Source organism: Rahnella sp. RcJ3 (genome assembly GCF_009498575.1).
In the GTDB taxonomy this organism is placed as follows: domain Bacteria; phylum Pseudomonadota; class Gammaproteobacteria; order Enterobacterales; family Enterobacteriaceae; genus Rahnella; species Rahnella aceris.
This window is the reverse complement of the sequence record NZ_QSNX01000005.1, coordinates 1-57671: the sequence shown is the minus strand read 5'-3', so window position 1 is coordinate 57671 and position 57671 is coordinate 1. Positions and strand designations below refer to the sequence as shown.

The window sequence follows — 57671 nt, the reverse complement described above, 5'->3', positions numbered from 1 at the left end:
GCTGAATCCGGCGTTCTTCCGGGCGCATCTTGAAGGGCGATACTTGTAGGCGGAAGGCGTGAGTTGGCGATTTTTTTAAAGCGAAAACAATAATTTGAAGTTTGCTTTAAAAGGGAAGTTGCCATTAATACCCCCTCCCCGCCTCCCCCTTCGCAGGGGGAGGCGCAAACACGTGGTCCGCTCCCTCCCCTGCGAAGGGGAGGGCTGGGGTGGGGTTTTAAAGCAAAATCAATAAGTTGAAGTTTGCATTAAAAGGGAAGCAACCATTAATACCTCCTCGCCGTTCGCAAGAGGAAGCGCAAACACGCGATCCACTGCCCCGTAGCAACTCCATCGCTATACCCTCCAATTTCACCGTAATTCCCTGATTTTATTACGCCCCCTCCTTTGTACATTCCGTTACACGCCGAAACCAATCACTCACGGACAACCAGATCCAACACGCCTAGTATTCTTCATACCGGCCCCGCAGTGGGGTGGACACTTAAACAAAAATTCTGAGGAATTAAAGATGAAAAAAGTATTAGCTCTGGTTGTAGCCGCTGCAATGGGTCTGTCTTCTGTCGCTTTCGCTGCTGAAACTACTGCAACTCCGGCGCCAGCTGCTGCTGCAACTACCGCTGCTCCAGCACCTGCTGCCAAGCATGTGACTAAGCACAAAACTCACAAGAAAGTAGCTCAGAAAGCGCAGGCTGCTAAAAAACACGTGAAACACGCTAAGAAAGCGGCTCCAGTAGCTCAGAAAGCGCAGGCTGCTAAAAAACACGTGAAACATGCTAAGAAAGCTGCACCAGTAGCTCAGAAAGCCCAGGCTGCTAAAAAACACGTGAAACACGCTAAAAAAGCGGCTCCAGCTGCAAAAGCAACTCCAGCAGCATAAGTAGTCAGTAAAAGTCTTTGTGAGCGTATCTACTCACCATTATCAAGACTGATGATTTAACACCCGGTTCGCCGGGTGTTTTTTTCTCCGGTTTTCTATCTTGAGGTACTGATGGAAGATGCTGCGCCGCTACCTGTTCGAAATCACCCTGTGTTCCCTGATCCTTTGCGGTCTGATCACCCTGTTCTTCTACTTCTGAGATACCCCGCGATGACGCCCGTCATCGGCTCAAAAGGCTGAGTTACCAGACAAATATATCCACCACGAAACATAACCGTCTATAATCGTTCCATAATTACGGCTTCCCGGGTTCTCCCTGTTTTCAAGGTCAGAATGTTATGCGCATCGCGTTACCGCTGTTTTTGTGCTTTTTCTGTTTTACCGCCAGTGCCCTTGTACATGCAGACTCTCCTGATGATGCAGATTCCGACACACCTTCCATCAGCATGAAAGAAAAAACGGCCCTTTTCTTTGGTCACGATCAGCGCACACCGGTGGCTGCGGCGGCGCACTGGCCATGGCAGGCCATCGGGCAGATTGAAACCGAGAGCGGCAATTTATGCACCGCGACGCTCATTTCTAAACATCTTGTCCTCACGGCGGGCCATTGTGTGCTGGCGCCTCCGGGCAAAATAGACAAAGTCGTGGCGCTGAGATTCATTTCTCATGATCAGAAATGGCGATATCAGATCACCGCATTACAAACGCTGGTGGATCCGAAATTGGGCAAGAAACTGAAAGCGGATGGCGACGGCTGGATTGTTCCGCCTAAAGCGGCACCGTTTGATTTCGCACTGGTTCGCCTGACAGATGAAAAGCTGGCATTGCCGATCAAACCCCTGCCATTGTGGGAAGGCTCCCGTGACAACCTGACCGCTCTGCTGAAACAGGAAGGCAGGAAAGTGACCCAGGCCGGATACCCGGAAGATCATCTGGATGATTTGTATGTACATCAGGATTGTCTGATCACCGGATGGGCGCAACCGGGTGTGTTATCGCATCGCTGCGATACTTTGCCGGGCGACAGCGGCTCACCGTTGCTGCTGAAAAATGCCGATGGCTGGTCGCTGGTCGCAATTCAAAGTTCCGCGCCAGCGGCACAAGACCGTTATCTGGCCGATAACCGTGCGCTGGCCGTTCCGGCCATCCGCGATGCCCTGAATACGCTGTCCTCAGGTGTGATCAGTGCGAGCACGCCGGTAACGACGCCCGCTCAGTAACCGTAAGCATCACCATTTCAGAGCATAAAAAAACCGCCTTCGTGTATCAGGCGGTTTTTTAGTTTTGAGAACCGGTTAAACCAGTTGCTCCATGGTCTGCAAAATCCGTTTATCCGAAATCGGATACGGCGTGCCCAGTTGCTGAGCGAAATAGCTGACGCGCAGTTCTTCAATCATCCAGCGTATTTCTTTCACCTCATCACTTTGCTGACGCACCGGCGGCAGTTTGTTCAACCACTGCTGCCATTGCTGCCGGATGTTTTCCACTTTCAGCATCTGCGCACGGTCGCGATGCGGATCCATCGCCAGTTTGTCCATCCGGCGTTCAATGGCCTGCAAATAGCGCAGCGTATCCGGCAGACGTTTCCAGCCATTTTGCGTCACGAAACCCCGATAAATCAGGCCGGACATCTGGGTTTTGATATCTGAAAGCGCCAGCGCCATGTTGATATCAATCCGTCCTTTCAGCCGTTTATTGATGCTGAAAACGGTCGTCAGAATTTGCTCCACCTGAATCGCAATCTGCACCACCGTATCATTCAGGTTGGCGCGCACATGCTCATGCAGTTTCGCGAAATCCTCTTCACGCCACACCAGCCCGCCGGACTCCGCAATCAGTTTGTCGATGCCGCAGGAAATGCAGTCGTCAATCAGATCCAGCACTTTGCCATAGGGGTTAAAATACAGCCCCAGTTTGGCTTTGTTCGGCAACTTCTCATGCAGGTATTTGACCGGTGAAGGAATGTTCAGCAGCAGCAGACGTCGCATTCCGCTGAGCATTGCCTGTTGCTGTTCCAGTTCACTGTCAAACAGGCGGATCGCTACGCTGTCTTTCTCATCCACAATCGCCGGATAAGCTTTTACTTCATAGCCGCCGCGCTTTTGTTCGTAGCGTTCCGGTAAGGTACCAAAGCTCCAGACATGCAGATCGCGTTGTTCGATACCGTCATCAGCCACCGCAGAAAGCGTTTGCTGAACCTGCTCTTTCAGGCCAGATTTCAGCGCGGCCAGGTCTTTGCCCTCGCGCAGCGTTTTGTTTTTATCATCGACAATGCGGAACGTCATTTTGAGATGATCGGGCACCTGATCCCACTGCCAGTCTTCGCGTGACACCGTCACGCCACTCATCTTACGCAGTTCCTTTTCCATCGCATCCAGCAACGGCATCTCGAACGGTTTGATGCGCCCGAGCAAGGCATCCGCGTAATTTGGCGCAGGCACAAAATTGCGGCGAACGGGTTTTGGCAGCGATTTAATCAGCGCCATGATCAGATCACGACGAATGCCCGGGATCTGCCAGTCAAAACCTTCTTCACTCACCTGATTGAGCAGCGGTAAAGGAATATGTACCGTTACGCCGTCAGCATCGGTACCCGGCTCAAACTGATAGGTCACGCGCAGTTTGAGATTGCCCTGATGCCAGAAATTCGGGTAATCGTGAGCGCTGATATTGCCCGCGCCCTCTTTGATCAGCATGCTTTTTTCAAAGTTCAGGCTGTCCTGCGGCTGCGTTTTCCACCAGGTATCAAAATGACGCGCCGACACCACTTCCTGCCCGATGCGTTGTTCATAGAACAGGAACAGGGTTTCGTCATCAACCAGAATATCGCGGCGACGGGATTTGTGTTCCAGCTCTTCCACTTCGGTGCGCAGACGCAGGTTAGCGCGGAAGAACGCATGACGGGTCTGCCAGTCGCCTTCCACCAGCGCATGCCGGATAAACAGTTCCCGTGACACGACCGGATCAATCGTGCCGTAATTCACCCTGCGTGCCGCCACAATCGGCAGGCCGTACAGCGTGACTTTTTCCGTCGCCATCACCGCGCCCTGGGCTTTTTCCCAGTGCGGCTCGCTGTAACTGCTTTTCGCCAGATGCTGAGCCAGCGGCTCGATCCATTCCGGTTCGATACGCGCGGCAATACGCCCCCACAGGCGGCTGGTTTCCACCAGTTCGGCGACCATCACCCATTTCGGCGGTTTTTTGAATAATCCGGAGCCAGGGAACACCGCAAAACGGGCATTGCGTGCACCGGTATATTCCTGCTTATCGGCATCTTTCTGGCCGATATGCGACAGCAAACCGGTCAGCAATGCGCAATGAACTTCGCGGTATTCAGCAGGCAGGCTGTTCACCGGCAGCCCCAGTTCTTTCACTACCTGACGCAACTGGGTGTAAATGTCCTGCCACTCGCGCACGCGCAAATAGTTGAGGAAATCGCTGCGGCACAATTTGCGGAACTGTGCAGAAGACAGCGCTTTCTGCTGCACCTGCAGGTGATCCCACAGGTTTACGAATGCCAGGAAATCAGAGTCTTTGTCGGCAAAGCGACGATGTTTTTCATCGGACGCCTGCTGTTTGTCCATCGGACGCTCACGCGGATCCTGAATCGACAGCGCGGCGGTAATGATCATCACTTCGCGTACACAGCCGTTTTTCTGTGCTTCCAGCACCATGCGCGCCAGACGCGGATCCACCGGCAACTGCGCCAACTGACGACCAAGCGGTGTCAGCGTATAGCGGCCATCGACGGCGTTATTAATGGCGTTCAGCTCTTCCAGCAGACGGACGCCATCCTGAACATTGCGTTTGTCCGGCGCCTCAACAAACGGGAATGCGGCGATATCGCCCAGCCCCAGCGAGGTCATTTGTAAAATGACGGAAGCCAGATTGGTGCGCAGAATTTCAGGGTCGGTAAATTCCGGGCGCGAGAGGAAATCCTGCTCCGAATACAGGCGGATACAGATACCTTCGGAAACACGTCCGCAGCGGCCTTTACGCTGGTTAGCCGACGCCTGCGAAACCGGTTCGATCGGCAGGCGCTGCACTTTGGTGCGGAAACTGTAGCGGCTGATACGCGCGGTGCCGGGATCAATGACATATTTGATACCCGGCACGGTCAGCGAGGTTTCGGCGACGTTGGTCGCCAGCACGATACGGCGACCGGAGTGCGACTGGAATACGCGGTTCTGCTCGCTGTTCGACAGCCGCGCATACAGCGGCAAAATCTCGGTGTGAGGCAAATCCAGACGGTTCAGCGCATCGGCGGTATCACGAATTTCACGCTCACCGCTCATGAAGATCAAAATGTCGCCCATGCTTTCGCGACCGAGTTCATCGACCGCATCGAAAATCGCCTGCAGCTGGTCACGATCCACATCATCTGCGTCATCCACAATCGGGCGATAACGCACGTCAACCGGATACGTCCGGCCGGAAACTTCAATGACCGGTGCATGATTAAAATGACGCGAGAACCGCTGCGGATCGATAGTCGCCGAGGTAATAATGACTTTCAGGTCGGGGCGTTTTGGCAGCAACTGACGCAGGTAACCGAGGATAAAGTCGATATTCAGGCTGCGTTCATGCGCTTCATCGATGATCAGCGTGTCGTACTGCATCAGCATGCGATCCTGCTGGATCTCCGCCAGCAGGATACCGTCGGTCATGAGCTTAACGAGGGTGTTTTCACTGACCTGATCGTTAAAGCGAACTTTATAACCGACCGTGTTACCGAGCGTGGTATCCAGCTCATCGGCAATACGGTTGGCCACAGTACGCGCCGCCAGACGTCGCGGCTGAGTATGACCAATCACGCCTTTAATCCCGCGACCGAGTTCCATACAGATTTTCGGGATTTGCGTGGTTTTACCGGAGCCGGTCTCACCTGCGACAATCACTACCTGGTGATCGCGGATAGCGTTATAGATGTCTTCTTTCTTCTGGCTGACCGGCAAGTTTTCCGGATAGCTGATTTTTGGCCGTGAGGCTTCACGGGCACTGACTTTTTTCAGGCTCTCGTTGATGGCGGTCTGGATTTCAGCACTTAACGCGTCGAGTGCTTCAGGTTTATCAATCTTTCTGGCACCCTGCAAACGGCGTTGCAGGCGTTGCCGGTCACGTAGCATCAGCCCGTCTAACTGCGCTGATAATGCCGCGAGCGGTGATTTCACGTTCACAATTCCTTGTTGCATGTCAGCCGGAGAGCAAAACGTCTGCGCCAGCTGAATCTGAATGGGTGATGAGGAAGGTTTAAGCCTTGCCTGCTTGTGTCTATGTTAACACAAGGTATTGAACATGCTGAAAACGGGTGATTACGCCACAGGATTTAAGTTGTTCAAAAAAATCGATGATAGGTCTCTAAATATTGCGCTATCACTGAATAAGCTTTGTGAATAAAGTAAGTTCCATTCGGGGGACGTTCTGGTTATAAAAAACCATTCCCTATGTATCACACAGTTAAGGAACTCACTAATGAGCAAAGTACTCGTTCTGAAATCAAGCATTCTGGCTAACTTCTCTCAGTCAAATCAACTGGCCGATTACCTGATTGCACAGTATCAGTCTGCAAACAGCGGTTCTGCCGTGACAGTTCGTGACCTGGCGGCTAACCCAGTCCCTGTATTAGATGGCGAACTGGTTGGCGCACTGCGTCCTTCCGATGCTCCGCTGACGCCACGTCAGGAAGAAGCACTGGCGCTGTCTAACACCCTGATTGACGAACTGCAGGCGCATGACGTGATTGTTATCGCTGCACCCATGTACAACTTCAACATCCCGACTCAGCTGAAAACGTATTTCGACCTGGTTGCCCGTGCTGGCGTGACGTTCAAATACACCGAGAAAGGCCCTGAAGGCCTGGTGAAAGGTAAACGCGTTATCGTTCTGACCAGCCGTGGTGGTATTCATAAAGACACCCCAAGCGACCTGGTTGCCCCATACCTGTCTCTGTTCCTGGGCTTCCTGGGGATGAGCGACGTAGAATTCGTTTACGCGGAAGGTATTGCGTACGGTCCTGAAGTGGCGACCAAAGCTCAGACTGATGCGAAAGCAGCAATCGATGCCGCCATCAAAGAACTGGCTGCTGCATAATTATCGTTATCACAATCTGAGCACCCATTCACTTAAGAATCTGTCCGTTCCGCTCAGATGATGTTGTGATAAAGCTATTGCGCGCTGAAAGGCGCGCTTTTTTTTGCCTGCGATCCTCTGCTTACTTCTGCAACCATTTACCGTTGATGCCCCGCACATATTCGCCCTTTCCGGCGCGGGCGACCAGTTTTTGCCCGGCCAGTCTGGCGACATCGTCGGTACTGACGTTATTGTCCCGCGCCACCTGTGCGTATTGCTGCTGGCGGGCATCATTGATTTTTGACACCAGCGCGACGCTCTCCGCATCCTGTTTCAGCGGTGCCAGATAGCCGGACAGCGTTTCACCCACGCGCCCCTGCTGTTTGGCTTCATTGAGCGTTAACGCGAACGCCTGACTGCAAAACAGTAAACCACCCGTCAGTAACATCAGGCTGATTCTCCTGATGCTGTTTTTATTGAAAAATATCGCGGACATAGTGGCCCCTAGAATAAATCGCTTTGATTCTTCAACAGATTTTCCACGTCTTTATCCACTTTGATATGGATCTCGTGTTCGATTTTCACGTTCATGTTGATGGTGATCGGCTCTTTCGGCGCGGCCAGTTCGATACGCGGCACGCAACCGCTGAGCATCATTACGCAAAGCGCCACGCCCGGGCCGACAACTCGCAATTTCATTGTTCCTTCCTCACTGTTGGATCCTTTTTCTGTCCCGCCGCAGACGGATTTTTTGACAGCGCATCAGCAGGCAAAGACATCTGCTGTTGCAGCCATTCCTGAAGATTGTCGCCAAAACGCAAACTGCGCCAAAGCTGATAGATATTTTCCTCATGGGAATAATTGAGGACGATTTCACGTTTTTCTTTATCGCCACCGTGCGTCGTGTCGGTGTAATTCACACCGTCAACTTTAGCCTTCATGGTCAGCACACCAAGATTATCCAGACTGACCTGCGCATCGGAACGGCTGATTTCCAGATAGCGCAGCAGGCCAATGACCATATTGTTGGCGAAATTGCCGCTGGCCATTGCATCGGCAAATTGCGGGTCGAGGCGCAGCGTCAGGCTGCCATCGTTTCTGATCCAACCGTTATGAATGATCCACTGCGGATTTTCCACATACAGCGGCAGCTCACCATAAATCACACCGGACATCGCCAGTTGCTTGGGTTTCAGCGCCGTAAACAGTTCGCTGAGATTGATTTTTTCCAGCTTCAGCACGGCCGCATCATGCTGCGGCATACGCAGCGCCGACAAGCTGAGATGACCACGCAATATATCGACGCCCAGATTGCTCAGGGTCAGTGGCGTTTGTTCACTCCACGGATAATGTCCCTGTAAATCGGCCGTCACGTTCTGCATTTTGACCAGATTGTTCACTTCGCCGATACGCAGCGTCACCGGCTTTTTCACGCCGAGCTGCCAGACCTGATCCTGAAGGCGATACGGCAGGCTGAAATCCAACCCGCTCAGGTCGCCGTCTTGCATCCAGAAGCCCCCGTTTTTCACCACCCAGTGCCCCCCCGCGACAAATCCCTGCCCGCGCGCGGCCGAAAATGCCGACTGCGCGTAGAAGGTGCCTTCACGTAATTTGATGTTCAGATCCGGCGTGAGAAGCGGCTGGAACGCGGTCAGTTGCTGTTTCGGCCACCAGCCTTCCCCGCGCAGACGTTCGCCATCCCAGCGCCCGTTGAGCCGGATCGGGCCGATCGGTTTGGCATCCAGCATCCCGCGCATAATGAAACTGTCCGGGCTGCCACCGCTGAGCTGTAACGTCAGCGTGGCGGGCGGCAGATAGCCGCCGTTCGCCAGCGAAATCTTCTTCGCCACCAGTCTGATGTCCCCTTTAAACGCCGTTGGCTCATCAGGATACTGCGGTTTGAAGCGGGCGGATGGCGGACGTTTCCAGATCAAAGGGTGTTCGAGCGTAAGGCGCGGCGCATCGACATCTGCCAGCCCGTAATGCAGGCGGTCAAAGCCCGTCGAGAGCGAATTAATGCTGATCAGATTGTCGTGCCACTGGCCTTTGCCAGACATGTCCCAGCGGCCGTTCAGTGGCGGCAAATGCCCGTTGCCCCAGTAATTGAAATTCCACAGTCCAATGTCCGGCCAGAACGCCAGCGATTTCCCGCTGAGATGCAAATCAAACGCGCCCCAGAAACTGTGACGTGCTTTGAGGATCGCTTGCAACGGCCCGCTCACGCCCTCTGCGGAGACTTTGACCCCCGCCAGTGGCCAGCGCGCATCGCTGATGGTCAGTTCCGGCGTCGGCTTACCCCACGCCCGTAACAGCGAACCGCTGCGCAATGAAAGCGTCGGGTTAAGCACCGAGCCGCTGAGCTGACCGGGCAATGACGCACTCAGAGACGTGGTCTGTAAATTTGCCTGACCGGTCAGGCGGAAACCTAAATCGCTGTCGAGTAAACCAATGCGTCCCGGCCCGAGCGTCAGCACCACGTTGGCCTTGCCGTTGTGGCCCTGCGTCAGCACATTCAGCCTTGCGGTAATGTGGGTCTGATCAAACGCCGGTGACCAGTCGCTGAACGTCAGATTTACGCCCCCTGCCAGGGGTTGTGCGGCATAAGGCCAGCGCCATTGTCCCTGCGTGATCTGTAATTCGTTATTGTTGAGTTTCCATGGCAGCATCGCCAGAGGCTGATCACTGCCCTTTTCGGTCAGCGTCAGAATACCGTCGGTTGCCTGCCAGCTCAGCGTAATATCCAGCGGCTGAGGCACCTGCGCCGTTTGCATTTCGGCGTGCAGTTCGCCGGATTCAGGCAGATGATCGAGATTCGCTGGCAGCAGCAGTTTACCGCTGAGCGTCACCGGCTGCCTACTGCCCGGCGGCGTCAGACTGAATGAACGGATGGCAAGCTGACGGTTACCGTCAAGCACAGCGTCAAGTTTCAGGGCATCGCCATTCACAGAAAGATGTTGTACGCCGTCCAGATTACTGAGCTGCACACTGGCGGCGTAATGCTGCCACGGCGTTACAGAAAGCTGGCCGATACTGACGTCACCGGCAGGCAGGAGTTGCTGTATCTCTGCGAGGGAAAGCGTTGACTGACTTTCGCTTTTGGGCAGTTTTGCCAGACAGGCGGTATCGATCGTCAGCGCATCAAGCTTCAGCGCCCATTGGCCGGTGTTATGACTGAGGCGGGCATTTCGTGCCGTCGCGAGCGTGCAGTCCCCGGCCTGATAGCGCACGCCCGGCAGTTGCAGGACGCCGTGCGACCAGTGCGGAGAACCACTCAGCACCAGTTGGGTTCCGCCCGGCAACCAGTGGCTGGCAACAACGGGCAACCAGCGCGGCACGGTTTTCCATAACACCCACAACAGCAGTACAATAATCACCACTATACTCAGGAGTATCTGCGCGCTTTTCTTCAGTCCGTTCCTCATGACTTGCCTTGTCTTATGCTTCACTAAATGATCTAAACGCCCGCAAGATATCATAATTAGCGTAACAACTGATGACAGGAATGCCAGAGCACCTGAATCAAATAGCACAGGATAAATTGTCTGCCTTCCTGCGCTCTGCTAGTTTGATGGCATATTGCGAATTGTTTCTGAAACTGTTTATTCCTTATAAAACATGCGGAAGCCGTTTCGTCAGAGATTCAAACTCACTGCGGAGAAACACCATGAAAGTGGCTGTCTACAGTACTAAAAATTACGACCGGAAATATCTGGAACTGGTCAACGCGCATTATGGCTATGAACTGGAATTTTTCGACTTTCTGCTGACCCCGCAAACAGCGAAAACGGCGGTAGGTGCCGATGCAGTCTGCCTTTTCGTGAATGACGATGGCGGCCGCGAAGTGCTGCAGGAACTGGCCTCTCTGGGCATTAAAACGCTGGCACTGCGTTGTGCAGGCTTTAACAATGTCGATTTAGATGCCGCAAAAGAACTGGGAATTTCGGTGGTGCGCGTACCGGCTTATTCGCCGGAAGCGGTGGCTGAGCATGCAGTGGGAATGATGATGTGTCTTAACCGCCACATCCATCGCGCTTATCAACGCACGCGTGAAGCCAACTTCTCGCTGGAAGGTCTGATCGGTTTTAACATGTATCAGCGCACCGCCGGTATTATCGGTACGGGTAAAATTGGCGTGGCGACGATGCGGATCCTGAAAGGTTTCGGCATGCGCATTCTGGCGTTTGATCCGTATCCCAGCCCGCTGGCCCTCGAACTCGGCGCGGAGTATGTCGACCTGGATACGCTGTATGCCGAATCCGATGTCATTTCGCTGCACTGCCCGCTGACACCGGAAAATCATCATCTGCTTAATGCAGAAGCCTTCTCCAAAATGAAAGACGGTGTGATGATCGTCAACACCAGTCGTGGCGGATTACTGGATGCCACTGCCGCTATCGATGCCCTGAAAAAGCAAAAAATCGGCGCACTGGGCATGGACGTTTACGAGAATGAACGCGATTTATTCTTCGAAGACAATTCTAACGAAGTGATCCTTGATGACGTCTTCCGTCGTCTGTCGTCCTGCCACAATGTGCTGTTCACCGGCCATCAGGCCTTCCTGACCAGCGACGCACTGACCAGCATTTCAGAAACGACGCTGTTGAATATTGATCAGCTGTCGAAAGGTGTGGTCTGCCCGAACCTGCTTTAATCACGTAATCAGCATCATCATTATAAGGCTCACTCCGGTGAGCCTTTTTACTTTCTGCATCTGCGCTGCAACACACTCAGCGGCTCAACACGCGGCTGATTTCCGGGCCGTAGCCGGTGAGGGTCAGGACATCATCAGCCAGCGTGACCGAGGAAAATGGCAGGCTGCTTTCGCCGTCGACCATACCTTTCAGCGTAATAAAATCAGTATTGTCTACACGGTCATAACCGCCACGGTGATCGTGACCGGCGAAATAGGCGCGAACGTTGTAACGGCACAACAATTCCACCAGCGTTTCACAATTCCACAGGTTGTGGCTGTTAACCGGTGTCAGCGGATAATGGCCGAAAACCAGTACCACCTCGCGCTGCTCACGCGCCTCAAGCAGGTTTTTCTCAATCCATTCAAGCTGTTTCGGCCCGACCGCACCGTTCCAGGGCTGCGCCTGCGACTGCTGACATTCTGTCAGTTCTTCCAGCATATATTCTGCTAACTGGCGGTCATCGGCATTGGCGTGGTTGCAATACAAACTGACGTCGTTACCGTCGATGACCAGAAAACGATAGCCCGGCAAACTGAACGAATAATAACTTTTCGGTAAACCGATGGCCGGTTTCTGCGCCCCGAGATGCTCGGAAATCACCTGCGCGTCGTGGTTGCCGATCACCGCCGCATGCGGGTGGCGCAGCGCCTCATAACGGGCAAGAACGGCCTGAAAACTGCTCCAGTCGCGGTCCACCAGATCACCCAGCGTGACCACAAAATCGAGTTTGAGATCATTAAGCTCATTGATGGCGGTGGCCAGTTTATTCAGGCTGTTGCGGTAATAACGGATTTTTTGGGGTTCGGCATCCGCATACTGCGGGTCGGCAATCAGCCCGAAACGCAGCCGTGTGCCAGTGACCAGCGCATCGTGAACGTCCGGCAACTGATAAAATGCACTCACGTTGCCCAGCGCCAGCGCCTGCCGTTCGGATAACAAAGGGGATAAAGTGGTGACGGCCATAACATTCTCCTGTCGGGATCTTAACGGATCCCTGCCCGCATAAAGGATTGAACAAACTGACGCTGAAATATCAGAAATAACACCAGCAGTGGCAACACGGTCATCAGGGTGGCGGCACTGATCAGCGCCCATTGCACGCCCTGCTCCGGCGCGGAAAACAACTGTAGTCCGACCGTCACCGGCCGCACTTTGACGGAATCGGTGATCACTAACGGCCAGAGAAAATCGTTCCAGTGGAAGCTGATGGAAACCAGTGCAAAAGCGACATAAATCGGTTTCGCCAGCGGGATATAGATTTTGCGCAGGATATAAAACCGGCTGGCGCCTTCCACAATGGCGGCTTCTTCCAGCACCAGCGGAATACTTTTAAACGTCTGGCGCAGCAGGAAAATGGCAAACGCCGAGGCAAAATACGGCAGCGCGATGCCCGCCAGCGTGTCACGCAACCCGAGCGCGCCAATGGTTTTGTAGTTGTTCAGGATCAGCACATCGGGGCTTATCATCAGTTGCAGCAAAATCAGTGCGAAGATAAAGCCTGCCCCTTTCAGTTTAAACCGCACCAGCGCGTAAGCCGCCAGGGTCGCCAGAATCAGCTGGCACACCACAATCATCATCACCAGCAAAGTAGTGTTCATGAAGTAGCGCGCGAAAGGTGCCGCCTGCCAGGCGTTGATGAAATTCTGAAAAGTCAGCGGCGCAAACAGCGAAAAACTGCCCTGCACTGACGCCGGATGAATCGCCACCCAGACCGCGACCAGCACCGGTAAAAACCACAGTAACGCCGCCAGCCAGATGGCGAGATTCAGGATCAGGCGGCTGAAAGAAAACGGTTTCACTGATAATGCGCCCTTTTATCCAGCAGGTTGAATTTAATCAGCGCGATGACGGCGAGGATCACCAGTAACACGACGGTCATTGCCGACGCAGCCGGTAAATCCCAGTAACTGAACGCCGTGCGGTAGATGTAAAACAGCAGCAAACTGGTGCTGTTGTTCGGCCCGCCGTTGGTCATCGCAATCACCTGATCGACAATCCTGAATGCATTCATCGAGGCGTTGATCAGCACGAATAATGTGGTTGGCATCAGCAGCGGCCACTGTACCCGGCGGAAGAAATAGCGCCGTGATGCCCCTTCGATTTCTGCCGCTTCGGCCAGCCGCGGGTCGATTTGCTGTAATGCGGCAAGGTAGAAAATCATGAAGAACCCGGCCTCGCGCCAGACTGAAACTGCCATCAGGCTGTAGAGTGCCGTGCCCGGTTCACCCAGCCAGTTGACCGCAGGTAGCGAAAAGAGCGCCAGCATTTTGTTGAGCAAACCGAGTTGCGGCGTATAGAAAAATAGCCACAGATTGGCAATCGCCACCATCGGCAGCAGCGAAGGAATAAAGAAAGCGGCGCGGGTCAGCGCATTGCCGCGCAGACGACGGTTGACCGCCAGCGCCATCAGCAGCGCAAGGGCAACCGACAGCGGGATGGTGATAAGGGCGTAGAGCAGATTGTTGCGTAACGACAACATAAACACGTCGTCGTCCAGCAGCGCACGGTAGTTATCCAGCCCGACAAACTGCGGCGGATGCCCGCTGCGGGCAGCGCTGAACAGACTTTCCCACACCGTTGCCAGCGCCGGATAGTGGGTAAACAGCAGCAGAAAACCCAGCGCGGGCAGCAGCAACAGATAGCCGTAAAGTTGTAATGACAACCCGCGTGTGCGGGTGGCCGGAAGAACCGCGTGAAATGTGCTCATGCTGTTCCTTTCGCGCTTACTGATACGGTTTCAGCAGGCGGTCAGCCTGTTTCTGCGCCGAACTCAGCGCGTCTGCCGGCGTTTTTGCCTGTGTGACCGCAGCTTCAATCGCGTGGTTCATCAGTTCCTGAATTTGCACGCTGTTATAGGTCGAGAGTTCCGGCTGCGAATATTTCAGTTGTTCGCGGGCCACCAGCGCCTGCGGCACCTGTTTCACATAATCCTGCATGACCGGGGTTTCCCACGCAGCAGGCGATGTCGCGACATAACCGGTGGCGATACTCCAGCGCGCCGCCTGTTCAGGGGCAGAAACCCAGCGGATAAATTCCAGTGCCGCTTTCTGTTGTTCCGGCGTGGTGTTTTTGAAGACGTAAAGATTACCGCCGCCGGTCGGGCTGCCACGCTGCGTTTTCTCCGGCAGCATCGCCACACCAAACGGGAATTTCGCGTTCTCACGCACGGTCGTCAGGTTGCCGGTCGTCGTGACCATCATCGCCGTTTTGCCGTCGATAAAGTCCTGCGGAGTGGTGCCCCAGGCGATGGTGCCCTTCGGTGACACCGCTTCTTTCTGCGACAGATCGGTCAGCCATTGCAGGGCTTCCACATTGGCGGGTGTGTCAAATGTCACTGCCGTGCCTTTGCCATTATCCAGATGGCTGCCGTTGGTGGCCGCAATCCCCTGGAAATTCCAGTAACCGTTCGGCGTGGACGGGATTTCAATGCCCCACTGCTTCACTTCTGAACCGTCACGCACCACCAGTTTTTTGCCGAAATCGACCACCTGCTGCCAGCTGGCAGGCGGCGTGTCGCCATTCAGACCCGCCTTCTCAAACGCCTGTTTGTTCCAGTACAACACCACCGTCGAACGCTGAAACGGAATGCTCCAGACTTTGCCCTGAATGTGGCGGATAAAGGCCGGATAGAAGCCGTCGATCCATTTTTTACCGTCTGCGTCATTCGCCAGATCGCTGACCGGCAAAATCGCGCCCGCGTCGATCAGGGAATACGCTTCAATATCGCCGATCACCGCAATTTGCGGGGCATTGCCGCCACGAAACGCCGTCAGCGCTTTGGTCACTGTGGTGGCGTAATCACCGGTATAAACGGGCTGAATGCTGATATCAGGATGTGTTTTCTGGAAATCTTCCACCAGCGTATCCACCGTATGACTGATTTTCCCGCCGACAGCAATCGGGTAATACATTTGTAATTTCACCGGATCTGCCGCAAAAGCAGAGGTGCAGGAGATGAGCAGAACGGCGGTAGCGAGACGTGAAAAACGGTGAACAGATGACATAGTTTTCCCTTCGGCAATAGGCGTTGTATGAGTCAATAAAAGTGAATAACGGCAAAAAATGACAACTACACGGCAACTCTGTGATCTGACGGTAAACAGGATTGCTCAGCGTGGAAGCAGCGTTTTCCGTCTGCTGTAATGAAAAAATATTGTGCGCCCGTGGTCCATTGCAGACCGACCCTCTGACCATCAGCAAAGCGTTTCATGCCCGCGACTTTCACGGTCATTAGCTCGGGATATCCGGCAAGTGCGCAGGCCACCAGGGTGTCCGCCCCCATGTATTCATGGCTGACCACCCGGGCGGTCAGGCTGGCGTGTTCAGGCGAAATCAGCTGAATATCTTCGGCGCGCAGGCCGAGACTCAGGGCGTTTTCGTTGAGGTTTTCCACCACCGGCAGCGGCGTACCGGCGAGATAGTGATGCTGCCCGCGGCGTTCGAGCGGCAGAATATTCATTGGCGGCGCACCGATAAATTGCGCGGCAAAAATGCTGGTCGGGTTGTTATAAAGGTTATCCGGGGTGTCGTGTTGCTCGATGCGGCCATCGTTGAGCAAAATGATTTTGTCCGCCATGCTCATCGCTTCGGTCTGATCGTGCGTGACATACAATAAGGTCAGGCCGAGCTTCTTCTGAATTGCACGGATTTCGCGGCGCATACTCTGGCGCAGTTTGGCGTCGAGATTGGAAAGCGGTTCGTCCATCAGGCACAGCCTGTTGTTGGCAATCACCGCCCGGCCCAGCGCCACGCGCTGTTGCTGACCGCCGGAAAGCTGCGAAGGTAAGCGGTCGAGCAGCGGCTCCAGTTCCATCAGCCTGCTGACGTCCGCCAGCCGCGATGCAAAATGACGCTTGTCTTCGCCACGCGCACGCAGGCCGAAAAGCAGATTTTCGCGCACATTCATGTGCGGGAATAACGCGTAAGACTGAAACACCATCGACAGTTTACGCTGCGAGGGTGCCAGCGACGTGACATCGGATTGCTGAAAATACAACGTACCGCTTTCCGCCGTTTCCAGCCCGGCGATGGTGCGTAATAACGTCGATTTTCCGCAGCCGGAAGGACCGAGCAAGGCAATAAAATCACCCTCTTCCACATCAAAACTGATGTCATTGAGGGCCACTTTCGTCCCCCAGGATTTCCGGATGTGATGCAGTGATAGGTAGCTCATGCCGCTGTAAGTCTCTCTGACCGGTGATGGGCATAACCTATCGGGCTAAAATGACGCTTTTATGATCGGGAGATGACGGGATAAAGACGGACAAGGTTTTAAGTCCCATTCATTCACGCTATAATACGCCAACAAATATCGCATAAGTCAGTTGAATATATCGACATGGCGAATGCCAAAGGAATATTTCTCAGGAGAGAAGATGAAGAAGTCACTGTTTGTTCTGGCCGCCGCGATGACCCTGGGGGCGTGCAGCATGAATCAGAATACCGCCGTTAAACAGACCGATTTGCAGCATCACCGTTTTGAGTTGCTGAGCGTCGATGGTCAGACGGTTCCTGCCGCGCAAGGGCGCATTCCGGACATTGAGTTCGGCTCAAACATGCACGTTTCGGGAAAAATGTGTAATAACTTCATGGGTCAGGGCCAGTTGCAAAACAACGTGCTGACCGTGAAAGGACTGGCATCCACCATGATGATGTGCCCGGATGAAAACCTGAATAAGTGGGATCACGTGATCAGCGATGTGCTTAATAACGGCGCGGCGCTGACCTTGCAGGAAAACAAACTGACCCTGACGCAAGGTAAACACCAGTTGATTTATCGTCTGAAAGACCGGATGTAAATTTATTGCCACATTAACTGCAAAAACGCCAGACGACTGTCTGGCGCTTATCAGGCTTTACACACACCCTGCATCAAAGCACTTTCCGAGCACTGACGACCATTAGCCATCGAACACATACCGACGCGGCTGCCATCAAGTTGCGGTGCCATCCGTAATTGCCCGCCCGCCATAGAACAGGCTGCATACGCCGGGCTATCCATATTAACGGTACGTTGCCCGATATTAACGCTGTTGCCTTTTTGTGGAACGTCAGCCGAATCGTCGTGGCTGCTGCATGCGGCTAACACCAGCACACCGGCGGCCAGTAACACGCGAAACGCAGTGATCATCTGTCCTGCTCCTGAATATGACGGGGATTTTTTTGCGAATCGCCATCATATCCGACGCTTTTCGCCTGCGTCGAGCCTTTCGGCAAAATAACATCAACTTTTTCCTAAAATAATCTCAAATTTAAACACTCAGACACATTTTATTTCGGCCGGTTATTTCTTTAACGCATAAAACCAACAGTAATTAACCGCTTTTCCCGCTGCATTCGCGGGAAAATATAATGATAAGGCGCTTATATGCTGACTGAATTTGTCGAAAGATATTCATTAATCATCACGCGCGCGCCCTTCACGCCCCTATTTAGCCGCTGTCCCGAACCGGCTTCTGCACGACAGCTAATAATAATCCCAGCGCCTCGGGTTATTCAGTAACCGCTTAAAATATCAGCCGAAATAGCCCTGCACACAATCAGGATAAATCGATTAATCCGCCCTCTGCTAAGCTTTTAACATTCCCGCCAGCAACCGACTTTTCCGCTGGCTGCCATTGTGAGCAAAGCAAAAAAGGTATTCCATGATCACCACTGATGGTAATAATGCAGTCGCTTCCGTGGCTTATCGTACCAACGAAGTGATTGCTATCTACCCGATCACCCCCAGTTCAACCATGGCCGAAATTGCCGGTGCCTGGTCAGGCGAAGGGAAGAAAAATTTGTGGGGCGATGTCCCGACGGTAATGGAAATGCAGTCGGAAGCCGGTGCGATTTCCACCGTGCATGGCGCGTTGCAGACCGGCGCACTGTCGACCTCGTTCACCTCGTCTCAGGGTCTGTTGCTGATGATCCCGACGCTGTACAAGCTGGCCGGTGAACTGACGCCGTTCGTGCTGCATGTCGCTGCGCGCACCGTAGCCACCCACGCGCTGTCCATTTTTGGCGATCATTCGGATGTGATGGCCGTACGCCAGACCGGTTGCGCCCTGCTCTCTGCCGCCAGCGTGCAGGAAGCGCAGGATTTCGCGCTGATTTCTCAGGTTGCCAGTCTCAACAGCCGCGTGCCGTTCATTCATTTCTTCGACGGTTTCCGGACCTCGCACGAAATCAACAAAATTGCCCCGCTCAGTGATGACACGCTCCAGCAGATGTTGCCGCAGGCGCAGATTGACGCGCATCGCGCCCGTGCTCTGTCGCCGGACCATCCGGTGATCCGCGGCACCTCCGCCAACCCGGACACTTATTTCCAGTCCCGCGAAGCCACCAATCCGTATTACAACGCCACCTGCCAGCACGTCATTGATGCGATGAATGCTTTTGCCGTCCTGACCGGCCGTGAATATAAGCCGTTCGAATATGTTGGCGATCCGCAAGCCGAACGGGTGATTGTGCTGATGGGTTCCGGCATCGGCACCGCCGAAGAAGTGATTGAAACCCTGAATGCGCGCGGTGAGAAAGTCGGCGTGCTGAAGGTGCGGCTGTACCGTCCGTTCAGCGCCGGACATTTGCTGTCCGTGCTGCCACAAAGTGTGAAAAGCATCGCGGTGATGGATCGCACCAAAGAGCCGGGCGCGCTGGCTGAACCGTTATACCTCGACGTGATGACCGCGCTGGCCGAAGCCTATTCCCGTGGCGAACGCGATTCACTGCCAAAAGTGAGCGGCGGCCGTTACGGATTATCCTCGAAAGAATTCGGGCCGGATTGCGTGCTGTCGGTGTTCCGCGAACTGTCGCTCAGCCAGCCGCGTCCGCGCTTTACCGTCGGCATTTATGACGACGTCACCGGCCTTTCCCTGCCGGTGGTGGAAGAAGCGTTGCCGCAGCACGCGTCGCTCGAAGCCCTGTTTTACGGGCTGGGCAGTGACGGTTCGGTGTCGGCCACCAAAAACAATATCAAAATTATCGGCAACAGCACGCCGATGTATGCGCAGGGTTATTTTGTCTACGACTCCAAAAAGGCCGGTGGCCTGACGGTGTCGCATCTGCGTGTCAGTGAAAAGCCGATCAAATCTGCTTATCTGGTGAGTCAGGCGCATTTCGTTGCCTGTCATCAGTGGCAGTTTATCGACCTGTATCAGATGGCAGAACGTCTGCGTGCTGGCGGGATTTTCCTGCTCAATACGCCGTTCAGCGCTGATGAAGTCTGGGTGCGTTTACCGCTGGAAGTGCAGGCGACACTTATCCAGCACGAAGCCCGTTTCTATGTGATTAACGCTGCCAAAATTGCCCGCGAATGCAAACTCGGCGCGCGCATTAATACCGTCATGCAGATGGCGTTCTTCCACCTGACGCAGATCCTGCCGGGCGAACAGGCGCTCGCCGAATTGCAGGGCGCGATTGCCCGCAGTTACCGCAGCAAAGGCGAAGAGATCGTCACCCGCAACTGGATGGCGCTGGCCGCTACGCTGGAAGAACTGGTCTCCGTGCCGCTGCAGGCTATTCCGGAAAATCCGCGCAAACGCCCGCCGATTGTTTCCGATGCGGCACCGGATTTCGTCAAAACTGTCACCGCCACCATGCTGGCCGGTCTTGGCGATGCCCTGCCAGTTTCCGCGTTCCCGCCGGACGGCACCTGGCCGACCGGCACCACGCAATGGGAAAAACGCAACATTGCCGAAGAAGTGCCGATCTGGAAACCGGATTTGTGTACCCAGTGCAATCATTGCGTCGCCGCCTGTCCGCACTCGGCGATCCGCGCCAAAGTGGTTCAGCCGGAATTTATGGCAGATGCGCCGCCTGCCCTGCAATCGCTGGATGTGAAATCCCGCGACATGCGCGGTCAGAAGTACGTGTTGCAGGTCGCACCGGAAGACTGCACCGGCTGTAATCTGTGCGTTGAAGTGTGTCCGGCGAAAGACCGTCAGGATCCGTCCATCAAGGCCATTAATATGGCGGATCGCATCGAACATCTGGAAGAAGAACGCGCCAATTACGATTTCTTCCTCAAACTGCCGGAGATTGATAAAACCACGCTGGAACGCATTGATATCCGCACGTCTCAGCTGATCACCCCGCTGTTTGAGTATTCCGGTGCCTGCTCCGGGTGTGGCGAAACGCCTTACATCAAACTGCTGACCCAGCTTTATGGCGACCGTTTGCTGATCGCCAATGCCACCGGCTGTTCGTCTATTTATGGCGGTAATCTGCCTTCAACGCCGTACACCACTAACGCCGAAGGTCGCGGTCCGGCATGGGCAAATTCACTGTTTGAAGACAACGCCGAGTTCGGGCTGGGCTTTCGTCTGACGGTGGATCAGCACCGCCGCCGCGTGCTGCGTCTGGTTGCATCGCTGGCGGAACATATTCCGGCGGACGTCCTCGGTGGCCTGCGCAATGACACGTCCACGCCTGAAGTGAAACGCGGGCATGTCACGGCGCTGCGTAAAATTCTGGCAGACATCGACACGCCGGATGCGCGTCAGTTAGCCACCGATGCCGATTATCTGGTGGATAAATCCATCTGGCTGATTGGCGGTGACGGCTGGGCGTATGACATTGGTTTCGGCGGACTGGATCACGTCTTAAGCCTGACCGAAAACGTCAACGTGCTGGTGCTCGATACCCAGTGTTATTCCAACACCGGCGGACAGCAGTCGAAAGCGACTCCGCTCGGTGCAGTCACGAAATTCGCAGAACAGGGAAAACGCAAATCACGCAAAGACCTGGGAGTGAGCATGATGATGTACGGTCATGTGTATGTGGCGCAGATTTCACTCGGCGCGCAGCTTAACCAGACCGTCAAAGCCATTCAGGAAGCCGAAGCTTATCCGGGGCCGTCGCTGATTATCGCGTACAGCCCGTGTGAGGAACACGGCTATGATCTGGCGCTCAGTCACGACCAGATGAAACAACTGACTACCACCGGTTTCTGGCCACTGTACCGCTTCGATCCGCGTCGTGTCGAAGAAGGCAAACCGGCACTGGCCCTCGATTCAAGACCGCCTTCCAGCGGGCTGACCGATACGCTCAATAATGAACAACGGTTCAGAAGACTGAACTCCCAACAGCCGGAAGTAGCAGAGATGTTGTATGCGGTGGCAGAGAAAGAGTTACAGGCTAAATATGACTTTTTAGCCATGCTGGCGGGGAAGAAGACCGAGCCGGAGTCTTGAGTTTTTAAACTGTGAGTTGAGAAAAAAACGCGGTCGGCTCCCTCCCCTGCGAAGGGGAGGGTTGGGGTGGGGTATCACAGACAAATCAAAAAGTTAACCTGTGCTTTGACGGCCGTTTTGTCTGCTAAACCCCCTCCCGACCTCCCCCTTCGCAGGGGGAGGAGCAAACAAGCGACCTCACTAAACTAACCGGTATTCCACCCGATATTCCCCCGATCCCACCTCAGCGGTGTATCCCTGTGCGCAGCGCACAAAATCAATCCCGTCCGCTTCCTGCACAGATTGACCGTCCGTCAGGACCACGGTGGCGGAGGTATTTGCCGGAACCGTGACGTTAAGGAAGACGGTATGACCGCTGACTTCCCAGCGTACGCCAATCGCACCATAGATTGACTGATAGCGGGTATCGAGCCAGCTCAGACCGCCGCCGGTCTGCGGTTTGATGATGACGTGTTTGAATCCGGGCTGTTCCTCATCAGCTTCAATCCCTGCCGCCACGCGGTAGAGCCATTCCCCCACCGCGCCGTAAGCGTAGTGATTGAAGGAATTCATGTCCGCGCTCCACATGCTGCCGTCCGGTTTGATGCCGTCCCAGTGTTCCCAGACAGTGGTGGCACCGGCTTTCACCTGATACAGCCACGAAGGGAAATCCTCTTTCAGCAGTAAATTCCAGGCTTCTTTAGTACGGCCATTCTGGCTGAGTGCGTGACAGAAATACGGCGTGCCGACGAAGCCGGTCACCAGATGCCCGTCGTGCTCGTTGAGCAATTCAACCAGCGTATCGGTGGTGCGCTGGCGGAATTCGTCAGGGACCAGATTGAAGTACAGTGCCAGAATATGCGCGGTTTGCGTTCTGGCCGCCAGACGACCCGATGGCGTAAAGAACTCCTCCTGAAAACGACGGACAATCGCCTGATGCAAGGCAGTGTAATGTTGATAGTCTTCAGTACGATTCAGCGCTTTGGCGGCTTTGGCGAACAATTGCGTGGAATAAGCGTAATACGCCGTGCAGGTCAGGTCGTTTGGGGTAGCACCGAAATAACTGCCCTCTTTGGCATCCAGCGCCACCCAGTCACCAAACTGTAATTTGTAATGCCAGATGTAATTTTCCGCATGCGCGGTCATGAAATCAATCCAGCCTTTCATGCTGGCATACTGGTTTTCCAGCACGTTGGTATCGCCATACATCAGGTACATTGTCCACGGGTTGATCACCGCGGCATCAGCCCAGGCCGAGGCAGAATGGGTTCCGCCTTCAGACAACAGGCGGTCCTGGCCACAGTAACCGGTCAGAATATCCGGAATAACGTGCGGCACACCGCCCTCAGCCGTCTGGTCATAACGAAGATCGGTCAGCCATTTGGCGAAGAAATTGCGGGTTTGCATCAGATAACTCGCCGTACGGCAAAAAATCTGCGCATCCCCCGTCCAGCCAAGCCGCTCGTCACGTTGCGGGCAGTCCGTCGGCACGTCGACAAAGTTACCTTTCAGCCCCCACAGAATATTGTGGTGTAACTGATTCAGATCCGGGTTTGAACAGGCGAAAGACCCGGTCTGCTCCATATCGGAATGCAAAACAATGGCGGTGAAGTTATTCAGATCCAACTGCGCCGGATATTCCTCAACCTTCACAAAGCGGAAACCTTGCCAGGTGAAGTGCGGATGCCAGGTTTCTGCCCCTTTACCTTTGAGCACATATTCAGTGCGCTGTCGGGCAGAACGCAGATTATCGAGATACACATTGCCCTCTGCGTCCAGCACTTCAAAGTGGCGTAACACGACTTTATCGCCCGCCTTGCCGCTGACCGTAAACTCTACCCAGCCACTGAGATTCTGGCCAAAATCAATGACTGTGTCGCCTTGCGGCGTGGTGAGCAGCGCAACAGGCTTAATTTCTCCCATTTTCCTGACCCTGTTGCTTCCCTGCGCCACCAGTGTGGATTTTTCATGCATCGCCAGACTGACCGGACGCCATCCCTTCTCTGCGAACCCTTTCACGCACCAGCCGGGGATTTCCCTGCGCGCATCGTAAGTTTCGCCGTCATAGATTTCTGAAAACAGAATGGCGGAATCCTGCCCTTTCCAGCTTTCATCGCTGACCACAATTTCATGCGAGCCATCGTTATAATTTATGACCAGTTGGGAAATAAGCGCGCTCCGTTCACCATAATAATTGCGATGACGGCTGAAGCCCATATCGCCTTTGTACCAGCCCGCACCGACAATAGCGCCAATAACGTTTTCGCCTTTTTCCAGATGTCCCGTCACATCATAAGTCTGATAAAGTAAATGATGGTGATAACTCGTCCAGCCTGGCGTCAGGGCATCTTCTCCGACTTTATGACCGTTGAGATGTAATTCATAAAGTCCGAGTGCACTGACATGAATAAATGCAGACTGAATATCTTCCGCACGGTTCAGAACAAAAGGTTTTCGCAATAATGTTGCGCCGGAATTGTCTTTATCTGCCGACGTTTCGGCGGTAATAAAATCAGCCAGCCATTCATGGCTATACAGCACGCCGGAAATCATCTCCGCAGGTGAACTCCAGGCACTGGTTTCGCCATAATTATCACGTATCTGTACACGGATAAAATAATGCTGCGAGGATGTGAGCATTAATTCCGTCAGGGAAACATTATTTGAACATTCGCTTTCCTGCCATTCGCCGCGAAGCAGGATATTATCAAAATTCTGATCCTGGCTGATCTGGATCCGGTAAGCAGTTTGCCGGACATTTCTGTTATGGCTTTCAATTTCCCAGCCTAATACAGGCAGTTCCTGCACACCGTGCAATGCAGATTCCTGATTTACTGTAAGTCTGATCACTGCGAGCATAATGCCTTACTCCTCATGTAATGTTGTCTGAGCGGTAAACTAAACAACTAGATTTGCTTTATAGCGGATGCCGGATATTGTGTTGCCGGTTCTTTAATAACCGTACCGGCTTCGCTGTTAAATTCATTCCTTTGCTTGCCGTGGAAACAGATCCAGCCGATCAATAAACCGGAAGCCACCGTAGAGGATAAGATGAAATACAATACCAGCGGACCGGCATCAAGCAGCAGTGGCGTAATGAATGCCAGCACACCGCATAACAACCGGGAAATAGCGACAATAATACCTTGTGCTGTAGACCGGAGCATGGTCGGGAAGGATTCCTGCGACCAGACTTTCATTATCCCTTCGAAGGCCAGACCGCTGCCTATCGCGGTAAAGAATAAACAACAGAACCAGGATACGGGTGAAAAGTTAAATACTACCGGCAGGAAGAATCCTCCCGCAAAACAAAATGCCCCCATAATAAACGCGGGGATACGTTTCGGTGTATCGACAAAGCGCATAAACATGATCCCGGCAAATACCCCGACCGGCATGGTCAGCAGGTTCCACAGCGAGTGTTGCCCGACGGAAATACCCACTACGTTAACTGCAATATAAGTCCCAAACTGACCGCCGGTATTCGCTGCAAGATTGGTAAAAGTATAGAACAGACACAACGCAATAAACGGCCACAGATATTTCCCGTGGATAAGATCTTTAAACGACGCTTTCTGCGCACGCACCGTGACAATGCCTGCACGCCGTTCGTTTCGGGCAATCAGCCATAAAGGCGACTCCGGGATCGTACAGCGCAACGCCAGCAGAACGACGGCCACCACGCAGACATGCAGATACATAATCTGCGCACCGGGCCTTCCCCAGTCGCCCACCATGGCAGAAATTGCCATCGTGGTGCCAATCCCCAAAAACCACAGCAGATTCGACAATCCGATAATTTTCCCGCGATTTTTATCCGTCGCCGCTTCAGCAATGGTCGCCAGTGATACCGGTAAGTCTGCACCGGTAGCTAACCCGACCAACAATGTGCCAGTCAGCAGCACCGGAAAGGTATTGCCGAATGCCAGCAGCAGCGTACCGATAATGATCATTGCCATGGTGACAATAAACACTTTGCGTCGGCCATAACAATCCCCCAGTCTGCCGCCCAGAAATGCACCCAGTGCAATACTCAGGGTTAATATGCCAGAAAGTATGCCTATCTGAGCTGATGTTGTCCCTATCGTTTTCTGATAAATAACCAGGGCCGTTCCGTTTGAAACAATCGCGGCTGAATCAATATATGACGCCATGCCGGAAACCACCCCGACGTACCAGGGATTAGGTTGTTTAGTGGTTGACATAATAATGTCCTTCAGAGGTAATGGTGAATAAAAAAGTCCGTGAGCTATCCTTAATTCTTAGTGTTGTTATGGTTTTATATTATTAATTCTTATTATTGAATTTTGTTTTTAATAGCGTGTTTTAATCACACTGTTACTGACTCTCATTCGCTCCTGAGAGGGTGTTCTGTGAAACTCTTTTTTATAGGCTTCCGTCAGACGTGATGGGGTGGAAAAACCGCACACGGTGGCTATTTTCCCGACAGTTAAATCTGAGGTACGCAATAATTCCTGTGTTTTTAACAGACGGTAACGCTGCTGAAATTTTTCAGGTGTAAATCCTGTCATCTCTTTTATAAATCTGAACATCGTTCTTTTTGCCACACCACTTTCTTCACATAAATAATCCCAGTTGATGCTGCATGTGTAATTCTCGCGTAAATAATTCAGCAGATGTCGCTTGCCGGAATCTGTCGGGCTGGCCCGGCATTCCTTGCGGGTCGCACACTGGTACAGGATGACCATCATCGAAAATAAATAAGACTCTGCTGTGGCAAAGTAGGCGTTGTCGTAACAGGCATCACTTTGTCGGGTGATTTTATCGGTCAGCTCAATAACTTTCGTCAGTTCCTCGTCCGTTAATCCTGCACGCCGCTTTTTTATCGAGGCAGTATAATCTTTGATCCCCGCAGTCAGTTGTCCAATATTATTGAGAAAATAAAACGGGCGCTCTTTATGGAGCAAAATATTAGTAATTGACAGCTTATTGGTGGATTCATAACAATGGACATCATGAGCGCTGACGATGAAAAAATCGCCTTTATGAATAAATTCCGCCTGGTCGTTGATTATATGAAACCCGCTGCCGTTGCGGACAATAACCAGCTCATCAAACTCATGCCCGTGTACATCTTCCATCGACTGGCGATTCATATCGAATAAACTGAAAGCATGATGTTCCGAGAGAAAGAAATCACTGACCTTGAGTATTTTCATATATTCACCGGGTTAATAACTAAAATAAATATCGTTAATCACTCTGCGCCATAAAATGTTATGTCCTGATAAAATGATTAGACCGTAATAATTATGACAAGTCTATATAACCCACTGGCACTGGGGCGTAACCGCCCGTGACGTTTGTTTCATTTTTGTATCAGTGAGCTCATTTGAGGATCATCAGACATAAAAAATGCGCAGAGAGATCTGCGCATCGGGAGGAACGGCATGAAACGGTTTTGCTGAATGTTATGTCTGATGCAACCGGTGCTTATGCCCTTTCATCAGACTCAGCGAGGCAGAAAATGCCGCACCTTCGTCACCGGCCATAATCGCTTCGTAAATACGTTTATGTTCACTGAGGCACATGCCCCCTTCTTTTGAGGAATACTCAAAGAACCATTTGAAAATGGTGGTCAGCACGTTGCCGAACGGCACGTAAAAACAGTTTCCGGAGGAAATGAAAATCATCCGGTGGAACTGCGTATCGATATCGACCCAATGTTGTGCATCGAAGTTTTCGGCTACGTGACACATCTGGCGATAAATTCTTGAGAGTTCAATGCGTTGCTCTTTACTGGCGTTCACCGCCGCCAGCGCGGTGGCGTGCGGTTCAATCGCTTTGCGAAATTCCAGAAACTGGTGGTAAATATCTTCCGTCGCTTCCATGCCCTGCATCCACTCCAGCAACTGCGGATCCAGCATGTTCCATTGCGGACGCTCTTTCACGCGGGTGCCGATTTTTGGCCGCGACTCCAGTAATCCCTTGGAGGTCAGCAGTTTCAGCGCTTCACGCAACGCAGTACGGCTGACGCCAAACTGTTCGCCCAGCTCGATTTCACTCGGCAGTATCGCGCCTGACGCCAGTTCGCCCGAAAGAATTTTGCGGGCGATGTCGCGGGCGATATGGGTATTCAGGCCACGGGTCATGCCTGCGGCGGTTTCAAACTGCATCGTCATGCTCTTCCCTTTTTCCTGTGCAGATTGCCGACATCATAGTTCAGGTGGCGGCGCGCTGCATGCCCCCGCCACACTGAAACACCCGAACTGTGCGCTACGGCGCCATCTGGCCGCCATTCACATCCAGAATCTGGCCGGTGATGTAACCACTGCAGGCGTGCGAGGCGAAAAACAGGTAAGACGGCGCCAGTTCTTCAGCGGTGCCGAAACGACCCATGGCGATGGAGCCGGCGATTTTTTCGCGCACTTCTGCGCTCTTATCCGCGTGAAAAACGGTGTCGATGGTGCCGGGCGCGATCACGTTAAAGCGGATATTGTCCCGGGTGAATTCTTTCACCCAGTTGCGGTGCACATTGTGCAGCCAGGCCTTTGAAGCGGCGTAGAGACTGGCACCCGGCCCGCCGCCTTCGCGTCCGGCAATCGAACCGGTGCTGATCACCGATGTGGTTTTGCCGCTTTGTTTCGCCGCGTGACGCAGATGCGGAATAGCAAATTTTGTGACCATCAGCGCCGAACGGGCATTGAGATCCATCACATGGTCATAAAAATCATCGTCAATGCTTTCCAGCCCCTGACGTCCGCCCAGGCCGCCCGCGTTATTAATCAGCACATCAATGCCACCAAAGCGTTCGACAAAACTCGCCACCAGCGCTTCGCACTCGGCCGACTTCGTCACATCCGCACCAAAATAGGCCACTTCGCCGCCGTTCTTAGCGATATCAGCCGCCAGTTTGTCCAGGCTGGCATCATGACGATGGCCGTTAATCCCGACTTTTGCGCCCGCTGCGGCAAATGCCTGCGCCGCCGCCAGCCCGATACCTTTGGTTGAACCGGTGATCAAAACACGCTGACCTTTCAAATCGTTAAACATAGTGACTCCTTTATGATTCAGGGATGTTCAGAGGTGAAACGGATTGCCACGCCACGCTGAACGCATCTTCCGCAGCCGGTGCGGTGCGGTTGCTGATGCGGACGTTCAGTGTCCGGTTGGCGGCAAAGTAAATATTCAGTTCGGTTTGCACGTCGTCATGGCTGACCACGCTGACGCGTTCAACCTTGCCGCGCGCGTCAAGGGACGTTTCGCTGGCTTCATCAAAATAGCCGTGGGTTTCAAACACGCTGGCGAAAATGGCGTTTGTCCCCCGGGTTCGCAGCAGTAAAGCGGGTTCATTACGCAGGTTAAAATTCGGATCGCTGGCCCCGGTGCGGGCGACAATCAGTTCGCCACCGTCGGGAAAGGCGCTGACCAGGGTGCGGTAACTGTCGCCGTCAAGCCAGCTGAATAAGGCCGAATCTCCCGCCGCAATATCAGACCTCGCGCAATCCCATAAATGCTGATAGCCGTGATCTTCGCCGAGTGGCGTCAGCTGGCTGGCAGCATCAAGAGCGGCATCAGTGCGGACAAACTGACCGAGATGATGCAGGCAATAATCGTACTGATGCGGCTCATGGCTGGTAAGCCGGAACACATCGACGATCAGCGGCGAAGACAGTTCCGGCAGGCTCAGCATCAGCACCGTTCGTTGCTGGTTCACCCCCGGATAATAATCATTAAGCCGCGCACTCATCCCCTGACAGGCCGGATTACCCGTGACGAAGAAATGCGGTTCGCCCCAGCGTGTTTCGGCTTCAAGGCTGTTGCCGCCATTCTGGCTTTGCCCGTCAACCACCACGGTGTTGTGCGCGACGGTCTGCTTGCAGTAACTATTGTTTTCAGGAATATAGCGGCCACCGAATTTAGGCTCGACGTTGACCCAGCGGCCAAAGCCGTAATCACGCAGGAACTCGCGTCCGCCGCTGAACAGGCTAAGATGCAGGCCGTCAAAGTGGCCGTGATTGAGCGCCGAATGCAGGCGGGGAATGCTGCCGTGCTGGCCGTACCACATCAGCGCCATGTCCTGATTTTCTGCGTCACTGCGTAAAATCCCGATGCCGCCCTGCGTGCCTTGCGGACCATCGCGCAGTTCTGCGCTGCCCCAGTCCACGGGCGTTGCCGGGGCTTTTTTCAGGGCAGCAGAGAGTTTCAGCGCGGCCGCACTCACCCACACCGTTTGCTGTTGTTGTGCGACAGCAATCCACTGCGGATTGTGGCCATAGCGGGAATAGCAGACGCTGGCGGCGATCACCGCGCCGTCATCACGGATATTGATGGTTTTAGAGGAATCATTCAGCGCAGGCCAGACGCCGTCGGGGAATGCGGTCTGCATCAGGGCTTCACAGGTTTTACGGATAATCTGCTCACGGAACTGATAAATCTGTAAATCCGGCTGACGCCGTTCAATGGCCTCCGCCAGCAGTAACAACGGGCGCAACGCAAAGCGGTGGTAATACGGCCCTTCGATATAATAACCGTCCGGCGAAAAAAGCTGGCTGAGCTGGGCAAAGAATCCACCACTTTCACTGTCGCCTTTCAGGCCATATAAGGCTTTTTCTACCAGCGATGCATCGCCCAGCACATAACCGCTGATCGCCGCTGCGGCCACCGACCAGATACCGTGGTTATGCACGATATCGAAATCACGGCTATGCCGGTTCAGCGCATCATCTGCCATCACCTGAAACAGGTTAGTTTCGATATGTTCCCGCTGAGCCGCGCTAAGCGATGGCATCACACAGTGGTAGCCTTCGACGGCGTACAGCCAGAACATATTTTCATTCAGGGTCTGATGGAACAAACGACCGGGCGCATTGCTGTCTTTGCTGGTCGCGCTGCCCAGCGAGGGATAAATGTCGGCGTAACCGGTCAGCAGCGCCAGCGCGTAATCGCCATAACGTGGCTCACCGGTGATCAGCGCTAAACGCCCCGCCAGATTGATTCCCAGATAGTTTTGCTTGTGCTGCGTATGCTCAGGGCCACCGGCCTCGCCGTGACCGGGAATCGTCAGCGGCTGCACGAGCATGTTTTCCAGCGTGGTGATTTGCGCACGCAGCGCCGCACCCAAAGGAGAATCTGCATTAATCTGTCCGCGCAGTTCATCCGCTTCGCCCGCGCTTATCTGCAACGGCTGCCAGTGATTCATTTATGCATCTCCTGAGGCTGTGGCGCGACATATCCTGCCGCAAACGATGGCAATGACAGCAGCCAGGTTTCGCGTTCAGCCTCCATCACCGCGCCACGGGTCAGGTCTTCGTGGTATCCGCCGGAAGCCGGTTTCACCGCTGGCGGCAAGGTGAATTTCGCGCTGCGGATGTATTGTTCGTAACGGTTTTCACCCGTAGCGTTATCCGCCCAGGACAGCAACGGCACCGGACGCACACGGATCTGATCGAGTGACTTGTATGGCCAGGGCACTGACGGATCGGTAAAGCGCGCCATGAAATCCAGCGAGGTCAGCACGCTGCCGCCTTGTGACGTTTTGTAATGCCAGAGGTCAATGCCGTTTTTCTGCGCCAGCACCGCCATCATGCTGATTGCCTGCAAATTGAAGTAGCTGTAATGAAACGAACGCGTGCGCGCCAGCTCGGCAAGCTGCGTGCCATCGGGTTTGAGTTGCACATCCAGCTTGCTTTTCATCAGCTTCGCCATGTCGCCAGTCAGCGCTTTATCGCCCAGATACCAGGCAATACCGGAGACTTGTGTCACATACCAGTTACCGTGATTGTTCTCCGTTCGTCCTTCTTTTTTCGCGATTTTACTGCCCTGCAACCACTGCAGATAATCCTGCATCCACGCCCGCATTTGCTGTTCGTCGTTATCTGTCCAGGCCGGATTTCCGCGCAACAGCACTAACGAATCGACAATTCGGGTGGAGAAATAGCGGCCATCCAGCACACCGGCGTTACGTCCCGGCGAAATGCCCGGCACGCCCTGCGCATAATTCAGATTCGGGTTCATGCGCGTTTCCGGGTTGATAAACCAGGTGCGCAGCAGGCTGGCGGCTTTATCGGCGTATTTCTGTTCGCCGGAGAAATACCACGCCAGCGTCAGGTTCTGCACCCGTGCGGTAAAATCGGCCAGCCGCACGCCATCACTCTGGTCGTTTTTACTGGCGGGATTCACATGACCGTCCTTGCGCACCCACGGCAGCCCGTCGGGTGTGCTGTCGTCCGGCCACCAGTACGCACTCAGGCTGAGATAATCATGCTTCGAGCCTCCCGGCGGCGTCATGCCTTTGTCGGTCACGCTCAGCTCAGGCTTGTTCAGGGCGGAATCCGCCGCGGCCAGCAAGTGCTGATACGCCTCCGCCGTTTGCGGTGCCGCACGGTGATCGTGCAGTTGCTGGCGGACAACAGACATTTGCGCCGTATTCAAAAATGCCGGTTCCGCAGCCAGTGCTCCGGCAGAACCCGTCATCAGCGTCAGCAACAGCACCAGGCTGGCCGTCACTCCTTTTCCATTACTGCACAGCATTAACGTCATGTATTCTCCCGGCTCCGCGCCATTTCCCCGTTGAGATTTCACGCTTTAGTCATACTAATAAAGCAATGAACCTTCATTTTCGCCAGCCAGAATTGACTTAAAAGCCGATATTCGGCCAAACAAGTGACCAGAATCACAATTTGATAACAAACTAAGCATTTCTTATTTGTCCGACTTTTAATTTCAATTCCCTCTTCTACGCTTGCTCAATACATAACCAAAAAACATCTCACCCTACAAACAAGAGAGTAACGACAATGGATATCAACGTTCTGGTCATGATCGGTTACTTCGTCTTAATGATTGCCATCAGTTATGCCTTCAAAAAAATGGCGTCCGGCTCCTCGAGCCACTATTTCCGCGGCGGCGGGCGAATGCTCTGGTGGATGGTCGGCGCGACCGCCTTTATGATCCAGTTCAGCGCCTGGACATTTACCGGTGCGGCCGGTCAGGCTTACCGCTACGGTTTCAATGTCGTCAGCGTGTTTGCCGGTAACGTGTTCGGCTATCTGATCGCCTGGTGGTGGTTTGCCGCCCGCTTCCGCCAGTTGCGTGTTGATACCGCAACCGAGGCAATCAACCATCGCTTCGGCAAAGGTAACGAACAGTTTTTCACCTGGATGATCATTCCGCTGAGCATTCTCAGCGCCGGCGTATGGCTGAACAGCCTGGCGGTGTTTGCCAGCGCGGTATTCCGGCACGACATCACTCTGACGCTGTGGGTGACGGGCATCGTGGTGCTGGTGATTTCGCTGCTGAGTGGGGCGTGGGGCGTGGTCGCCAGTGATTTTGTGCAGACGCTGGTGGTGGCGATTATTTCCATTGCCTGCGCAGTGGTGGCGTTATTTAAAGTCGGCGGCCCGGTGAAACTGGTGACGGAGTTTCCTTCCGGCTTCATTACCGGCCCTGACGTTGGCCCGCATTATATTTCCCTGCTGGTGGCCTGTTTCCTGTTCTTCTTTATCAAGAATGTGCAGAGCATCAACAATCTGCAGGATTCCTACCGCTTCCTGAATGCCAAAGACAGTTTCAATGCCAAAAAGGCGGCATTGTTCGCGTTAGTGCTGATGCTGGTCGGTACGATTATCTGGTTCATTCCGCCGTGGGCGGTGGCGATCCTTTATCCTGACGCGGCAACCGCGCATCCGGAACTGGGCAAAAACGCGACCGATGCGGTGTATCTGATTTTTGCAGAACGCGCCATGCCGGTGGGCACCGTCGGCCTGCTGATGGCCGGACTGTTCGCCGCCACCATGTCTTCTATGGATTGCGCACTGAACCGTAATTCCGGGATTTTTGTACGCAGCTTCTGGACGCCGGTCATTAACCGCGACAGTGAACGCAGCGACAAATATCAGTTGCGCGTCGGCCAGATTGCCTGCGTGGTGAATGGCGTACTGGTCATTCTGGTGGCGCAATACATGCACACCATGCAGACAGTCAGCCTGTTCGACCTGATGATGAAAGTCGGCACGCTGATGCAGGCACCGATTGTGGTGCCGCTGTTCCTCGGTGTGTTTATCCGTAAAACGCCGGACTGGGCGGCATGGGTCACCGTATTATTCGGATTATGTGTGTCTTATGTGGTGGCGAACCTGTTCACCGCGCCGGATGTCGCCCGTCTGCTGGGGATCACCCTGACGGCACGTGAACTGCTGGATGTGGCGATCATGTGGAATATCTTTGCGCACCTGGTGTTTACCGGCGGGTTCTTCTGTCTGACCACCCTGTTCTATCGCGAGTCCGATACGGTGCGGGAAACTCAGCGCCAGCAGTTCTTTTCTGACATGGAGACACCCGTCTATGCCGACCATGAACAAGATGAGTTCGACCGCCTGCAGCGCGATAAAATCGGCCGTATTTCGATGTACATGGGCGCGGGGTTGCTGCTGATGGTGCTGGTGCCGAATCCGTTGTGGGGACGGCTCCTGTTCCTGCTGTGCGCCCTGTCAGTTCTGCTGTTCGGCTGGATATTGCACCGCAGCGCAGAAAAAGGCATGAAAGCCGCACTGGCCAAAAAAGCATTAAAACGCAATGTGGTGACGTCGCAAAGATAGGGGCAATGAGAAAACCAATGCAGAGATTTGGGCAACGGTTTGCGGTAATCCGTTCATAAAAAACCCGCTTTAGCAGCGGGTTTTAATATCAGACAAAAAAAGATTACGCACCGGATTTACTTCGGAAGTTCTGTTACCTGTTTCACTTCAGTTTTGCTGATTTGCTGTTTCACACCATTGGCGTCGGTATATTCCAGCAGACCGGAATCTGCTTCTTTCGGTTTACCGTCGCTGATGATGGTTCGCGCATCATTGGTCTGAATCGCATAACTCGTGCGGGTACAGCCAGACAGCGCTGCGACACACAGGATAGCGGCTAAAGGCAAAAGCATTTTTTGAGGCAATAAATTCCTGTTCATCATTCTCTCCTTTGTCAGAATTTCCGGATAAATCAGTTATCCAGTTCACTCATATTTTTAACCTGGTCGCGATTGATCTGCTCGGTTTTACCCGTCTCGGCATTTTTATAAGACACCAGACCGGTATCGTCATCTACCTGAGGTTTACCGTCTGTGACGATGGTTTTCCCGTCCGTAGTTTTAATCGCCTGATTAGACGCGCAACCTGCGACAAAAAGAATGGATACAGCGGCAAGTGACGCGGCAATAAGGTTTTTCCTGTTCATACTTCTCTCCTGAAAGTGATTCTGATTTAACAATGCGTTTAGTAAGCATAGTTAGCATTTCAGCTTGTTCATTGAGAAACATCTGTATTTGCCCCGTACCTTCATCACAGGTGTGTCATTCAAGGCACAAAATCCCTTAAACAACCCCGCTTCCCCTCTGCGGACAGGTAAAATAACCTAAACTGTTGCCTGAAAAATTTGCCGATTATTGGCCGGAGATGACCGAAAATACTCATGAACATCTGAAAGTCTATTTGTCGTTATGACACCGAAAATAAGGGTCGCCTCTTATTCCAGACCTGCAACTCCCTTTCCCCAAGCGGAGCATGCCGGAATGCTGCTATAAAACGCGCTGACATTTCACGGCGTAATCCGTATCATACGCGCCACACGAACGCATGCCGGATGCTGACTGCGGGAACAAACCCGCCTTTTATCATCGGCAGTTGGAGCATGAAAGCGACCCGACCGGTATGCTGAACAAGAAACTCGCGTTGCAGGTTTTCCCTGCTGCGCCACCAGACGAATCGAACATCAAAAAATGTCAGATAATCAATTAGTTAATAAAAAAGATCAGTACAACCTCAACAAGCTACAAAAGCGCCTGCGCCGTGACGTTGGGAAAGCAATTGCTGACTTCGGTATGATCGAAGAAGGTGATCGCATTATGGTTTGTCTTTCCGGCGGAAAAGACAGCTACACCATGCTCGAAATTTTGCGCAACCTGCAACAAAGCGCGCCGGTGAATTTTTCACTGGTGGCGGTCAATCTTGACCAGAAACAGCCGGGGTTTCCGGCACACATCCTGCCTGAGTATTTAGACGCGCTGGGTGTGGAATATAAGATTGTCACCGAAGACACCTATTCCATCGTCAAAGATAAAATCCCGGAAGGCAAAACGACCTGTTCCCTGTGTTCACGTCTGCGCCGCGGGATTTTGTACCGCACCGCGACGGAACTGGGTTGTACCAAGATTGCCCTCGGCCATCACCGCGATGACATTCTGCAAACCTTGTTCCTCAACATGTTCTACGGCGGCAAGCTGAAAGGAATGCCACCAAAACTGATGAGCGACGACGGTAAACACATCGTGATCCGTCCGCTGGCATACTGCCGCGAGAAAGATATCGAACGTTTTGCGATTGCGCGCGAATACCCGATTATCCCTTGTAACCTGTGCGGCTCGCAGCCAAACCTGCAACGTCAGGTTATCGGCGACATGCTGAAAGACTGGGATAAAAAATATCCTGGCCGCATTGAGACCATGTTCAGCGCGATGCAAAATGTGGTGCCTTCGCATCTCAATGACATGAATCTGTTCGATTTTAAAGGGATCCGTCATGGCGATGCCGTAGTCGACGGTGGAGATCTGGCGTTTGACCGTGAAGATATTCCGATGCAGCCTGTTGGCTGGCAGCCGGATGAAGATGAAGCGGCGGTGCCGGTTGAGCGTCTGAACGTGCTGGAAATTAAATAATCTCCCGCGCAGCGTTCACTGTGCATCTTATAGCCCGCGCAATGCGGGCTTTTTGTTTATCAGGCTAGTGTGAACGTCTCCGTCCAGTTGTAATTAGTCATGACAAGGTTCACCGGCAAACTCAGCGAGCCAAAGTCTTTCTGCCGGTTTTCATGGAACCAGACACGCAGCGATTCAGGCAGATATTGCGCGCTGTAACGCAGCAAGGTGCTGTGCCAGAAGACTTGCGGGATTTCCGTGTTGGGGAATCGCTCTCTGATCCTGGCTGCCCACGGCGTATTCAGCAGATGCTCAACCAGCGCCTGTCTCACCCGCAAACTTTCCGCGTCCGGAAACCCCGCCAGCAGAAGCTGATCCGGTAAAGCCACCAGCCGCAAATCGCTGATCTGCATAACATGGCCATGGCAATACTGTTCGAAGATGCTGATCAGATCCGCGAGGCCTTCCGCGTCTTCAGGGCGGTCATACAGCGCCTGCGTGATGGCGAAAAAAGTGAAATGCATGCCGGTAACCCGCGCCACATCGGCCAGCGGATCTCCCTGCGCAGCGGTGGCTAAGTCTGCCAGTAACCCCGCCATCCGGGGGCCTGCGCGATGACCGCTGGTGATGGCAAGCCGCGTCGGGTGATAAAAAGGCTCAGTGCGGATTTCGCCCGAGTCGCGGTGGTTTTTCCAGATGCCGGATGTTTTAGTGGTCGTATTTTCATACGCCTGATGAATCATTTCCCGTGTATGCACAGCAATCTCCTGTTATGTCGAAAATAAGGCAGGCAAGCAAAAATGCCTGTACAGGCCTTCCGCAGGGGAGAAACCTTAAAAAAGATTGAGCGAAATCAACATTAGAATGGCTGAATCGGTGCAGTATCTATTCCGCAGGTGAATGCAACGTCAAGCGATGGGCGTTGTGCTCCATATTGTCTTATTTCCAAATTTTTAGAATTAATGCATAGCACAATTTAATTCGAACGACGCCGGTCTTATGACCGGCTTTTTTTTGGCTTTTTTTCAGCCAGTTAATGCTCTACAGCCACCGGCTTTTTTTCATCCACAGTGCGACACCACCGCCCAGCGCCAGCAGACAGGCACAGAAAATCCCGAAACCAAACGGCGAGGTATTGCCGGGAATACCGCCCAGATTGACACCAAACAGACCGGTCAGGAACGTCGCAGGCAGGAAGACCATCGCCAGCAGCGACATGGTGTAAGTGCGGCGGTTCAGTGAATCGGCCAACAGTGAGCTGATTTCATCCGAGAGTACGGCAGTACGCGCAATGCTGGCATCCAGATCATCCAGTCCGCGCCCCAGCCGATCGGAAATTTCCTGCATCAGACGGCGGTCATCGTCATTCATCCACGGCAGGCGTTCACTGGCAAGGCGGGAGAACACATCGCGCTGCGGCGCCATATAGCGACGTAAAACGATAAGCTGTTTGCGCAGCAACGCCATCGCACCCCGCTCCGGCACCTGCTGCTCCATCAAATCATCCTCAATATCGATAATTTTATCGTGCAGATCTTCAATGAAATTACTGGTGTGATCGGTCAGCGCATCGCAAATTTCCACCAGCCAGCGCCCGGTATTCCGCGGCCCGCTGCCTTGCTTCATATCCCCGATCATCTCTTCCATGGAAAACACTTTCCGGTGCCGCGTGGAGACAATCATTTTATCGGTGAGGTAGACGCGGATGGTGACCAGCTGATCGGGCCGCGCATCCGCATTAAGATTGATACTGCGCAAGGTGATCAGCGTGCCCTCGCCTACGCGCATAACTTTCGGGCGGACGCTGTCCCCGGCCAGTGCCTCGCGCACGGTATCCGGTAACACCGGCGTGCTGTTGATCCACTGTTCGCTGGCAGGAAGCGTGTAATCAAGATGCAACCAGCAGGGTTTATCTTCACTGGCGACACATAGCGGACTGATATCGTTCACGCCGCCCTGTCCGTCCATCTGGAAAGCATAAACGGCATCTGAAACCTGTAGTTCTTTTCCCTTGATGACTTCCACGACATTCCTCGCTTTTTCTTCGTTATCTGTTTTAAGTTTAGCGCTAAGTCTCTCAGTTTCGCGACATAACCGAGTGTTTCTACCCGCCGGGTGTCTGCATTTCGGCCAGTTCAGGCATCACGCCGCGCATCATTTCGAGGAATTTGCGCAGGCGCGCCGGATAATAACTGGAATACGGATAGACCAGATAAACCGGCAGCGGCAAGGCGTTCCAGCCGGGTAATACGCGCTGTAAACGTCCTTCGGCGATGTCTTCTTTGACGATCCACGCAGACACAATGCCCGCCCCTAATCCCGACAACGCGGCCTTACGCATGGCGTATAAACTGTCAGTCGCCATACGCGGCGCAATGTTGCAACTTTCCATTCTGCCGTCATTGTCATGTTTTAGCGTAAATTCGTTGCGGTAATACGTGCTGAAAGAAATCCAGGGTAATTTTGCCAGTTCGCTGACCCGGGTAACCGGATGCTGCCGCAGCAGTTCCGGCGTCGCCACCACAATACGTGGCACCTCGGCCAGCAAAATGGCCACCATCGACGGATCGGCAACATTCCCCACCTGAATGGCGCAGTCAATATCTTCAGAAATGAAGTCCGGCGTGCGGTCATTCAGCATCCAGTCGACGGAAAGATTCGGGTATCGCTGTAAATAACGGGTCAGCGGCGCGATCAGCTGGTCCTGTCCGAACGCATGCGGCGCACGCACCCGCAGGGTCCCCACCGGTTCATCACCCGCCCCGCTTAGTTGATCTTCCAGCGAGACCCAGCGTTCGAGTAATAATTTTGCCTGCTCATAACACCGCTGGCCGTCGTCGGTGAGCTTCATCGCGTGGGTGGTGCGCAGGATAAGTTTCGCGCCCAGCAGGCGCTCGAGTGACTGCAAACGGCGACTGACGGTCGGCTGGCTGGTGCTCAGTTGCGCCGCAGCCGCAGACAAACTGCCGCTTTCCACAATACGCACAAAAGTTTGCATCAGGTCGATACGGTCAATACCGCTGGTGACGGGTGTATTCATACGCCTCACGTATAACAGTTTTACCTTTCCGCAGGCTACCACTTATAACCATTCGGGTGAAGAATGCATTCCACGCACTTACGGCTACAAACTTATTATTCAGGGGTCACGTTATGTCAGAACTTACCAGCACATCCCATGTTGAGGGATCCGCCCTGTCGGGCAAAATCATTTTTACACTGGCCGCCGGTGCGGGGTTAAGCGTCGCCTCGATTTACTACAGCCAGCCGATGCTCGGCATTATGGGCGGTAATCTGCAAGCCAGCACCACGTCCGTCGGTCTGATTCCGACGCTCACACAGGCCGGTTACGCATTGGGAATTCTGTTTCTCATTCCGCTGGGTGACCGCCATGACCGCCGCACCATTATTCTGCTGAAAAGCATTTTACTGGCCGCTGCGTTGTTGCTGTGTGGTTTTGTGCCAGGCATTCACGGTTTGCTGGTCGCCAGCCTGATCACCGGTATCGGTGCCACCATGGCGCAGGATATCGTGCCCGCCTCGGCGCATCTGGCGCCAGCCGCACAACGGGGGAAAACGGTCGGCACAGTGATGACCGGTCTTCTGGTCGGGATTTTGCTTTCCCGCGTACTCAGTGGTTTTGTGGCCGAGTATTTTGGCTGGCGGGTGATGTATCAGCTGGCGGCGCTGAGCGTCGCGCTGATTGGCGTTGCGCTCTGGCGGGTATTGCCGCGTTTCAAACCGGATACGCGTATCAGTTATGCCGGTCTGCTGCACTCGATGTTTGGCTTGTGGAAAAACTATAAAACACTGCGTCATGCCGCACTGGCTCAGGGTTTGCTGTCCGTCGCGTTCAGTGCCTTCTGGTCAACGCTGGCGATTATGCTTAACGAACAGTTCCATCTGGGCAGCGCGGTGGCCGGGGCATTTGGTCTGGCGGGTGCAGCAGGGGCATTAGCTGCGCCGCTGGCCGGGGCGTTAGCCGATAAGAAAGGCCCGGCGCGGGTCACGCAAATGGGTTCTGCACTGGTGATGATTTCTTTTGCGGCGATGTTCCTGTTACCGCTGTTGTCACCGCACGCTCAGCTGGCGCTGATTGTGCTGAGCGCCATCGGTTTTGACTTAGGTATTCAGGCCACGCTGGTGGCACATCAGACGCTGGTGTATGGCCTTGAACCGGCAGCCCGTGGTCGTCTGAATGCCCTGCTGTTCACCGTGGTGTTTATCGGCATGTCAGCCGGTGCGGCGCTGGGCAGTAAAGCGCTGGCAACCGGTGGCTGGACGGGTGTGGTGGCGCTGGCAACGATTGCGGCCGGTGCGGCACTCTTGCTACGTCTGTTCAGCCATAAAAGCTGAAAGATGAGATAAAAGAAAAGCGCCCGCAGCTATTCACTGCGGGCGCTTTTTTACGTCAGAAATATCAATGCCTGAGGATGTACATTTCCTGACTGTAAGCCACATCTTCCGGGTTATTAATCGGATAGCCTTTCACCCAGGGTTTGATCAGACGGCCGTTGGTGTACTGATAAATCGGCGCAATGGGGGCCTGTCCGGTAATAATCTGCTCGGCTTTGTTGTAGTCATTATTGCGGCGCGCTTCGCTGGTTTCACGGCTGGCGTCACTGATGACTTTATCGTATTCCGCATTGCTGAATTTGCTGATGTTGCCGTTATGTGTGGACGTCAGCAGCGACAGAAACGTCGAGGCTTCGTTGTAATCGCCGACCCAGGACGCGCGGATCACATCGAAATTACCGGTGTTGCGGCTGTCGATGTACGTTTTCCATTCCTGATTCACCAGTTTCACATCGGCACCCAGCGTCTTTTTCCACATCGATGCCACTGCGATGGCAATCTTCTGATGGCTTTCCGAGGTGTTGTACAGCAGCGTCAGATGCAGCGGTTTTGACGGGCCGTAACCGGCCGCCGCCAGCAGACTTTTCGCCTGTGCGTTCAGTTCTTCCTGTGAATATTGCTGCAGCTCACTTTCAGCCGGTTTAAAGCCGTTGGTCACATCCGGCGTAAAGCGCCACGCCGGTTTTTCGCCCGTGCCCAGCACTTTTTCAGCAATAATTTTACGGTCAATACTCAGTGAAAGCGCCTGACGCACACGGACGTCGTCGGTCGGCGCACGGCGGGTATTGAAGGCGTAATAATAAGTGCCGAGCTGATACGGTGTGTAAACCTGCCCCGGCAAATCGTGCAGCAATTTTTTGTACTGGTCTTTCGGGAAGGACTCGGTGATGTCGATATCATTGGCCAGATAACGTTTCGTGGCGTTGGATTCTTTGTTGATCGGCACGAAGGTGACTTTCGTCAGCACCGTGCGGGCATGATCCCAGTAATACGGGTTCGGTTCCAGCACCAGCTTTTCATTGACCACGCGGTCTTTCAGCACATACGCGCCGTTACCCACCAGATTGCCCGGTTTGGTCCATTCATCACCGTATTTTTCAACAGTGGCTTTATGCACCGGGAACAGGCTGAAATTCGCCAGCAGACTGACGAAATAAGGCACCGGTTTATCCAGAGTAACGCGTAAAAGCGTCGGGCTGACGGCGGTCACACCCAGTTTATCCACCGGCATTTTCCCGGCGATAATCGCATCCGCATTAGCAATGCCGGCCAGCCCGGCAAACCACGCGCCGGATGATGACCCTTTCGGATCCACCAGACGCTGCCAGCTATAGACAAAATCCTGTGCGGTCACCGGATCGCCGTTCGACCATTTGGCGTCTTTGCGTAAAGTGAACAGGAATACCTGATTGTTCTGGTTTTGCCAGCTTTCCGCCACGCCCGGAATATTTTTCCCGGTGGCGTCCTGATTCACCAGCCCTTCGAATAAATCACGCGCCACCTGCGCTTCCGGCAGGCCGACAACTTTTGCCGGATCCAGTGAGGCGGGTTCGTCTTTAATGTGACGGACAATTTCCTGTTTTGTCGCGAGCTGGGAACCGGCAGGAACCTGAGCGGCGATAGCCTGACTGGCAGTCAGCGCCGCCAGCACAGCGCATACGGAATACGATAAAAGCGGAAATGGATTTCCCTGCAGCATAAATTCTCCTGAACTGACAAAGGGCTACGCCCTGAAACATTCACGAGTTTTATCATTACCGGTAATAATTCCCTATAAGAAATCATTACAGATTTGCCTTCGCGCACAAAACCGCCGGGTTTGGTGAATAAAAAGCCGGGCGAAGTCAGTCCGAACCGGCAACGTCAATGCCACCGCAGTGAAATTTCATGGCCGGTTCGACGTCCTGAGCCAGCCAGGTCGGGCCATCAAGGTCAATAAACTTAGCCCCAGCCGTCAGCGGTAATGCTGCGCGAACCGCCCGTGACGTGCACAACATGCAGCCGAGCATAATCTCAAAACCCTGTTCACGCGCGGCTTCTGCCAGCACCAGTGCACCGGTGAGTCCACCGGTTTTATCCAGTTTAATGTTCACCATGTCATAGCGGTTTTTCAGCGCCGGTAAGCCTTCAACCGTATGACAGCTTTCGTCAGCGCAAATCGGCAGCGGGTGGATAAAGTTTTCCAGTACCGAATCCTCACCGGCAGGCAGCGGCTGTTCAAGCATCAGAATGCCGAGGTCAGCCAGCAACTGACAGCGAGCCGCCAGTCCGTCACTTTGCCAGGCTTCATTAGCATCGATAATCAGCGAGGCGTTCGGCACGGCGGCACGCACCGCCACCAGCCGTTCGGCAATCAGGCGGTCATCAAGTTTGATTTTCAGCAGAGTCGCCCCCTTTTGCTGCAAGGCCAGCGCCGCTTCCGCCATCGCTTCCGGCGAACCGATACTCACCGTCTGCGCCATGCTGATGGAAGGCAGCGGTTCAGTGCCGGTCAGTTGCCATAAATTCAGGCCACTGGTCTGGGATTCAAGGTTCCACAGCGCACAGTCCAGCGCATTGCGGGCGGCGCCTGCCGGAAGTATCTGTTGCAGTTTTTCGCGGCTGGCACCCTGTTCTATAGCGGTAACGACGCTGGCGATTTGTGCCATTACCGAGGTTTCGCTCTCGTCATAACGCGGATACGGCGTGCATTCCCCGACGCCGCGAATGCCGCTTTCTTCTATTTCGACCACCACCACCCGCGCTTCAGTGCGGCTGCCACGGGAGATCACAAACGGCGTATGTAACGGCCAGGCTTCAGGATAAAAGCGAACACTTCTCATAGCGTCTCCAATAGTGAAATGCGCCCTGCGGGATACAATCAATACATACAACTTATTAACAAATAATCTATATCCAACATAGCATTGTTCCCCTAAACTGAAAGCCGTTTGACTCAAATGGAAATAGGAAATAATCATGACCCAGACAGTACACTTTCAAAGCAACCCGGTTAGCGTTGCAGGCAAAATCCCTCAGAAAGGCGATGTTGCTAAGCCTTTCACCCTGGTCGCTAAAGATCTTTCTGATGTCAGCCTGAGCAGCTTCGCGGGCAAACGTAAAGTCCTGAACATTTTCCCAAGCATCGATACCGGCGTTTGCGCCACGTCCGTCCGCAAATTCAACCAACTGGCGGCTGACATCGACAACACTGTGGTGCTGTGCATTTCTGCTGATCTGCCCTTCGCACAGTCCCGTTTCTGCGGCGCGGAAGGCCTGTCCAACGTGATTACCCTGTCCACCCTGCGTGGCGGTGATTTCAAATCCGAATACGGCGTGGGCATTACCGATGGCGCATTGTCCGGTCTGACTGCCCGTGCGGTTGTGGTGCTGGATGGTCAGGATAACGTGTTGTACAGCGAGCTGGTGAATGAAATCACCACTGAGCCTGACTATGAATCTGCGCTGGCTGTGCTGAAATAATCACTTCTTAGCAGATAAAAAAAAGCAACGGCGTAATCCGTTGCTTTTTTATTGTGCATAATTTCTGAACCGGGAATTACTCGTCGCTGTCGCCCGTTTCGCCACGACGACTGCTGAGGCCATATTCGCGCAGTTTGTTAGCAATAGCCGTGTGTGAGACGCCCAGACGTTTCGCCAGTTTACGCGTGCTCGGATAAGTGCGGTAAAGCCGGGTCAGCACGGAGCGTTCGAAACGTTTGCTGATGTCGTCAAGCGAACCGTTCAGTGCTTCCTCACCTATCGTCACTTCAGCGTCAAAGTCCGGCAGAACGATGTCCTGCGGGCGTAGCTCTCCGCCTTCCAGTTGCGTCAGCGCACGATAAATGGCATTTTTCAACTGGCGGACGTTGCCCGGCCAGCCGTAGTGCGTCAGGTAATTCGCCAGCTGTGAAGACAGTTTCGGACGCGGCATCCCCTGTTCATCCGAGAAACGCGCCACGAACAGTTCAGTCAGCGGCATCACATCCGCAGGACGGTCGCGCAGTGGTGGCAGTGTCAGGCTCAGCACGTTCAGGCGGTAATACAGATCCTCACGGAACTCGCCGCGCTGCACCAGTTCCACCAGGTTTTTCTGAGTGGCGCACATCACGCGGACATCCACTTTCACTTCGTGCTCTTCACCCACGCGACGGAACGTACCGTCATTGAGGAAGCGCAGCAGTTTGATCTGCATTCTCGGCGACATTTCACCGATCTCATCGAGCAGCACGGAGCCGCCGTTAGCCTGTTCAAAGAAGCCTTTTTTGCCTTCCAGCGCATTCGGATAAGCGCCTGCCGCGTAGCCAAACAGCTCACTTTCTACGACGTCATCCGGCAGCGACGCACAGTTCAGACCGAGGAAAGGTTTTTTGCCGCGTGCACTGCGCAGATGGCAGGCGTGCGCCAGTAAATCTTTACCGGTGCCGGTATCACCCACAATCAGCAGCGGCGCATCCAGCATGGCAAGTTTACGCGCCTGATCCAAAACGTGACGCATTTTGGTGCTGACTGCGACGATGTGGTCAAACTCACTGTCATCGTTAACAGTCAGATCCTGCAACTGACGTCCCATGCGGGCAGCCGATTTGAGCATGACGACAGCGCCGGCAATTCCGCCTTTTTCGTCTTCGTCATCCACATGTATTGGCGTGAGATCCATCAGGAAATCCTGGCTGCGGATCACAATACGTTCGGTGTGTGGCTGGGCATTTTCGCTTTCCAGCCAGCGCGTGACGTTGTAACCGGTGATCAGATTCGCTGCTGTCACATTGCGGATTTTGTCTTCATCGAGTTCAAACAATGCCATCGCCGACGGATTGGCCTGCTCGACCTTGCCTTTCATATCAATGGAAAAAACCGGTTCCGGCATGGAAACCAGTAAAGCGCGTAACGCACGATGCTCCCGTTCGGAAGGCATGAACGACACGGTACGGACGTCCGTCACGCCGTCGATGCGGCGGATTTCAGCCATCAGGGCGCGAAAAGTATCAAAATCCAGTTGGGAAAAATTCAGGTAAATACGGCCAATCGAGGCAATCTCGATACCGCGTAAATCAATACTGCGTAAAACCAGTAAATCGAGGAGTTCACGGGTGAGACCCAGGCGGTCTTCGCAAAAAACTTCCAGACGCATCAGTGTTGACCTTTTTCTGCCGGTGCGGAAATCGCTGCAGGCATAATACTCTTTCATGTACACCGGAAGAAGAGACTGTCACGAAAAGTTGACAAAATAATTCGCTGAATGACATCTGACTGCCATGATGATCGGGTAAGGATTTTGCTTTCATAGTGATTTCTGCTGACAGCATCCGGCACATGTTGGTTTCGCCATCCCGCCTTTTTCTGCTACTATCGCCCTTCTGATTTCATCGCCAAATGGTTCCCGACTATGAAGTTCGTCTCCTTTAATATCAATGGATTGCGCGCACGTCCACATCAGCTTGCGGCAATAATCGAACAGCACCAGCCTGACGTTATTGGTTTACAAGAAACCAAGGTGCATGACGATATGTTCCCGCTGGAAGAAGTCAGCCAGCACGGGTATCACGTGTTTTATCACGGGCAAAAAGGCCATTACGGCGTTGCCATGCTGACCAAGCAAGAACCCGTCGCTGTACGCCGTGGTTTCCCCGGTGATGATGAAGAATCTCAGCGCCGCATCATCATGACCGATATCGAAACGCCACAAGGCATTCTGACGGTCATCAACGGTTACTTCCCGCAGGGTGAAAGCCGCGACCATCCGACTAAATTCCCGGCAAAAGAGAAGTTTTACCGTGATTTGCAGGATTACCTGACCACCAGTTTGTCGGTGAACAATCCGGTCGTGGTGATGGGCGATGTGAATATCAGCCCGACCGATCTGGACATTGGTATCGGCGAAGACAGTCGCAAACGCTGGCTGCGCACCGGTAAATGCTCGTTTCTGCCGGAAGAACGTGAGTGGATGGATCGCCTGAAAGGCTGGGGTCTGATCGACACCTTCCGTGCCGCCAACCCCGACACCGCTGATAAATTCTCGTGGTTTGATTACCGTTCACGCGGCTTTGATGAAAACCGTGGTCTGCGTATTGATCTGATCATGGCGAGCACGCCGCTGGCCGCGCGTTGTATCGCCACCGGGATTGATTACGATATCCGCGGGATGGAAAGGCCGTCTGACCATGCGCCAATCTGGGCGACGTTCGACCTGAAGTAATGACCATGAAAACGATTGACGTGGTCGCCGCCCTGATTGAGCGCGAGGGCAAATTGCTGCTTGCCCGTCGGGATGCGTCCGGCGATCAGGCCGGTTTGTGGGAATTTCCCGGCGGCAAAGTCGAAGCCGGGGAAAGCCAGCCTGCTGCATTAGTGCGCGAGTTGCAGGAAGAAATGGGCATCACTGCCACGGTGGAAGATTTCATCGCCACCAGCGTTGTGCAACAGTCTGAACGGTTAATTCGTTTGCATGGCTGGCGGGTCAGCGGGTTTACCGGCGAGATTAGGTTACAGTGTCACTCTGAAATCTGTTGGGTAACGCCGGATGAGGTGCTGTCGTTTGAACTGGCACCGGCGGATATCCCGCTGGCACAAGCTTATCTGGCAAAATTTGCCGGTTAGCGATCATGGCAAATAAAAAGGCGCGGACTGTTGCCAGTTCCGCGCCTTTTTTGTCTGAACATTTTCAGAAAGCGTTATTTCTTCAACACTTGCCATTTGAGTTCGTTGGTGCCCACCACATTCGGATCACGGGAACACTGCAGGACCACGCTGTCTGCCGTGACAACGGCCCCCTCGCTGTAACTCTGGTTGTTGTAGATACAGAAATTGTGGCAGGTTGGCGCGCTGTTATTGTTGTTGCCGCTGTTCTGCCAGATTTGCGGCGGCAATGGCACAACGACATCCGTACCGTTGCCGATATTGCTGCGGTTCGCCATCGCCGGTGCAGCCAGCAACGCGGAACTGATCAGCGCTGCCATCAGAACTCTACGGATAAAAACATTATTCATCACTGTTTGCTTCCTTCCCTTTGGTACTCGCTTTGCGGCGTTTAGGGGCGCTTTTGCCTTTCGCCACAGCGCCCGCCGGTTTGGAAGGCAGACTGCGGAATGCCGAAGACACCCGGTTCGTTTTGGCCTGCATGATGAGATTCTGCAACGTCGCGACCAGCGGTTGCATGAAATCCTGATAACGGCAGCTCTTTTCACTGATACGCGTCAGCGTGGATTCCCAGTCAGCGGTCATATCCGGGCGGGCGGCGATGTCCGGCAGCGAGTGGATCAGCGCGCGGCCGGTATCGCTGGAATGAATATAGCGCCCTTTCTTATACAAAAATTCGCGGCGGAACAGCAGCTCGATAATGCCGGCACGCGTTGCTTCCGTACCTAATCCATCTGTCGCACGCAGGATTTTTTTCAGTTCTTTATCCTGCACAAAACGCGCAATCCCGGTCATGGCGGAAAGCAATGTAGCATCGGTAAAAGGCCGCGGCGGCTGGGTCTGGCGTTCAACCACTTCTCCGCGCTCGCACAACAGTTCGTCACCTTTGGCCACCACCGGCAGCGGCGTGCCTTCGTTTTCCTCGTCGCGTTCTTTACTGCCCAGCAACGTGCGCCAGCCCGCCTCGGCCAGAAAACGCGCTTTGGCGATAAATTTACCGCCCGCGATATCCAGGTCGATAACACATTTGCGGTAAACCGCATCCGGGCAGAACTGCATCAGATACTGACGCGCCACCAGGCCGTAAATTTTGCGTTCGTCATCCGTCAGATTGACGTTACTGCTGCGCGCCGTCGGGATAATCGCATGGTGCGCATCAACCTTTTTGTCATCCCAGCAACGGTTACGTAAATCGGTATCCACTGCCGGTTGTGGCATCAGGTCAGGCCGGTGAACGCCAATGGCATTCAGCACGGCATGACGCCCGGCAAAATGCTCTTCTGGCAGATATCGGCAATCCGAACGCGGATACGTAATCAATTTGTGCGTTTCATACAATTTCTGACAGATATCAAGAATTTGCTGAGCACTCAGACCAAAGGCTTTCGAACCTTCAATCTGCAATGTAGAAAGAGAAAACGGCAGCGGCGCAATATCATTCTCACGCTTGTCATTATAGCCGGTGACCATCGCCGGTTGTCCGGCAATACGCGCCACGACATGATCGGCCAGCGGACGGTGCAGTAATCGCCCTTCTTCATCCTGATACGGCTCGCAGGAATCACTGGGCTGCCACAGCGCCACAAAACGCTCTTCGGCAGGCGTGACGATATGCGCTTTTACTTCAAAGAAATCTTTCGGCACGAAGTTTTCGATATCTTCATCGCGACGGACCACCAGTCCGAGAACCGGGGTCTGTACGCGTCCGACGGAGAGCACGCCGTTGTAACCGGCGTTGCGCCCCAGAATGGTGTAGGCGCGGGTCATATTGATGCCGTAAAGCCAGTCGGCACGGGCGCGGGCCAGCGCGGAAACACACAGCGGAATAAAATCGCGGTTGTCGCGCAGCCGCTCAATAGCACGCTCGACGGCCTGCGGGTTGAGATCGTTAATCAGGCAGCGCTGGGTCGCGTGACGTTTTTCCGGCGTCAGTTCGAGATAATCCAGCACTTCATCCACCAGCAACTGCCCTTCGCGATCCGGGTCACCGGCGTGGACAACCTGCGAGGCCTCGAGCAATAAGCGTTTAATGACGTTGAGTTGTTTGGCGACGGAAGAACGCGGCTGAAGCTGCCACTTTTCAGGAATGATCGGCAAATCGGCGAGCGACCAGCGCGCAAAGCGGCTGTCGTAGGCATCGGGCTGCGCCTGTTCGAGTAAGTGGCCGACGCACCAGGTCACCACCTGATCGTTGCCACAGGCAATATAACCATCGCCCCGGCGATGAGGTTTCGGCAGGACATCCGCAATCGCGCGGGCAAGGCTGGGTTTTTCGGCAATGAACAGACGCATCAACAGGCACCTGTTTGCGGTGTAATCGCGACAAAGATTTCCATTATCCCACCCTTCATTTCACTACGTCCTCATCATGCAGAGTGGCTATGTTAGCCGCTGACGGCGTAATTAGTAAGATGGTTACAAGGATCCGCGACGGCGGTCGCTCATTTAGGCAGCAAAAAACCGGTTTAATCGGAAAAGGCCGATCAAAACCGGCTAATAAGCGAGCGGTATGATTTTACAAATGCGTGACGAATGGCGTGCTGTCGGCCGGGATCACCTGCAAACTGGCTTTCAGTTGCGGTGTACCGAGATACAGGAAACCGACGATTTTATCGTTTTCACCACATTTGAATGCCTTGCGTACGTCCGGATGATCAGTCCACGCGCCGGTACGCCAGATGCCGTTAAAACCCTGCGCCAGTGCAGCCATCTGCATGGCATGAACAGCACAACCGGCGGAAAGCAACTGTTCCCATTGCGGTACTTTAGGACTTTCTTTGCACACGGCAATCACGGTAATAATTTGCGGTGCGCGCAATGGCGCCTGCGTGGCTTTCTCAATGGCTTTTTCATCCGCGCCGTCTTTTATGGCGGCCGCGCGCAGCACCTCACTGAAACGGGTCAGGCCGTCGTTTTCAGCAATGACAAAACGCCAGGGTTGCAGGGCACCGTGATCCGGGGCGCGCATACCCGCATGGATGATGTTTTGCAGCGCTTCACCGGCCGGTGCCGGTGCAGCCAGGCGGGAAGCAGAACGGCGGTTAAGTAATAAGTCCAAAGCGTCCATGATGTTCTCCTGAGAATAATTGCTATTTGAATTACGTTAACATAATCGTAACGCCTTTTTCCAACGGTCAACTGGCTTTCAGATAATGCATCACTGCCAAACTCTGACATGATTTAAAGCTGACATTTTTCTGGCGGGTCATTAGGATAGCGGGACTTATCTGTCTTGTTGGAGAGACCATGCGCACATTGTGGCGAATTATCGCCGGTTTTTTTAAGTGGACCTGGCGTCTTCTTAATTTCGTCAGAGAATTCATTCTCAACGTATTCCTTATTCTCATTATTCTGGCTGGTGTTGGCATCTGGTATGCCGTGCAGGACAAGCCTGTCGAAACGACCCAAGGTGCACTGCTGGTTGATCTCAGCGGCTCAGTGGTCGACAAGCCTTCCGTCAATAATAAAGTCCGTCAGTGGGGCCGCGAATTGCTGGGCACGTCGAGCAGCCGCTTGCAGGAGAACTCGCTGTTTGATCTCGTCGAGACCATCCGCTCCGCTAAAGACGACAAAAACGTTACCGGGATTGTGTTACAGCTGACCGATTTCACCGGCACCGACCAGTCTTCACTGCAGTACATCGGTAAAGCACTGCGTGAATTCCGCGATGCAGGCAAACCGGTTTACGCCATCGGCGACAGCTATAACCAGTCACAATATTATCTGGCCAGTTATGCCAACAAAATCTATCTGTCGCCACAGGGCGCGGTCGATCTTCACGGTTTCGCCACTAACAATCTGTATTACAAATCACTGCTGGATAAGCTGAAAGTCACCACCAATATCTTCCGCGTCGGAACCTATAAATCCGCCGTTGAGCCATTGATCCGTGATGATATGTCTCCTGACGCCCGTGAGGCAGACAGCCGCTGGATTGGCGGATTGTGGACCAACTATCTCAATACCGTGTCAGCCAACCGTCAGATCACGCCCGAACAACTGTTCCCGGGTGCGGCGGGCGTGCTGGCGGGTATGCAGGCAACCGGCGGTGATATGGCGCAATATGCGCTGAAAGCCAAGCTGGTTGATGCACTGGCGTCACGCACCGAAGCCGACAACGAGATGGTGAAAGCCTTTGGCTGGAACAAAGACACCAAAGACTTTAATTACACCAGCATTTACGATTATTCGCCGAAGCCAAAACCGGACAACAACGATCCGCAAATCGCGGTGATCTTTGCCACCGGTGCAATTAACGACGGTGAAGAACAACCGGGCGCAGTCGGTGGCGACACCACGGCACAGCAAATTCGTGATGCCCGTCTGGATCCGAAAGTGAAAGCGATTGTCTTGCGCGTTAACAGCCCGGGCGGCAGCGTCAGCGCTTCTGAAGTGATCCGTTCCGAACTCGCGGCTGCGAAAGCCGCAGGTAAACCGGTTGTGGTTTCAATGGGCGGTATGGCGGCATCCGGCGGTTACTGGATTTCAACACCAGCCAACTACATCATCGCCAGCCCGAGCACTCTCACCGGCTCCATCGGTATCTTTGGTGTAATCAACACGTACCAGAACACGCTCGATTACGCGGGTGTGCATACCGACGGCGTGGCAACGTCACCGCTGGCGGATATCGCTTCCACCAAAGCGCTGCCGCCGGAGTTCTCGCAGATGATGCAACTCAATATCGAGAACGGTTATAAAACCTTCCTCGGTCTGGTTGCCGATTCACGCCACAAAACGCCTGAGCAGATCGACCAGATCGCCCAGGGCCACGTGTGGATCGGTTCAGATGCCAAAGCCAATGGCCTGGTTGATGAGCTGGGTGATTTCGATGACGCCGTGAAGAAAGCCGCTGAACTGGCCAAACTGCCAAAATGGCAACTGAACTGGTATGTCAGCGAGCCAAGCCTGAGCGACCTGGTATTCTCGCAGGTCAGCGCATCGGTCCACGCTATGTTGCCAGCGGCAATCCAGGCGTATCTGCCTGCGCCGGTGAGCAAAATGGCCATGGCGCTGAAATCACAGGCTGACCTGTTCAGCAATATGAACGATCCTCAGAACCGTTACGCACTCTGCCTGACCTGTGGTGATGTGAAGTAACGTTCCGTTTTGGGATAATGTGGGATAAAGAATCGCCTTAATGCACAGCCCGGAGCTTCTTGCTGAGAACTCCGGGCTTTTTTAGGGTGGGACGTCAGCCACGAAGCCTTTATACTTAGCGCAGTTGCTTTCACCTTTCTAAAAAAGAACATCTTCGATGACTAAAAAATCTATTTACGTTGCCTATACCGGCGGCACAATCGGTATGCAGCGTTCTGAACAGGGTTACATTCCGGTGTCCGGCCATTTACAACGTCAGCTGGCGCTGATGCCTGAATTCCATCGCCCTGAGATGCCTGAATTTACCATTCAGGAATACGCGCCTCTGATGGATTCCTCCGACATGACGCCGGAAGACTGGCAGCACATCGCCGACGATATTCAGGCGCATTACGACGACTACGACGGTTTTGTTATCCTGCACGGCACCGACACCATGGCATTCACCGCTTCTGCACTGTCGTTCATGCTGGAAAATCTGAGCAAACCGGTGATTGTGACAGGGTCACAGATTCCGCTTGAAGCGTTGCGTTCTGATGGTCAGATCAACCTGCTGAACTCGCTGTATATCGCCGCGAATCATCCGGTCAACGAAGTCACCCTGTTCTTCAACAACCGTCTGTATCGCGGCAACCGCAGCACCAAAGCGCACGCAGATGGTTTCGATGCCTTTGCCTCACCGAACCTTTCGCCGCTGCTGGAAGCTGGGATCCACATCCGCCGACTTTCCACGCCGTCACTGCCTGAAGTGCCTGCGGCGAAGCTGAAAGTGCATCACATCACGCCACAACCGATCGGCGTGGTAACGATCTACCCGGGCATTTCCGCCGAAGTGGTACAAAACTTCCTGATGCAACCGGTAAAAGCGCTGATCCTGCGCTCCTACGGTGTCGGTAACGCCCCGCAAAAAGGCGACCTGCTGAAAGTGCTGAAAGACGCATCTGAGCGCGGCATTGTGGTGGTTAATCTGACGCAATGTATTTCAGGGCGCGTCAACATGGGCGGCTATGCCACCGGCAACGCCCTCGCCCATTCCGGTGTGATCAGCGGCTTTGATATGACCGTGGAAGCGGCACTGACCAAGTTGCATTATCTGCTCAGCCAGTCACACACTCCCGAGGAAATCCGCGAACTGATGCAGCAAAACCTGCGCGGCGAACTCACCGAATAAATAAGAGGGCGATATGAAATCTGCTTTGTTGCTGGTCGATCTGCAAAATGATTTTTGTCGCAGCGGCGCGCTGGCCGTGACTGACGGCGACGCCACGATTGCGGTTGCCAATAAGATGATGACATGGTGTAAAAGCCATGACATCGCCGTGGTGGCATCGCAGGACTGGCATCCGGCGGGACATCGCAGCTTTGCGGTGAATTCCCACGCGGAGCCCTGGACGTCGGGCGAACTGAACGGTCTGCCTCAAGTCTGGTGGCCGGTTCACTGCGTTCAGCGTGAACCGGGCGCTGAATTTCACCCGGGGCTGAATCTGCCGCAGGTGGATTTTGTGGTGCAGAAAGGCACCAATCCTGACATCGACAGTTACAGTGCGTTTTTCGATAACGGACATCGTGCTGCTACGATGCTCAATGACTGGCTGAAAGCGGCGCAGATTACACATGTGTATGTGATGGGGCTGGCGACGGATTACTGTGTGAAATTCACGGTGCTGGATGCGCTGGAGCAAGGTTATCAGGTGACACTGCTGACCGACGGTTGCCGTGGCGTCAATCTGCAACCCGAAGACAGTGCTGAAGCGGTTGAAGCGATGCGTAAAGCAGGGGCAAAAATCAGTACCTCTGAGGCAGTAACAGGCTGAATTTGTCTTCCCGTCTGACTTGATAAAGGCGCTTCAGCGCCTTTATCAGCAAACAGCACTTTCGCAACCCGCCCACTTACTCCGGCTTCAGTTTAATCAGCGTATCCTGCGTAAATTGCTGTTTCAGTTCCTGCTTGCTTTTGGTGACAATCTGCCCGTCCGTGCCAATGCTCATGTGCTGGGCATCAACATTGTGACGCGACTGATACAGCATCACGGCCTGCAGACTGTGCTCTTTCTGTTCCGGCGTCAGCGCGACACCGTCCGGCCACTTTCCGAGTTCAACTGCCTGCGCGAGACGTGCGTAAATTTCCGGCGTCATTACATCAATAAGTTGATTAATTTCCATCTGAGCACCTTGTGTTCATCTGTATTATTCAAACGGTTTTGAATAATAGCTGAATCGATTTTGTCGGTAAAATTACATCACCATTTTCTTGCGAACTAACCGCGGGTTTTATTGCCACTTTTGCCATCAGTAAAGCTCATTGAGGCAGAGTTTATGCAGTAACGTTCACCTGTCGGTTTCGGGCCGTCCGGGAAAACATGCCCCAGATGAGCTTCACAGCGGGAGCAGCGGATTTCGACACGCGCCATTTTATGCGAATTATCAGTGAGATATTTGATCGCATCAGGGTTAACTGGCTGATAAAAACTTGGCCAGCCACAGCCGGAATCGTATTTGGTATCGGAGTAGAACAGCGCTGACTCACAGACCACGCAATGATAAATCCCTTCGCGGCGGTTGTGCAGCAACTTTCCGGAGAACGGGGGTTCTGTACCGTGCTCCTGCGTGACATAACGTTGAATTTCAGTGAGTTGGTCAAGTGTAGGGGAAGATTTGGCTTCAATGCTCATGATTCTCGTTCTCTGACGAATATAAAAATCAACTTAAATAACAGTTTATAATAACAAAAAATTAACAACGAGTCTGCCCGTTTTGTCCTAAACTGTATGGCATCAGCGTTAGCCAGCTTGCAACTTGTGATGGCGATCACACTCCTGATCTTCCGGCTCTTTATATTCTGTTTTTCGCCCCCATGTGGTTGTGAGCCGATTTAAAAACGGAACGTGCAATAAGCGAGCAAGAGTAGGTCGTCGCTTTGACTTACAGCAATAATTGACACGATTCCGCTTGACGCTCAGCAAGGTTTTTGTAATTTTACAACCAACCTTTTATTCACTAAAAAAATAGCTGGTGGAATATATGACTATCAAAGTAGGTATCAACGGTTTTGGCCGTATCGGTCGCATTGTTTTCCGTGCTGCTCAAGAACGTTCTGACATCGAGATCGTAGCAATCAACGATCTGTTAGACGCGGACTACATGGCATACATGCTGAAGTACGACTCAACTCATGGTCGTTTCAACGGTACTGTTGAAGTTAAAGACGGTCACCTGGTTGTTAACGGCAAAACCATCCGTGTTACCGCTGAGCGTGACCCAGCTAACCTGAAATGGAATGAAGTTAACGTTGACGTTGTAGCTGAAGCTACTGGTCTGTTCCTGGATGATGCGACTGCTCGTAAGCACATCACTGCAGGCGCTAAGAAAGTTGTTCTGACTGGTCCTTCTAAAGACAACACCCCAATGTTCGTTATGGGTGTTAACCATAAAGAATACGCAGGTCAGGAAATCGTTTCTAACGCATCTTGCACCACTAACTGCCTGGCACCACTGGCTAAAGTTATCAACGACAACTTCGGTATCGTTGAAGCACTGATGACCACTGTTCATGCAACTACCGCAACTCAGAAAACCGTTGATGGCCCGTCTCACAAAGACTGGCGCGGCGGCCGCGGCGCATCCCAGAACATCATCCCTTCTTCTACCGGTGCTGCTAAAGCAGTAGGTAAAGTTATCCCAGCTCTGAACGGTAAACTGACGGGTATGGCGTTCCGCGTTCCTACTCCTAACGTTTCTGTTGTTGACCTGACTGCACGTCTGGAAAAACCAGCGTCTTACAAAGAAATCTGCGCAGTAATCAAAGCAGCTTCTGAAGCAGGCGATCTGAAAGGCGTTCTGGGCTACACCGAAGACGACGTAGTATCTACCGACTTCAACGGCGAAAAACTGACTTCCGTATTCGATGCGAAAGCAGGTATCGCGCTGAACGACAACTTTGTGAAACTGGTTTCCTGGTACGACAACGAAACTGGCTATTCAAACAAAGTATTGGATCTGATCGCTCACGTTTCCAAATAATTGGTTATGTGAATGAACTGATTGAAGGGCGACGCAAGTCGCCCTTTTGCTTTCTGTCGGATGCACTTTTTTATCAGCACATGAGTGCGATCAAACAGACGGGTTTGGTTCATGTGTAGTCTTGGTTCAAAATCGTAATTGTTTAACCCTGACAGGATTTTAGATAATGACAGAACAACTCTTTTCTCTTCCGATCGTAAACCAAATCTCTACCTCCGTTAGCCAGCGTCTTGTCGACGAACTGCCGGTACTCGTGGTGACTCATCCGAAAGTCCGTGCTGCCATTGCCCTGCAAGGTGCACATCTGTTGGCATGGCAGCCTGAAGGCGAAGAGCCGGTGCTATGGATGAGCAGTGCCAGCGCGTTCAAAGAAGGCGTTGCGATTCGTGGCGGTATCCCTATCTGCTGGCCGTGGTTTGGTCCGGCGGGCAAACCCTCACACGGTTTTGCACGTAACGTTGCGTGGGAACTGACTGACCACAAAGAAACTGACGAAGATGTGGTACTGACCTTAACGCTGAAAAGCTCCCCTGAAACACTGGAATTATGGCCGCATGCATTCACGCTGACGGCACGCTTCACGCTCGGGGCAACCTGCCACATCGAGCTGGAATCAACCGGTGATTTCGAAGCCAACAGCGCCCTGCACACCTATTTCAACATTGGCGACATCGCCGATGTCACTATTAAAGGCCTGGGCAACAGCTTTATTGATAAAGTCGATGGCGCAAAAACCAAGCAGGAAGACGGTGATCTGACCTTCACGGGCCAGACTGACCGCATCTACACCCAGCCGCAAGCCACCAGCGAAATCGTTGATCCGGTTCTGAAACGTACGCTGGTTGTCGCACATGAAAATAACGCCGATGTGGTGGCCTGGAATCCGGGTTCTGCACTGTCGGTGAGCATGGCTGATATGCCGGATGACGGATATAAAACCATGGTGTGCGTTGAAACGGCGCAAGTTTCCCACAAGCATGTGTCTACCCATGCAGCACCTGCACGTCTGGCGGTGACTTTCTCCCTCCGTAAGTAGTTTGCAGCGCGCATGACAAAGGGGCCTGAAGGCTAATGCCGGTCACTTAAGGTGACCGGCATTGTTTTTTAAGGGATATTTCGACCTTTTTTCTCTCACTTCC

The 57671-nt window shown here is 53.5% G+C and carries 48 protein-coding genes and 1 pseudogene (1 of these 49 running past the window's edge); 19 read left to right on the top strand and 30 right to left on the bottom strand.

Translation table 11 applies throughout. The features are described from left to right. The 3 genes from DXU84_RS08285 to DXU84_RS08275 form a co-directional block, all read left to right on the top strand. On the top strand, positions 1-49 hold the 3' portion of the coding sequence (locus DXU84_RS08285) for a carboxypeptidase M32 (protein WP_112198572.1). Its footprint begins 1433 nt before the window's first position; the window shows 49 of its 1482 coding nt (coding positions 1434-1482); its start codon lies beyond the left edge, outside the window; it ends in the stop codon at positions 47-49. A gap of 462 nt (positions 50-511) precedes the next feature. Then, positions 512-880 carry an acid resistance repetitive basic protein Asr gene (gene asr, locus DXU84_RS08280; RefSeq protein WP_015697278.1) on the top strand — a complete coding sequence of 123 codons (369 nt, stop codon included), beginning with the start codon at positions 512-514 and terminating at the stop codon, positions 878-880. 338 nt (positions 881-1218) lie between these two features. After that, positions 1219-2100, top strand: a complete 882-nt coding sequence (locus DXU84_RS08275; RefSeq protein WP_013575406.1) for a serine protease — start codon at positions 1219-1221, stop codon at positions 2098-2100. Positions 2101-2175: 75 nt separating this feature from the next. Here the strand turns inward: DXU84_RS08275 and hrpA are convergent, their stop codons facing one another. Then, on the bottom strand, positions 2176-6051 hold the full coding sequence (gene hrpA, locus DXU84_RS08270) for an ATP-dependent RNA helicase HrpA (protein ID WP_121019371.1): 3876 nt from the start codon (positions 6049-6051) through the stop codon (positions 2176-2178). 301 nt (positions 6052-6352) lie between these two features. Here hrpA and DXU84_RS08265 point away from each other — a divergent pair, with 301 nt between their 5' ends. Beyond that, on the top strand, positions 6353-6970 hold the full coding sequence (locus DXU84_RS08265; RefSeq protein WP_013575404.1) for an FMN-dependent NADH-azoreductase: 618 nt from the start codon (positions 6353-6355) through the stop codon (positions 6968-6970). 121 nt (positions 6971-7091) lie between these two features. Here the strand turns inward: DXU84_RS08265 and DXU84_RS08260 are convergent, their stop codons facing one another. From DXU84_RS08260 to DXU84_RS08250, 3 genes are read right to left on the bottom strand one after another with little or no spacing between them, the layout of a single operon-like run. Next, positions 7092-7397 (bottom strand): YdbL family protein, encoded by a 306-nt coding sequence (locus tag DXU84_RS08260; protein ID WP_153375393.1) that lies wholly within the window; start codon positions 7395-7397, stop codon positions 7092-7094. Positions 7398-7453: 56 nt separating this feature from the next. Then, entirely contained in the window at positions 7454-7648 is a 195-nt protein-coding gene (locus DXU84_RS08255) for a YnbE family lipoprotein (RefSeq protein WP_013575402.1), read from the bottom strand. After that, positions 7645-10371 (bottom strand): YdbH family protein, encoded by a 2727-nt coding sequence (locus DXU84_RS08250; RefSeq protein ID WP_153375391.1) that lies wholly within the window; start codon positions 10369-10371, stop codon positions 7645-7647. Before DXU84_RS08250 ends, DXU84_RS08255 begins: the two co-directional genes overlap by 4 nt. A 242-nt stretch (positions 10372-10613) precedes the next feature. Here DXU84_RS08250 and DXU84_RS08245 point away from each other — a divergent pair, with 242 nt between their 5' ends. Next, positions 10614-11600: a 2-hydroxyacid dehydrogenase gene (locus DXU84_RS08245; RefSeq protein WP_013575400.1), complete on the top strand. Its 987-nt coding sequence runs from the start codon at positions 10614-10616 to the stop codon at positions 11598-11600. Between the two features lie 76 nt (positions 11601-11676). Here DXU84_RS08245 and DXU84_RS08240 read toward each other — a convergent pair whose 3' ends face one another. From DXU84_RS08240 to DXU84_RS08220, 5 genes are all read right to left on the bottom strand, one after another. After that, positions 11677-12606, bottom strand: a complete 930-nt coding sequence (locus tag DXU84_RS08240) for a metallophosphoesterase (protein ID WP_153375389.1) — start codon at positions 12604-12606, stop codon at positions 11677-11679. Positions 12607-12626: 20 nt separating this feature from the next. After that, complete coding sequence (locus DXU84_RS08235; protein ID WP_013575398.1) at positions 12627-13442, bottom strand: carbohydrate ABC transporter permease; 816 nt, start codon at positions 13440-13442, stop codon at positions 12627-12629. Next, the gene (locus DXU84_RS08230) at positions 13439-14350 is read right to left on the bottom strand and encodes a carbohydrate ABC transporter permease (protein WP_037033939.1); all 912 of its coding nucleotides are present in this window, start codon (positions 14348-14350) and stop codon (positions 13439-13441) included. Before DXU84_RS08230 ends, DXU84_RS08235 begins: the two co-directional genes overlap by 4 nt. 16 nt (positions 14351-14366) lie before the next feature. Next, a complete protein-coding gene (locus DXU84_RS08225) occupies positions 14367-15647 on the bottom strand; it encodes an ABC transporter substrate-binding protein (protein WP_112152478.1) in 1281 nt (426 codons plus the stop codon). Between the two features lie 65 nt (positions 15648-15712). Further along, positions 15713-16816, bottom strand: a complete 1104-nt coding sequence (locus DXU84_RS08220; protein ID WP_013575395.1) for an ABC transporter ATP-binding protein — start codon at positions 16814-16816, stop codon at positions 15713-15715. A gap of 202 nt (positions 16817-17018) precedes the next feature. Here DXU84_RS08220 and hslJ point away from each other — a divergent pair, with 202 nt between their 5' ends. Beyond that, a complete protein-coding gene (gene hslJ, locus DXU84_RS08215) occupies positions 17019-17441 on the top strand; it encodes a heat shock protein HslJ (RefSeq protein ID WP_112198606.1) in 423 nt (140 codons plus the stop codon). Positions 17442-17491: 50 nt separating this feature from the next. On the opposite strand, the gene DXU84_RS08210 is transcribed toward hslJ, so the two are convergent. Further along, on the bottom strand, positions 17492-17773 hold the full coding sequence (locus DXU84_RS08210; protein WP_013575393.1) for a DUF333 domain-containing protein: 282 nt from the start codon (positions 17771-17773) through the stop codon (positions 17492-17494). A 514-nt stretch (positions 17774-18287) separates the two neighbouring features. Between DXU84_RS08210 and nifJ the strand changes: the two genes are divergently transcribed. Next, entirely contained in the window at positions 18288-21818 is a 3531-nt protein-coding gene (gene nifJ, locus DXU84_RS08205; protein ID WP_153375388.1) for a pyruvate:ferredoxin (flavodoxin) oxidoreductase, read from the top strand. 180 nt (positions 21819-21998) lie between these two features. On the opposite strand, the gene DXU84_RS08200 is transcribed toward nifJ, so the two are convergent. The 7 genes from DXU84_RS08200 to DXU84_RS08170 all read right to left on the bottom strand — a co-directional run bounded on the left by DXU84_RS08200 (position 21999) and on the right by DXU84_RS08170 (position 32300). Then, complete coding sequence (locus DXU84_RS08200) at positions 21999-24656, bottom strand: glycoside hydrolase family 78 protein (protein WP_153375386.1); 2658 nt, start codon at positions 24654-24656, stop codon at positions 21999-22001. Positions 24657-24703: 47 nt separating this feature from the next. Continuing rightward, entirely contained in the window at positions 24704-26002 is a 1299-nt protein-coding gene (locus DXU84_RS08195) for an MFS transporter (protein ID WP_037033933.1), read from the bottom strand. A gap of 108 nt (positions 26003-26110) precedes the next feature. Further along, the gene (locus DXU84_RS08190; RefSeq protein ID WP_112152472.1) at positions 26111-26977 is read right to left on the bottom strand and encodes a helix-turn-helix domain-containing protein; all 867 of its coding nucleotides are present in this window, start codon (positions 26975-26977) and stop codon (positions 26111-26113) included. A 252-nt stretch (positions 26978-27229) separates the two neighbouring features. Further along, a complete protein-coding gene (locus DXU84_RS08185; protein ID WP_013575388.1) occupies positions 27230-27940 on the bottom strand; it encodes a FadR/GntR family transcriptional regulator in 711 nt (236 codons plus the stop codon). A gap of 94 nt (positions 27941-28034) precedes the next feature. Further along, on the bottom strand, positions 28035-28811 hold the full coding sequence (locus tag DXU84_RS08180; RefSeq protein ID WP_013575387.1) for an SDR family NAD(P)-dependent oxidoreductase: 777 nt from the start codon (positions 28809-28811) through the stop codon (positions 28035-28037). Positions 28812-28821: 10 nt separating this feature from the next. Continuing rightward, complete coding sequence (locus DXU84_RS08175; RefSeq protein ID WP_153375384.1) at positions 28822-30960, bottom strand: heparinase II/III family protein; 2139 nt, start codon at positions 30958-30960, stop codon at positions 28822-28824. After that, on the bottom strand, positions 30957-32300 hold the full coding sequence (locus DXU84_RS08170) for an alginate lyase family protein (RefSeq protein ID WP_153375382.1): 1344 nt from the start codon (positions 32298-32300) through the stop codon (positions 30957-30959). The genes DXU84_RS08175 and DXU84_RS08170 overlap by 4 nt, the downstream gene beginning before the upstream one ends. A 257-nt stretch (positions 32301-32557) precedes the next feature. On the opposite strand from DXU84_RS08170, the gene DXU84_RS08165 reads away from it, so the two are divergent. Further along, complete coding sequence (locus DXU84_RS08165) at positions 32558-34357, top strand: transporter (protein WP_112152469.1); 1800 nt, start codon at positions 32558-32560, stop codon at positions 34355-34357. Between the two features lie 116 nt (positions 34358-34473). Here DXU84_RS08165 and DXU84_RS08160 read toward each other — a convergent pair whose 3' ends face one another. Together DXU84_RS08160 and DXU84_RS08155 are read right to left on the bottom strand one after the other, a co-directional pair. Beyond that, positions 34474-34716: a YgdI/YgdR family lipoprotein gene (locus DXU84_RS08160; protein ID WP_013575383.1), complete on the bottom strand. Its 243-nt coding sequence runs from the start codon at positions 34714-34716 to the stop codon at positions 34474-34476. A 32-nt stretch (positions 34717-34748) separates the two neighbouring features. Then, positions 34749-34982: a YgdI/YgdR family lipoprotein gene (locus tag DXU84_RS08155; protein WP_015689902.1), complete on the bottom strand. Its 234-nt coding sequence runs from the start codon at positions 34980-34982 to the stop codon at positions 34749-34751. Between the two features lie 306 nt (positions 34983-35288). On the opposite strand from DXU84_RS08155, the pseudogene DXU84_RS25095 reads away from it, so the two are divergent. Both DXU84_RS25095 and ttcA read left to right on the top strand, forming a co-directional pair. After that, a pseudogene (locus DXU84_RS25095) lies at positions 35289-35420 on the top strand (site-specific integrase); the annotation flags it as partial. 103 nt (positions 35421-35523) lie between these two features. Next, positions 35524-36459 (top strand): tRNA 2-thiocytidine(32) synthetase TtcA, encoded by a 936-nt coding sequence (gene ttcA, locus DXU84_RS08150; protein WP_112152468.1) that lies wholly within the window; start codon positions 35524-35526, stop codon positions 36457-36459. A 59-nt stretch (positions 36460-36518) separates the two neighbouring features. Here ttcA and DXU84_RS08145 read toward each other — a convergent pair whose 3' ends face one another. The 3 genes from DXU84_RS08145 to DXU84_RS08135 all read right to left on the bottom strand — a co-directional run bounded on the left by DXU84_RS08145 (position 36519) and on the right by DXU84_RS08135 (position 39478). Further along, complete coding sequence (locus tag DXU84_RS08145; RefSeq protein ID WP_370461752.1) at positions 36519-37196, bottom strand: hypothetical protein; 678 nt, start codon at positions 37194-37196, stop codon at positions 36519-36521. A 283-nt stretch (positions 37197-37479) separates the two neighbouring features. Next, positions 37480-38463 carry a zinc transporter ZntB gene (gene zntB / locus DXU84_RS08140; RefSeq protein ID WP_013575379.1) on the bottom strand — a complete coding sequence of 328 codons (984 nt, stop codon included), beginning with the start codon at positions 38461-38463 and terminating at the stop codon, positions 37480-37482. Between the two features lie 79 nt (positions 38464-38542). Continuing rightward, complete coding sequence (locus DXU84_RS08135; protein ID WP_013575378.1) at positions 38543-39478, bottom strand: LysR family transcriptional regulator; 936 nt, start codon at positions 39476-39478, stop codon at positions 38543-38545. Between the two features lie 113 nt (positions 39479-39591). Between DXU84_RS08135 and DXU84_RS08130 the strand changes: the two genes are divergently transcribed. Continuing rightward, complete coding sequence (locus tag DXU84_RS08130; RefSeq protein WP_153375380.1) at positions 39592-40794, top strand: MFS transporter; 1203 nt, start codon at positions 39592-39594, stop codon at positions 40792-40794. Positions 40795-40858: 64 nt separating this feature from the next. On the opposite strand, the gene DXU84_RS08125 is transcribed toward DXU84_RS08130, so the two are convergent. Both DXU84_RS08125 and ycjG read right to left on the bottom strand, forming a co-directional pair. Beyond that, complete coding sequence (locus DXU84_RS08125) at positions 40859-42493, bottom strand: ABC transporter substrate-binding protein (RefSeq protein ID WP_013575376.1); 1635 nt, start codon at positions 42491-42493, stop codon at positions 40859-40861. Between the two features lie 145 nt (positions 42494-42638). Then, a complete protein-coding gene (gene ycjG, locus DXU84_RS08120) occupies positions 42639-43616 on the bottom strand; it encodes an L-Ala-D/L-Glu epimerase (protein ID WP_013575375.1) in 978 nt (325 codons plus the stop codon). A gap of 136 nt (positions 43617-43752) precedes the next feature. Here ycjG and tpx point away from each other — a divergent pair, with 136 nt between their 5' ends. Then, complete coding sequence (tpx, locus tag DXU84_RS08115; protein WP_013575374.1) at positions 43753-44256, top strand: thiol peroxidase; 504 nt, start codon at positions 43753-43755, stop codon at positions 44254-44256. A gap of 76 nt (positions 44257-44332) precedes the next feature. On the opposite strand, the gene tyrR is transcribed toward tpx, so the two are convergent. After that, positions 44333-45907 carry a transcriptional regulator TyrR gene (gene tyrR, locus DXU84_RS08110; RefSeq protein ID WP_015689897.1) on the bottom strand — a complete coding sequence of 525 codons (1575 nt, stop codon included), beginning with the start codon at positions 45905-45907 and terminating at the stop codon, positions 44333-44335. 255 nt (positions 45908-46162) lie between these two features. Here tyrR and xthA point away from each other — a divergent pair, with 255 nt between their 5' ends. Together xthA and DXU84_RS08100 are read left to right on the top strand one after the other, a co-directional pair. Further along, on the top strand, positions 46163-46972 hold the full coding sequence (gene xthA / locus DXU84_RS08105; protein WP_013575372.1) for an exodeoxyribonuclease III: 810 nt from the start codon (positions 46163-46165) through the stop codon (positions 46970-46972). After that, on the top strand, positions 46972-47373 hold the full coding sequence (locus tag DXU84_RS08100; RefSeq protein ID WP_013575371.1) for a pyrimidine (deoxy)nucleoside triphosphate diphosphatase: 402 nt from the start codon (positions 46972-46974) through the stop codon (positions 47371-47373). Before xthA ends, DXU84_RS08100 begins: the two co-directional genes overlap by 1 nt. Positions 47374-47447: 74 nt before the next feature. Here DXU84_RS08100 and DXU84_RS08095 read toward each other — a convergent pair whose 3' ends face one another. From DXU84_RS08095 to DXU84_RS08085, 3 genes are all read right to left on the bottom strand, one after another. Next, positions 47448-47762: a DUF1496 domain-containing protein gene (locus DXU84_RS08095; protein WP_153375378.1), complete on the bottom strand. Its 315-nt coding sequence runs from the start codon at positions 47760-47762 to the stop codon at positions 47448-47450. After that, complete coding sequence (locus tag DXU84_RS08090; RefSeq protein ID WP_013575369.1) at positions 47755-49704, bottom strand: DNA topoisomerase III; 1950 nt, start codon at positions 49702-49704, stop codon at positions 47755-47757. Before DXU84_RS08090 ends, DXU84_RS08095 begins: the two co-directional genes overlap by 8 nt. A gap of 223 nt (positions 49705-49927) precedes the next feature. Further along, entirely contained in the window at positions 49928-50479 is a 552-nt protein-coding gene (locus DXU84_RS08085; protein ID WP_013575368.1) for an NAD(P)H nitroreductase, read from the bottom strand. Positions 50480-50658: 179 nt separating this feature from the next. Here DXU84_RS08085 and sppA point away from each other — a divergent pair, with 179 nt between their 5' ends. The 3 genes from sppA to pncA all read left to right on the top strand — a co-directional run bounded on the left by sppA (position 50659) and on the right by pncA (position 54326). Next, entirely contained in the window at positions 50659-52512 is a 1854-nt protein-coding gene (gene sppA / locus DXU84_RS08080) for a signal peptide peptidase SppA (protein WP_013575367.1), read from the top strand. A gap of 157 nt (positions 52513-52669) precedes the next feature. Then, positions 52670-53683, top strand: a complete 1014-nt coding sequence (gene ansA, locus DXU84_RS08075; RefSeq protein WP_013575366.1) for an asparaginase — start codon at positions 52670-52672, stop codon at positions 53681-53683. Positions 53684-53696: 13 nt separating this feature from the next. Beyond that, the gene (pncA, locus tag DXU84_RS08070; RefSeq protein WP_013575365.1) at positions 53697-54326 is read left to right on the top strand and encodes a bifunctional nicotinamidase/pyrazinamidase; all 630 of its coding nucleotides are present in this window, start codon (positions 53697-53699) and stop codon (positions 54324-54326) included. A 76-nt stretch (positions 54327-54402) separates the two neighbouring features. Here the strand turns inward: pncA and DXU84_RS08065 are convergent, their stop codons facing one another. Together DXU84_RS08065 and msrB are read right to left on the bottom strand one after the other, a co-directional pair. After that, positions 54403-54675 (bottom strand): YeaC family protein, encoded by a 273-nt coding sequence (locus DXU84_RS08065; RefSeq protein ID WP_015689892.1) that lies wholly within the window; start codon positions 54673-54675, stop codon positions 54403-54405. 95 nt (positions 54676-54770) lie between these two features. After that, the gene (msrB, locus tag DXU84_RS08060) at positions 54771-55184 is read right to left on the bottom strand and encodes a peptide-methionine (R)-S-oxide reductase MsrB (protein ID WP_013575363.1); all 414 of its coding nucleotides are present in this window, start codon (positions 55182-55184) and stop codon (positions 54771-54773) included. 349 nt (positions 55185-55533) lie between these two features. Here msrB and gapA point away from each other — a divergent pair, with 349 nt between their 5' ends. Together gapA and DXU84_RS08050 are read left to right on the top strand one after the other, a co-directional pair. Beyond that, entirely contained in the window at positions 55534-56532 is a 999-nt protein-coding gene (gapA, locus tag DXU84_RS08055; protein ID WP_013575362.1) for a glyceraldehyde-3-phosphate dehydrogenase, read from the top strand. A 166-nt stretch (positions 56533-56698) separates the two neighbouring features. Then, on the top strand, positions 56699-57568 hold the full coding sequence (locus DXU84_RS08050; RefSeq protein ID WP_153375376.1) for a D-hexose-6-phosphate mutarotase: 870 nt from the start codon (positions 56699-56701) through the stop codon (positions 57566-57568). Positions 57569-57671: the final 103 nt, after the last annotated feature.

What these genes read in the sequence shown, in the direction of transcription:
- pncA (WP_013575365.1), top strand. Translation starts at nt 53,697, where the DNA reads ATGAAATCTGCTTTGTTGCTGGTCGATCTGCAAAATGATTTTTGTCGC.
- DXU84_RS08220 (WP_013575395.1), bottom strand. Translation starts at nt 16,816, where the DNA reads ATGAGCTACCTATCACTGCATCACATCCGGAAATCCTGGGGGACGAAA.
- DXU84_RS08170 (WP_153375382.1), bottom strand. Translation starts at nt 32,300, where the DNA reads ATGACGTTAATGCTGTGCAGTAATGGAAAAGGAGTGACGGCCAGCCTG.
- DXU84_RS08065 (WP_015689892.1), bottom strand. Translation starts at nt 54,675, where the DNA reads ATGGAAATTAATCAACTTATTGATGTAATGACGCCGGAAATTTACGCA.
- DXU84_RS08155 (WP_015689902.1), bottom strand. Translation starts at nt 34,982, where the DNA reads ATGAACAGGAAAAACCTTATTGCCGCGTCACTTGCCGCTGTATCCATT.
- DXU84_RS08175 (WP_153375384.1), bottom strand. Translation starts at nt 30,960, where the DNA reads ATGAATCACTGGCAGCCGTTGCAGATAAGCGCGGGCGAAGCGGATGAA.
- DXU84_RS08125 (WP_013575376.1), bottom strand. Translation starts at nt 42,493, where the DNA reads ATGCTGCAGGGAAATCCATTTCCGCTTTTATCGTATTCCGTATGCGCT.
- DXU84_RS08230 (WP_037033939.1), bottom strand. Translation starts at nt 14,350, where the DNA reads ATGAGCACATTTCACGCGGTTCTTCCGGCCACCCGCACACGCGGGTTG.
- DXU84_RS08200 (WP_153375386.1), bottom strand. Translation starts at nt 24,656, where the DNA reads ATGCTCGCAGTGATCAGACTTACAGTAAATCAGGAATCTGCATTGCAC.
- DXU84_RS08260 (WP_153375393.1), bottom strand. Translation starts at nt 7,397, where the DNA reads ATGTTACTGACGGGTGGTTTACTGTTTTGCAGTCAGGCGTTCGCGTTA.
- DXU84_RS08135 (WP_013575378.1), bottom strand. Translation starts at nt 39,478, where the DNA reads ATGAATACACCCGTCACCAGCGGTATTGACCGTATCGACCTGATGCAA.
- DXU84_RS08250 (WP_153375391.1), bottom strand. Translation starts at nt 10,371, where the DNA reads ATGAGGAACGGACTGAAGAAAAGCGCGCAGATACTCCTGAGTATAGTG.
- DXU84_RS08050 (WP_153375376.1), top strand. Translation starts at nt 56,699, where the DNA reads ATGACAGAACAACTCTTTTCTCTTCCGATCGTAAACCAAATCTCTACC.
- xthA (WP_013575372.1), top strand. Translation starts at nt 46,163, where the DNA reads ATGAAGTTCGTCTCCTTTAATATCAATGGATTGCGCGCACGTCCACAT.
- DXU84_RS08160 (WP_013575383.1), bottom strand. Translation starts at nt 34,716, where the DNA reads ATGAACAGGAATTTATTGCCTCAAAAAATGCTTTTGCCTTTAGCCGCT.
- DXU84_RS08165 (WP_112152469.1), top strand. Translation starts at nt 32,558, where the DNA reads ATGGATATCAACGTTCTGGTCATGATCGGTTACTTCGTCTTAATGATT.
- ansA (WP_013575366.1), top strand. Translation starts at nt 52,670, where the DNA reads ATGACTAAAAAATCTATTTACGTTGCCTATACCGGCGGCACAATCGGT.
- DXU84_RS08090 (WP_013575369.1), bottom strand. Translation starts at nt 49,704, where the DNA reads ATGCGTCTGTTCATTGCCGAAAAACCCAGCCTTGCCCGCGCGATTGCG.
- DXU84_RS08195 (WP_037033933.1), bottom strand. Translation starts at nt 26,002, where the DNA reads ATGTCAACCACTAAACAACCTAATCCCTGGTACGTCGGGGTGGTTTCC.
- DXU84_RS08275 (WP_013575406.1), top strand. Translation starts at nt 1,219, where the DNA reads ATGCGCATCGCGTTACCGCTGTTTTTGTGCTTTTTCTGTTTTACCGCC.
- DXU84_RS08210 (WP_013575393.1), bottom strand. Translation starts at nt 17,773, where the DNA reads ATGATCACTGCGTTTCGCGTGTTACTGGCCGCCGGTGTGCTGGTGTTA.
- DXU84_RS08085 (WP_013575368.1), bottom strand. Translation starts at nt 50,479, where the DNA reads ATGGACGCTTTGGACTTATTACTTAACCGCCGTTCTGCTTCCCGCCTG.
- DXU84_RS08245 (WP_013575400.1), top strand. Translation starts at nt 10,614, where the DNA reads ATGAAAGTGGCTGTCTACAGTACTAAAAATTACGACCGGAAATATCTG.
- DXU84_RS08240 (WP_153375389.1), bottom strand. Translation starts at nt 12,606, where the DNA reads ATGGCCGTCACCACTTTATCCCCTTTGTTATCCGAACGGCAGGCGCTG.
- DXU84_RS08225 (WP_112152478.1), bottom strand. Translation starts at nt 15,647, where the DNA reads ATGTCATCTGTTCACCGTTTTTCACGTCTCGCTACCGCCGTTCTGCTC.
- sppA (WP_013575367.1), top strand. Translation starts at nt 50,659, where the DNA reads ATGCGCACATTGTGGCGAATTATCGCCGGTTTTTTTAAGTGGACCTGG.
- DXU84_RS08180 (WP_013575387.1), bottom strand. Translation starts at nt 28,811, where the DNA reads ATGTTTAACGATTTGAAAGGTCAGCGTGTTTTGATCACCGGTTCAACC.
- DXU84_RS08100 (WP_013575371.1), top strand. Translation starts at nt 46,972, where the DNA reads ATGACCATGAAAACGATTGACGTGGTCGCCGCCCTGATTGAGCGCGAG.
- DXU84_RS08185 (WP_013575388.1), bottom strand. Translation starts at nt 27,940, where the DNA reads ATGACGATGCAGTTTGAAACCGCCGCAGGCATGACCCGTGGCCTGAAT.
- hslJ (WP_112198606.1), top strand. Translation starts at nt 17,019, where the DNA reads ATGAAGAAGTCACTGTTTGTTCTGGCCGCCGCGATGACCCTGGGGGCG.
- DXU84_RS08255 (WP_013575402.1), bottom strand. Translation starts at nt 7,648, where the DNA reads ATGAAATTGCGAGTTGTCGGCCCGGGCGTGGCGCTTTGCGTAATGATG.
- DXU84_RS08265 (WP_013575404.1), top strand. Translation starts at nt 6,353, where the DNA reads ATGAGCAAAGTACTCGTTCTGAAATCAAGCATTCTGGCTAACTTCTCT.
- asr (WP_015697278.1), top strand. Translation starts at nt 512, where the DNA reads ATGAAAAAAGTATTAGCTCTGGTTGTAGCCGCTGCAATGGGTCTGTCT.
- ttcA (WP_112152468.1), top strand. Translation starts at nt 35,524, where the DNA reads ATGTCAGATAATCAATTAGTTAATAAAAAAGATCAGTACAACCTCAAC.
- tpx (WP_013575374.1), top strand. Translation starts at nt 43,753, where the DNA reads ATGACCCAGACAGTACACTTTCAAAGCAACCCGGTTAGCGTTGCAGGC.
- DXU84_RS08130 (WP_153375380.1), top strand. Translation starts at nt 39,592, where the DNA reads ATGTCAGAACTTACCAGCACATCCCATGTTGAGGGATCCGCCCTGTCG.
- msrB (WP_013575363.1), bottom strand. Translation starts at nt 55,184, where the DNA reads ATGAGCATTGAAGCCAAATCTTCCCCTACACTTGACCAACTCACTGAA.
- nifJ (WP_153375388.1), top strand. Translation starts at nt 18,288, where the DNA reads ATGATCACCACTGATGGTAATAATGCAGTCGCTTCCGTGGCTTATCGT.
- ycjG (WP_013575375.1), bottom strand. Translation starts at nt 43,616, where the DNA reads ATGAGAAGTGTTCGCTTTTATCCTGAAGCCTGGCCGTTACATACGCCG.
- tyrR (WP_015689897.1), bottom strand. Translation starts at nt 45,907, where the DNA reads ATGCGTCTGGAAGTTTTTTGCGAAGACCGCCTGGGTCTCACCCGTGAA.
- DXU84_RS08190 (WP_112152472.1), bottom strand. Translation starts at nt 26,977, where the DNA reads ATGAAAATACTCAAGGTCAGTGATTTCTTTCTCTCGGAACATCATGCT.
- gapA (WP_013575362.1), top strand. Translation starts at nt 55,534, where the DNA reads ATGACTATCAAAGTAGGTATCAACGGTTTTGGCCGTATCGGTCGCATT.
- DXU84_RS08095 (WP_153375378.1), bottom strand. Translation starts at nt 47,762, where the DNA reads ATGAATAATGTTTTTATCCGTAGAGTTCTGATGGCAGCGCTGATCAGT.